Source organism: Anabaena sp. UHCC 0451 (genome assembly GCF_034931405.1).
Classification (GTDB): domain Bacteria; phylum Cyanobacteriota; class Cyanobacteriia; order Cyanobacteriales; family Nostocaceae; genus RDYJ01.
The window spans coordinates 1-43,133 of the sequence record NZ_JAYGHA010000040.1 but is presented as its reverse complement, the minus strand read 5'-3'; the positions used below and the strand labels follow the sequence as shown (position 1 = coordinate 43,133).

Below are 43,133 nucleotides of genomic sequence, written 5' to 3'. Positions count from 1 at the left end.
CGTTGTTTAATTATCTTTGATTAGCAGTTGGGGATTTTTTTGTCTGAATCAGGATAACCAGGATTTGAGGATTTACAGGATGTTATTTAATGATGGTTGGTGATTGATAAAACCAAATATATTTTCTTGATTTCTAGACTAATGGAAATAATGAACATGATGAAAATCATTTCATCCTGTTCATCCTGGTTATCCTGATATGGCTAACGCCACGCTACGCTATCAGACAAATTTTATCTCTGGTGTCACGCAAAGAAGCAAAAAAAAGAATCCTGTAAATCCTGGATATCCTGATTTTAACAATCTGCGTTCATCCGCGTTCCCAAAATTCCAACCCAGAAAATTAAAAACCCTATATATATGCGCCCACAGATTTCTACTCATAACACAAGTGTACAAAATTATTTCCAGCTTGTCAAGTCGAAAACTAAAAAAATATGCGATTGCGCGGAGCGCACTGCCGGAGGCGATCGCAAAAATCCTGTAAATCGTTCAATCCTGGATATCCTGAAATCCTGATGTTAACAATGTATATCTCAAATAAAAACCACCCCAAACAAACAGAATAATTAATAAAGTCCCAATACCCAACATATTAGGAAGCCAGAAAATTACTTCTACATGATTTAATTCACCTGGTTTGAGTTTCCATATCAGTTGTTTATCATGTTGTTCTGGTTGAATGACATCTTCGGTTTGTTGAATATTCTTCACTCCCCAAGGTGTTTGTAAGCTAAAGTCTAAATTGATAATTGAACCTGTACCTGTTAAACTGTTTGCTTTGCTGGTAAGTGCAGACAGAGAACGCAAATCTAAATCATAGGTTAAATGATTTCTCGATAAAAGCAGGAAGTTGTTATCTTTGACAACTAAGTTAGAAGCAATATTTGGTAATTCCGCATTATTAACTGTATCAGGTTTTTGAGCAGTGCGATAGTTGAAAAAACCACTAAATTTTTCTTGTAATTCTCTTCCATTGCTAAAAGGAATTTTGACGAAAATTTCTTCGGGAGAAATACGTTTTGCTGAACCTTCTAATTTTCTAGCACGACGTTCTAAACTATTTAACCATTCAGAAACATAATCACCGCTAAAACTGGTGAGGTTTTCTGATAGTTTAATATGTTGTACTAATTCCCCATTGTTAGCATTATTAAAGTTAACTCCTAAGTCATATTCAACACAACCAGATAATATTAAAGATGCGAATATTATCAACAATGAATAAATAGATTTTGGGATGTGGAATTTCATGATGTTGGTAAATATAAAGCTGAATTGTTTTCGTAAATTAGATATATTCATAAGTCTGCTTTTTCCTAATCTTCAAATTTACAAACTCAACCAAGCTAAAGAGGAAATTGTTAAAGCTGCAACAATTAAAGCTAACCAAATAAAACGATTATCTTTGGTATTGACTTTGCTGAGATCAACATATTCAGGTTCTACAGACTTCGGCTTTGCTGTTGATTTTTTGGGTTTAGAGGTGACGATTATTTTAGATTCATTGTCAGAAATCGCTGCTAAATCGGGAATTTCTGTCATCCATTCTTTTGGTCTTTTGAGTTTGGGTGCTTGTAAAATATAAACTAATCGCTTTGCTTGTAGCCTGGTTTCGTAATGGGGATGACGGGAAAGTTGTTGACAAAGTGCGATCGCATCTTCTGAACGTCCAGATGCTTCATAAGCATTCACCAACCAAATATCTACTTCACCTGCAAAACTTGTATTTCGAGCTAATAAGGCGCTGGCTTTTTCTAAGTTTTCCACCGCTTCCCGATATTGTCCATTTTCAAAAGCTGCTTGTCCAGCTTGATAGCGAGATTTAGCAAGTTCTAAACTTTCTGTAGTCATTAGTCATTAGTTATTAGTCATTAGTTAATTTTCCCAATCACCAATCCCAGTCCCCAATCCCCAGTCCCCAATCCCCAGTCCCCAATCCCCAATCACCAGTCCCCAGTTCCCAATTATCATTTAAACTGAGAACCTAAAATCATTGTCCCAATCCCTACATCTGTAAAGATTTCTAACAACAAAGCATGAGGAATGCGGCCATCAATGATGTGAGAGGCTTTGACTCCTTGAGCGAGCGATCGCACACAACAGGTTACTTTAGGAATCATACCGCCACTAACCACACCATCGCTAATTAATTGACGAGCTTCAGGAATATCGACTTTAGGAATCAAGGTAGATGGGTCTTTGTAATCTTTTAAAATCCCTCTTGTATCCGTCAGCAAAATCAACTTTTCCGCTCCTAAAGCTGCGGCTATTTCCCCCGCTACGGTATCAGCATTAATATTATAAGCCTGTCCGTTATCATCAGCCGCAACGCTGGAAACTACAGGAATATAGCCATTACTAGAGAGAGTTTCCAAAATCTTGATGTTGACATTACAGACTTCTCCCACAAAACCGATACCTTCATCACCTTGGGGACGGGCTGTAATTAAGTTACCATCTTTACCACAAAGTCCCACCGCCATACCACCAGCTTGGTTAATCAGGGAGACAATTTCTTTATTGACTCGACCAACTAACACCATTTCTACCACATCCATCGTTGCTGCATCAGTGACGCGTAAACCGTTTTTGAATTGTGCTTCAATTCCCAGTTTACCTAACCAACTATTGATTTCTGGTCCACCACCATGTACTAAAATTGGTCGCAAGCCAACACAAGATAAAAATACAATGTCACGGATGACTTTATCTTTGAGGTTGCTATCTTTCATAGCTGCACCTCCGTATTTGACAACAACGGTGCGACCTGCGAATTTTTGAATGTAAGGTAGTGCTTCGCTGAGGATTTCGACACGATTAGCTTCAGCTTGTCTGATATATTCGGTATCTTTGATCATTTTCCGGATCTTCCAATTTTAGATGCAAGGTTTTTATCTCCCGATCACAAAATATCTTGTTAATTAACCTCAGATCAATTTTGGTGTTGAGAATCTTGAGATTTGAGAACGCTGGGTATTGCTGCCATTATATGTGTAACAATTTCTTCTGGTGTTTCTACTCCAGTAATGGTAATATGTAAGTCCGCTTGGGAGTAAAGCGGTTGACGTTGTTGGAGGAGCGATCGCAATTTACCTTCAGGATCAGGATCTTGTAAAAGTGGTCTTGTTTCATCTTCTGCTAACCGCTTCAACAAAACATCCACTGGTACATCAAGCCAAACTATCAACCCGTGACGCAAATAGCCCCAATTTTCTTGTCGCATAACTATACCCCCACCCGTAGCAATAGTTAATTTCGTATAAGCACAAACTTGAGCTAAAACATCACTTTCTAATTGTCGAAATTCAGCCTCACCTTCATCAGCAAATATCTGATTAATAGATTTACCGACAGCTTTAACTATCACTTCATCAGTATCTAGAAACCCATAACCGAATTCCTGTGCTAGTAAACGACCAACAGTGCTTTTACCAACACCCATCATTCCGATTAAATATAGGTTGACTCCTCTTAATAAGTTACTCATTGCTGCTAAAATTTTTTAATTGATTAAGTACCAGCCAATAGTTTTTTAACTCAAACAAGCGATGAAACTGCTGGTCTAGAATTCTGCGAATATGACCAAATTCTGCTATAAGCTTATCGCTGCGGACGTTCATCATTATCCTGAAAATTATCGTCTTCAAAAAAATCCCAATCATCATCATCATCATCATTACTTTGCTCATTAGTTGGATGACTAGCTTGGGGTTGATAAGGAGGGATAATTACCCGATAATCAGCATCATAAATCGATTCAGTTTTGCCTACACCAGTATTTTTGGGTGATTGGGAACTGTAGGAGTAAATTGAATCAGACTGAGGAACATTTTTAGGTGCTTGTTGATTGGGGTAAGTTTTCGGGCTTGGTGTCTGTTGTGGTTCTTCAAAATCCCAATCATTACCTTGATTAGCATCTGTTTCCCAATCATCATCGGTTTGACTAAATTCTTGACGTGAACTACTAGGAGGTGGTATAGTTTCTTTCCTAGAACTCGTCTTGACACGCGGTGTAGTTGCCGTTGATTTGGATGAGGATGGCTGTGCAGTAAAATAATTAGTAAATTTAAACAAGCTGGTGATGAAAAAAGATGTCAAACCACCAGCAGTAATACTAAATAAAATCCATAAAGCCAGTGGTAATGGTTGAGTCCGCATTCCCAAAAAGACTAAGGGGAGAGCAGGAGAAAAATTTTGGACTAATAAGAGTATTAGTCCTCCAAAAACCACTACTAACGAAATTAAGCGAATTCCAGCCATCTTTATCAGTTATCAGTTATCAGTTGTCAGTCGATTGTTTATTCTCCCCCAATCCCCAATCCCCAATCCCCAATCCCCATTTTTAAAGATGACCTTGCCAGCGTTGAATAGGAATACAGTCAATATCTAATTGATCTAAAGCACGGGCAACTACAAAATCAACTAAATCTTCAATGCTTTGGGGATTGTGATACCAGGCGGGAATAGCGGGAACAACTCTTACTCCTGTTTCTGCTAAGGTGGTTAAATTCCGTAGGTGAATCAGGCTAAAAGGAGTTTCTCTGGGGACAATTACCAGTTTACGGCCTTCTTTAATCTGGACATCTGCCGCTCGTTCTAGTAAGTCTGAACTTAAACCTACTGCCAGTTTAGCTACTGTACTCATACTACAGGGCATGATGATCATCCCCAAAGTTTTAAATGAACCACTGGCGATACCAGCACCAACATCACTCCAAGGATGACAGCGGAGTTGACCAGATAGTTCTACTCCAGCTTGATTTCGCCAAAATTGCTCTTGTGCTTCGGTATCTGCTGGCATTCGGATATTTTGCTCTGCTTGCCAAACCATGTAGGTTGATTTTGAGGCAACCAATTCAATTTTATACTCAGCTTCTAAAAGAAATTTAAGAGCGCGAATGGCGTAAATCAGTCCGGATGCACCTGATACGCCTAAGATAAGTGGTTTAGCGTTATTAGACACAGAATTACTCAGAAAATTTACTCATCCTCATTGTATTGATCTAAATCAAAAGATTTGATGTGATTTGGTAAGTAAATATCTGATTTATCTTCATTCGTAGCGCCAGATCCTAATCCTGTGACTACACCATCAGCGCCAACTGTGACTAAATCAATTTGCTGACGGTAGTAATCGACACTCTTAACTTGTACGGCTACGCGATCGCCTAATCGATAGGAAGCGCGATTTTTCCTTCCAAATAGAGCTTGTTGTCTAGCCCGATATTCATACCAATCATCTTTTAGCGAACTAACGTGTACTAATCCTTCTACCCGCAAAGGTGTACTCAGCTTAGAGCCGATTTCTAACTCTGTGGTGGGGACTTCGATTTCGACAAAGAAACCGTAGGATTGAACACCTGTAATCACACCGGGAAAAACTTGACCAATGCGCTGTTTCATCAATTGGGCTTTTTGCAATCCGGCCAAATCGGCTTCAGCTTCTTGAACCTCTTTTTCGCGGTCATTAATCTGGACAAGGACTCTAGTTAAATCGCTTTGTAGTTCTTGTTGTAGTTCTGGAGGTAGAACATTCCAGTTAATTTCCAGATGGGAGGAGGAGTGACGCAGGTTTACGCGCTCTTTGACACGAGTATTACGGCGATTGCGTCCGTATTCTAATAGAGCATGATATACCCTTTGCATCAGTAAATCTGGGTAACGCCGCAAGGGAGAACTAAAGTGAAGATAATGTGGTAGAGCTAACCCAAAATGCGCTCCTTTGGTGATGCTATACACAGCAGGTTTAAGAGTGTCTTGTAACAGGTAGGTCAGAACTTGCTCAGATGGTGACTCAGCAAAAGCCCCTGTTAAATGTTGATAATCTAGGGGTTGAATCTCCAATTCTGGATCGAGTGTCAACTCTACACCCAAATTAATTGCCAGTTTCAGCATTTCCTGGACATCTTCAGAATCTGGTGTTCCTTGGACTCGCCAAATAGCAGGGACTCCCAAGGCGCTGAGGTGATCTGCCATCAGTTCATTTACCAACAGGACAAACTCTGTTAACAATGATGGTACAGGCGAATCATTGACGACTACAGCCCCCATTAACCCTTCATCAAAGTAAGGATTTTGGCTAGGTGGTAGATTTAACTGCAAGCAACCGCGAGATAAGCGAGCTTGTTTGGCTGCTTGAGCCAAAGTCGCTAAATCACGTAATATCGCTATACTTTCAGCAGATGTTTTTGTTGATTCACCGTTGAGTATTGCTTCTGCTTGGTTTTTGCTAACAGCCGTATCAACATTTATCACACTGGGTTGAATTTCCCACTCTATCACTTCTCCCAATTGCGGATCAATGGTGATTACAAAGGAGAGAGCTAGGCGATCGCTACCCGGTATTAAAGAACAACGTTCTCCCATAGCATCAGGTAACATGGGCAAAATTAGATCTCCCAGATACACCGATTTCCCACGTTTAAGTGCTTCCCGGTCTAGGAGTTCATCAGCTTGAATGTAATGAGATAAATCAGTGACATGAACAATCAACCGCCAAGGATCACTGGGGTTTTTCTCCAAGCTAAAAGCATTTTCCACTAACCTATCGTCACCGTTTACCCCTTCTATTGTCAGAGTGAACAAATTCCGTAAATCTACGCGATCTTTCAAATCGGCTTTCAGTAATTTCTTGGGTAATTTAGCTGCTACATCCAAAACGTTTTCTGAAAAAGTCCGAGATAAATCATGTTTACAAGTTACTAAATCTATATCAGCAGCAGCTTCCGCATCACTACCCAGGATTTGTACCACCCGACCCAAAGGCGGATACTGAGCTAAAGGATAACGTAGGACTTCGACATGAGCTAGATGGTCGATAGCTTCTTCTAATTTGATCCCATTGGTGAGGAGTTTCAATTCAAACAGCAAACGATCATCCAAAGGTACAGCACGGAAACCCCCTTCAACTTGCTTAATCCGTGCCAGCAAAGTGTGATTAGAGCGTTCTAAAATCAACTTTACCTCACCTTCAGGAGAACGCCGCCGACTACCTTCTTTTAGCACTCTCACCAAAACGCGATCGCCATTCCAGGCATTACTGAGATGACTTTCCCGGATATAAATATCCTCAGAGCCTTCCACATCCTGAATTGCAAAGCAAAAACCCTTACTAGAACAACGAAGTTTAGCTTCAATTATTCCATCTTCTGATACACGACGATACTTGCCCCGTTCTTTAACTAACAGCCCAATTTTTTCTAGCACCTCCAGAGCAATGTGAAGTTTTTCTAAACTATCTTCATCCTCACAACCCAGCTTTTTTTCCAAAACCTTCCGAGCTACCAATTTATCATCAGTAAAATTGGCAAGGAGTGTAGCGATTGAAAATTCCATGCAGTGAACCGACCTTTGGTCAAAACATCATTTTTCGTGTAATCTGGTTCTTCCGCTTTACTAAACTTACTCAAATCTACCTAAAGACTTGCAGTTAGCTTCCTGCTTCACTTTAAGAGTGACTACCTAACTAATCTTATACAGCACTCCTGATACTCGATTTCCACCTGGTAATCACGCAATGGGTTGTGGAGAGGTTTGGTTTGGAGAACTCTCCATCATCACCCACAAGCTGCTACACAAGGCAAGGAACAGGTGTTTGATTGTCTAGATGTCAGGTAATTTCACGCCATGAGAATCTGAGTTTTCACTAGGAGAAACTGCTGATTAACCCAATTTTACCATCTGTAGAATCGGTAACAATCAGGTAAGCAGCTGAACAAGCAATGAGGGCGAACCTTATCTTTATTATTGTAGATTTAGAGCGCACTTCCAGAAAATACTTCTAGATATCTAGTTGGGTAATTAGTATAGCATTGAGAGGAAGAACACCCTGATTTAGTCAGCAGTAGCTCAAGATTTGTGCCAATTATGCAAAAACCAGCTGCTGCTACAATCGTGACTGATGATCATAGCGCAAAAAGTACCTGTAAGTTCTATCAAGTACAAATAAAGTTAAACAGATTAAGATGGGTGGCACTATTATGTTGGCTCAATTCCAGAGCTTGTATCCCAATAGCAGTATTATTTCCGAATTAGTACAGATTTTTCAAGGCAAATATATTGTCCGCGTTAGCCTACAAATTGAAGGTGTCACTCGTGCCACTGGTATGGCCGGAGCAGACACTGTAGAAGTTGCTGAAGACCAAGCCAGAAATCGGGCGTTGATGGTTTTGGGAATCACCAATACAACCAATGAAACAGTAGCATTTTCTGCCAAACCTATTGACCCAGTTCCGGTCAATTCCACCATAAAAACCACATATGTGTTAAATGAGTCTGTCCCTGATGCTGGTAGTCCTGCCAGCAACACATACTCATCCCCTGTTGTTACACAGAACAGCAACACCAATCTGAAAAAAGATACCTATAACCAACCTTTAAATCAAATAGATCAAACTTTTTCGGGAACTACTACCAGAGAAGAGCAATTTGATACTTCAGCGCCTAATCTGGAAATCGTATCTAGTCCAGAATCTGAACCGCAACCCTTACCAGAAATTACTGCTAGTAATGTTACCCCGTTTACCCCACGCAGTTATTCTCCCCCAGAAGATGTTGGCTTGCGCTCAGGGATGGGAAAAAGAAAAAACAAAAGCGAACCAGTAAATCTCTCTGATGTCATCGCCCAAACCGATGTCCAAATAGAACGCTTAGGTTGGACAAAAGAACAGGGTAGAGAACATCTAAAAACAACTTACGGTAAATTGGGACGTTCTTTACTCAGCGAGGAAGAGTTACTAGATTTTCTCAACTTCCTCAAATCTCAACCTGATCCCATAGCTGGGTTTTAAAAGGAGGGAACAGGGAACAGGGAACAGGGAACAGGGAACAGGGAACAGGGAACAGGGAGGTGGGGTGATGGGGTGATGGGGTGATGGGGAGGTGGGGAGGTAAATAACCCAATCACCAATCACCAATCACCAATCCCCAATCCCCTACACTACAGCCATTGGACGGCTACCAGCGGAGTGACGGTCAATCACTTGGTCAATTAAGCCGTATTCCCTGGCTTCTTCGGGAGACATGAAAAAGTCACGTTCTGTATCTTCAGAAATACGCTCCAGTGGCTGACCAGTGTGTTCAGCTAAATATCCATTCAGCTTGCTTTTGTGGTATAAAATTTCCCGTGCCTGAATTTCAATATCAGTCGCTTGTCCTTGAGCGCCGCCTAAAGGTTGGTGAATCATAATCCGTGACTGAGGTAAACTCATTCGCTTACCTTTTGTACCTGCGCTTAAGAGGAAAGCGCCCATACTCGCCGCTAATCCGGTACAAATAGTACAGACATCGGGGCGGATGTTCTTCATGGTGTCAAAAATACCCATCCCCGCCGTCACTGAACCACCGGGAGAATTGATGTACATATAAATGTCTTTCTCCGGGTCTTCAGAATCTAAAAACAGCAATTGGGCAACAATCAAGTTAGCAAGACTGCTATCTACCTGTTGTCCCAAAAAAATGATGCGCTCACGTAACAGCCGTGAGTAGATATCAAAGGCGCGTTCGCCACGACCCGATTGTTCAATAACGATAGGAATCATTGAGCTTATTTGTAGCTATTTGTCATTCATTCTATTATCTCAAATTTAAAATTTTTTTACAGGCACTTTTTAAGGCTGATAGCCGTCTAAGTGATTGTGGCGATGTAAAAAGAGGGTTAAATGAAAGCTTACTCGAAGGAAGATTAAGTTTATATTCTAATCCTGGCTCACTGCGCCCTAACTATTGACATAATCCTTTGCCTTGCCTGGATTTGGCAACTAGAGATTGGTCAAAAAATTTTTCAGGTATTAGTAACTTTTTTCACAATTTTTAACCTTCTTCTGGTTAATTTTCCGGACATATTTTGCAAATCCGGTAAATCGTGACTATAAGGTGTATTTAGAATAACCAATCTTACTTGAAATGCTATTGATCAAGAGAGAAGTCCTATGCTGGAAAGACTTATACAAGCTGCCTTAATCACTTTTTTACTGCACCTCATCGCCGGACTCAACGCTGGTAATCAAATTCCTCCTAAATCTGTATCACCTTTATCAGAAATGCCAACACCTGTACTGGGTTCAACGATTCGCTTGTTTAAGTAACGTTGGAAGGTGACAGGTGACAGTAAATAACTGTTAACTGTAAAAAAGCTAAACTAGTCATAAAAGAGAAATTTCTTTGATTATGACTAATCGCCTTGTGGAAACAAAGAGCCTTTATCTCCGCAAACACGCCGCAAACCCGATTGATTGGTGGCCTTGGTGTAATGAAGCACTGGAAACTGCAAGGTTGCAAGGTAAACCGATTTTTCTTTCTATTGGTTACTCTAGCTGTCACTGGTGTACGGTGATGGAAGGTGAGGCGTTTTCTGATTTAGAAATTGCCCAATATATGAACGCCAATTTTCTCCCCATCAAAGTAGACCGGGAAGAAAGACCAGACCTAGATAGTATTTATATGCAGAGCTTGCAAATGATGAGTGGTCAAGGAGGTTGGCCGCTCAATGCGTTTCTGTCTCCAGATGATTTAGTCCCATTTTACGCTGGAACTTACTTTCCTGTTGATCCCCGCTATGGTCGTCCGGGATTTTTGCAGGTTTTACAAGCTTTACGTAATTTCTATGATACGCAAAAGGAAGAGTTACGCCAACGGAAGGCGGTAATTGTTGAGGCTTTGCTGACATCTGCGGTATTACAAACTGGTGCTAATCAGGAAGTTGCAGATCATCAATTATTGCAAAGGGGTTGGGAAATCTGCACGGGGATCATCAATCCTAAGCAGGTTGGTAATAGTTTTCCGATGATCCCCTATTGTGAGTTGGCTTTGCGGGGAACTCGCTTTAATTATCAATCTCGGTATGATGGTCAACAAGTTTGTACTCGAAGAGGACTAGATTTAGCGTTGGGTGGGATTTATGATCATGTAGCTGGTGGTTTTCATCGCTACACTGTTGACCCTACTTGGACTGTCCCCCATTTTGAAAAGATGCTTTACGATAATGGTCAGATTCTGGAATATCTGGCTGATTTGTGGAGTGCGGGAATTCAAGAACCGGCTTTCGAGAGGTCTGTGGCTGGAACTGTAAAATGGTTACAACGGGAAATGACTGCACCTACGGGTTATTTTTATGCTGCTCAAGATGCTGATAGTTTCATTAACCCTACAGCAGCAGAACCAGAGGAAGGCGCTTTTTATGTCTGGAGTTATCAGGAATTACAGCAGCTTTTAACACCTGAAGAACTAACAGAATTACAACAACAGTTTTCTGTTACTCCTAATGGAAATTTTGAAGGTCAGAATGTTTTACAAAGATTACATCCTGGTGAACTGAGTCAAACGTTAGAAATTGCTCTGAGTAAGTTATTTGCTGCGCGTTATGGTTCTACACCTGAAACTTCAACTACTTTCCCACCAGCGCGAGATAATCGGGAAGCAAAAACCACTAACTGGCCTGGTCGCATTCCGGCGGTGACTGACACTAAGATGATTGTAGCCTGGAATAGCTTGATGATCTCTGGTTTAGCTAGGGCGAGTGAGGTTTTCCAACAACCCAGTTATTTGGAGTTAGCAGCACAAGCAGCTAAGTTTATCTGGGATCATCAATTTGTTAATGGGCGTTTTCACCGACTTAATTATGAAGGTGAAGCCACGGTTTTGGCACAATCTGAAGATTACGCTTTTTTTATCAAAGCATTGTTGGATTTATACCAAGCTGATGTTGCAAATTCTGATTGGTTGGAAAAAGCTGTTGCTCTCCAAGATGAGTTTAATGAATTTCTCTGGAGTGTGGAATTAGGTGGGTATTTTAACACATCTAGCGACAATAGTCAAGATTTGATTGTGCGGGAGCGTAGTTATATGGATAATGCTACACCTTCAGCCAATGGAATTGCGATCGCAAATTTAGTTAGGTTATCCTTACTCACTGATAATCTACATTATCTTGATTTAGCTGAGTCTGGATTAAAAGCATTTCAAGGCGTAATGAGTGAATCGCCCCAAGCTTGTCCCAGTTTATTGACTGCTTTAGATTGGTATCGTAATTCTACCTTGATTCGTAGTAACACTGAGCAAATTAGATTATTGATCCCCAAATATCTACCAACTGCTGCCTTGACGGTGGTATCAGATTTACCACAGGGAAATGTGGGCTTAGTCTGTCAAGGGTTGAAATGTCTTCCCGCACCTGGGAGTTTTGAGGAGTTGTTGGAGCAGGTGCAGAGAAGTCAAAATAGAGGGTAATAGCTGATTTAGATATCCGACTGCTGCAAGAAGTCGGGTATTGAAATCCGAGCATTTTATATTTAAGGGACTTCCAAAAAATAAATTATCCAGATTAACGAACCGCAGAGGCGCAGAGAACGCAGAGGAATGAGGGTTTGAGAGATTTTTTGCGTTAGGTGGTTGAGTGTTTTTTTATTTGGAAGTCCCTAATTATGTTGACATACTGATTGCATTATTTACCCAGATTCCGTTTCATTTGTTCTAACTCATCTTGAGTTTCCCAACGGCAAAACTGTTCTTCTAAGTCGTCAAATTTACTAGAATAACTACTAGGTGGATTTTCCCCAGCATTGGTTTCTAAACGCTGTTGGGTTTGAGCTTTTGCTCGTGCTGTTTGCGCTTCTTTTGCTTTGGTTTGGACTTCCTGACGACGCTGTTGAATTTTGAGTAGTAGTTCTTGTGATTGGGTAATGCGTTCTTTTAAACCTTGCATTTGTCCCCATTTTTGATTTCCTTCCCGCAGGAGTGTATCTTCTCTTGTTTGCGCTGGTACGGCTAAATCTTCTCTACCTGCGGCTTTTGCTTTTTGGACACGGATGTGCCAACGTTGTATTTCTTGGGCTGTAGAGAGAATTTCGTCTTGCGATCGCTTTTCCTGTAATTGTAAATCTACAATTAGTTTTAGTGTATCCTCTTCTTGCTGCCGCAGCTGTTCTAACAGCATCTCTAACTCTAGGTGCGGGTTATTCCGCAAGAATTCTTCTAAACGCTCTTCTAAAAACCGACTTAAATCATCAAATAAACCCACTGTCCAAACTCCAAAGCTTAGGTGTATAACTATTTTATTGTCATAATAATAATCCACGTTAACATTTCTTTTAGTCCTCAACCACTCTTTCATCTATCATGATTTTCAATTCCTTACCACAAAGAATAAAATAATTACCTTAAATTTTCTATTTTCAAATCTGTATCACCACTCTATACATAACACCTAATTTACCATTTTTCCCTATATTTAGTAACAGTGTTAGCTATTGCAGTATCAAGGAATTCCTTTTAATCTTAATTAATAATATAGAATTACAAATAGGTACTAATTCAAGAGTCAGCAGTCAGAATATTCGTAAAACCAGGAATCAATAGATTCAAAATTTATTTGGAAACCTGATTATTCAATAGTTTTGAAAAGCTGACGACTGATGCCTGACTGCTATATTAGCAATAATTGAGATATGCGTTATCAAGTCAAGTTGAATAAAATAGATAAAGTATACGCTATATGGTGTCCGGCCTTACCTGGATGCTGGACAGTAGGTGATACTGAGCAGGAAGCATTAGACAAGATACAATATGTAATTAAGGACTACTTGGCAGGACTTGATGAAATTGCTAAAAATGCGGAATTCTACTATATAGAATTGTAATCATCTGGCTGGTTGTATATTCACTATTAAATCACTTAAATAGGTGTCAACCAATAGGTAACACCCCTGACGGTTTTATCCTTTAAACCAAATTTCGGTAAACTCTCTTCATCCCAACCGAGATAAGTCCAGTGAGGAACATCATTTTCTACAGTCTGAAACCAACCATTTTGATTTAAGGCTTGTCTTTGTGCTGCGCTGGATACTCTTAAATCAAGTGCTAAACCCCAGAGATGTTGCGAAGTTCCTGGGGGTGCAACTGTACCGAGAATTCTGGTTTCTTTTCCTTGTTTTACTCGTTCTAAAGTTTGGTTGTTAGCGTATTTTTGCCAAAATCTTAAATTTGTGGCAAAACTGCGTGTACAATCTCCAGAATATCCCGATTTGAGAGGAATATTTACCATAATCCTGGCTTTATTAAACGCATCGGCGGCAACTTTTTGTAAGTAACATTCGCTAGTACCTTCAACTAAAGTTACTTGCATTGTTCCTTGAAAATCTTGGGTTTCTTGTTCGTTGTCTAAAATAACTTTTTGTGGTAATTTAATTTCTGGTTGTTGATTAATCAATACTGTACCGTAAGCACGTAGTAAGATATATTCATAACTATCAGCTTGGGGAAGATTGACTATTTGATGGGTAATTGTAGTTAAAAAACGCTGTTGTTCATCTAATTGTTGATTAGGAATAAATGGTGTTGTTTTGATGTTACTCCTCATGACAATATTTGGTAATGGCTGATAGTAGTTAATATTACTACTGCCAACTATGGTAAAAAATAAGAATATAATAATGGTAATAAAAGTTATTTTTCTGAAGCGGCGTTTTAGTTTAGAATTGCGTTTCATGAAAAAAATTATTTATGGGGATAACTGCGATTTAATCATATTACAAAATTCTAGGAATGGTTGTTGTATGGATTTTGCAATTTCCTAACAACTAAATTTATCAACCGAACAAACAATATATACAAAAAAAATACACAACTGTGCTATTATGAATAGATAGTATGACAAGGTGGTTGTACCACACTGCACGGGAAGGTATGGCGCGGTTGAAATACTGTGTAACTCTCTAAATCGTTACAATTTCAATATGTATGCAAAAGCCAACTTGTCTAATCAGTTTTTATAAGCAAAAATCATAATAAATTATTTTTTAATAAGTTTTACTTTAAAAAAATTTTGATTTTTAGGGTTCTGCTGGTGATCGGTGTGGTATGATATTTATATTAATATAATTGGATGTAAGTAAAATTTTTATCGATGCACGCACTCCCATTATAAAAATACCATCCCTAGCCCAAAAAGTCAACGGGGCTAGACCCCAAAAAACGAATTTTTTTTGAATTTTTTTTGAATTTTTTTTGCCACTTGAGAACGTCAGAATCAGAATTCCGACAAAACAATCATAACACAAACATCTTGTAAATCCTTTAATCCTGGAAATCCTGATTATGAATAGAGAACCTTTACAATCAAAAAATATGACTCTTTTCAAAAGAAAAGGATATTCACAACGTTTGCTATACAATATCGCATTTTTGCGATATGATTAATAGTATGTGTAAATCTATCCCAAACAATGCCAGAAACACGGATTATTTTCTTTCAAGATGATAGAGGAGAAGTTCCCGTCTTAAAGTGGCTAAACAAATTACTCAAACAAGATAAAAAAGGATATGCTAACTGCATCGCTAGAATTCAGCAGTTGGCCGAGTATGGTTTTGAACTGAGAAGACCCGCAGCAGATTTTCTCCGTGATGGTATTTATGAAATTAGAGCAAAGCACCTGAAAGTACAATATAGAATTTTATATTTTTTCCACGGTCAAAACGTAGTGATTTTAGCTCATGCAATTATTAAAGAAAATAATGAAGTCCCAGATCAAGATATTGACTTAGCATTAAAATACAAAAATTTATTTATCCTTAATTCAGAAATACATACTTATCTTGAAACAGAGGAAGAAACAGATGAAGAAAACAAATGATGCACTGAAAATCATTAATAAAATGATGAAAGCAGACCCAGAATTACAAGAGATAGTGAGAGAATCATCTTTAAATGCTCAAGTATCTCAAATCATCTATGATGCACGTAAACAAGCAGGGTTAACCCAGCAACAACTAGCAGATTTAGTTGGTACTACTCAATCTGTTATTGCTAGATTAGAAGACGCTGACTATGAAGGACATTCTTTATCTATGTTAGCTAGAATTGCCGCAGCATTAAACCAAAAAATAGAGATCAAAATGTCGCCAATGCAGATATTGTAATTTCAGCAACATTGTAAATCTTCATGTCCTAACTGTGGTTAAAACCACATTTATAATTAATAAACAATCTTCAACATCCTGTAAATCCTTAAATCCGGGACATCCTGATTCAGACAGTTAATTGCTGGAACGTATCAAAAATTTAACAAAACACTTACATAAGGGGTTAAAAATGTCATAATACTGTAAGTATAGCAGTATAAAGGAAATAAAAGATGGCCAACTGTCCTAACTGTGGTTCTAATCACATCCAAATTAAACAAGAAACAGATGTAAACTGGGGACGTGCTATAGCTGGGTATGCTTTGTTTGGGGTTGTTGGTGCTGCGGTTGGTGCTGTTACAGGTGAAGATAGAAATGTTAATGCTTGTTTAGACTGTGGAACATCCTGGAAAGCTCAAGATTTATATAATCTTCTGCAAGTTATTGAAAAATATACAGGTGTAAAACTAAATTTAGCGAGACAACGTGATCGTTCATTCATGAATAAATTTATATCTGAAGTTGTCCCTTATCTAGAAATAATTGCAGATACAGAGAAAAAAGGTGAAGAACTTATTGCAAAAGCAAAAAAAGAAGCGGAAAGTAAAGCTTTTGTCGGATGTAGTCCTTTGGGTTGCTTATTTTTTATATTTGGTATAAGTAGGTTGGCGTTAAAAATTGTCGTTGGGGCAAGGGAACAGGGAACAGGGAACAGGGAACAGGAAGAGAGTTTTGGGCGATTTTACTTTTCTTCACATACCTTTAAATTTTTCTGTTCACCTACTTACCAACCATTATATCTTTGGGTGCAAATTCATCTCTTGGAATAATTATTTTGCTTTTTATGATTTCATTACCTTTGATATTAGGCTTTATTATTGATGGTTTATCAGTTACAGCAAACCAGAAAAATGTTGAAGAGGCAGAAGAAAATGCCAAATTAAAAGCAATAGACATGAATCGTCAAGTTGAAAGAAACCTGAAAATAGAAATCAAAAATTTTATGGAGAGAAATCCTTTGTAATCAATCAAAAATATTCAACATCCTGTAAATCCTTAAATCCTAGACATCCTGATTCTGACAATTAACCAAAACATACGCTAAAATACCCACAGTAACTAACTTTTTTAACTTTTAACTTTTAATTCCTAACTACTCATGACCATACACAATGCTATAGAATTCCAAGACGCTTATGATGTAATTGTCGTCGGTGCAGGTCACGCCGGTTGCGAAGCAGCTTTAGCTACTGCCCGCCTCGGTTGTCGGACTCTGCTGTTAACCCTTAATCTGGATAAAATCGCTTGGCAACCTTGTAACCCCGCAGTCGGTGGACCAGCAAAATCTCAATTAACCCATGAAGTAGATGCTTTAGGTGGGGAAATTGGTAAAGTTGCAGACCGCACCTACTTACAAAAACGCATCCTTAACTCTTCACGAGGTCCAGCAGTTTGGGCATTACGGGCGCAAACCGATAAACGCGAATATGCAGCAGTAATGAAAGGAATTGTCGAAAATCAAGAAAATTTGACAATTCGGGAAAGCATGGTGACAGATTTAGTCTTAAATACTAATGATGAAATAATAGGCGTTGAAACTTATTTTGGTGTAGCTTTTGAATGCAAAACCGTAATTTTAACCACTGGTACATTTTTAGGTGGGAAGATATGGGTTGGTAACAAATCTATGGACGCTGGACGTGCGGGGGAATTTGCGGCGGTAGGTTTAACGGAAACTCTCAACCGCTTGGGTTTTGAAACCGGAAGATTAAAAACCGGCACACCTGCACGGGTAGATAAGCGGTCCGTCGATTACAGTAAAATGGAAATTCAACCGGGAGATGAAGAAGTACGCTGGTTTAGTTTTGACCCCCAAGCGTGGGTAGAACGGGAACAAATTCCTTGTCACATGACTAGGACTACTAAAGAAACCCATCGGTTAATTCAAGAAAATTTGCACTTATCCCCTGTGTATGGTGGTTGGGTAGAAGCAAAAGGACCTCGTTATTGTCCCAGTATTGAAGATAAGATTGTCCGCTTTGTAGATAAAGAAAGTCATCAAATCTTTATTGAACCAGAAGGACGGGATATACCAGAATTATACATCCAAGGTTTTTCCACTGGTTTACCTGAAAATCTGCAATTGTTGATGTTACGGAGTCTTCCCGGTTTGGAAAACTGCGTGATGTTGCGTCCTGCCTATGCTGTAGAGTATGATTATTTACCTGCAACCCAGTGTTATCCTACGTTGATGACGAAGAAAATAGCCGGGTTATTTTGTGCTGGACAAATTAATGGAACAACCGGTTATGAAGAAGCTGCTGCACAGGGTTTGGTAGCAGGTATTAATGCAGCGCGGTATGTGCGGGGTGAGGAAATGATTATTTTCCCCCGTGAACAAAGTTACATCGGGACTTTGCTTGATGATTTGTGTACCAAGGATTTACGTGAACCTTACCGGATGCTTACGAGTAGATCAGAGTATCGTTTATTACTACGTTCCGATAATGCTGATCAACGGATGACACCCTTGGGGCGGGAAATTGGTTTAATTGACGATCGCCGCTGGGATTTGTTTACTAGCAAACAAGAACAAATTGTTGCAGAAAAAGAACGTCTGCATTCAACTAGGATAAAAGAACATGAGGAAGTTGGTAAAGCGATCGCTCAAGATATCCAACAAACAATCAAAGGTTCAATTACCCTCGCTGACTTATTGCGTCGTCCAGGTATCCACTATGTTGATTTGGAAAGATACGCATTAGGTAATACCAACCTCAAACAAGCGGAAAAAGAAGGCGCTGAAATTGATATTAAATATTCTGGATATTTAGCAAGACAGCAAAACCAAATTGAGCAAACTGCACGTCAAGCAAATCGCCCCTTACCTGCTAATTTAGATTATGCAGCAATTGATACCCTTTCCAAAGAAGCTAGAGAAAAACTAGGGAAAGTAAGACCCTTAACAATTGGTCAAGCTGCGCGAATTGGGGGAGTTAACCCTGCGGATATAAATGCCTTGTTAATTTATTTAGAAATCCGTAAAACCAAGGAGCAGCTTGAGTTTTCCCTATTAACAGATACAAAAACTCATTCAGGGTGAGTATAGTATAAAGTGGGGGATCAGTATGATGGATTACATAGATTTTTGAAGTGAGATTATCCATTATTTCTAAATCAGAGTACAATTTAATACCATTGCCAAATCAATCCATTTCCACTGGGATGAGTGATTAGCAGTGTAATTAAAAAACTCGATTTCCCGGACACAGGGGTTTCCTTTCCCCGCACTAGCAGCCACAAAAAAGATGTCCATGATAACAGAAGCCAGCACCCATTTCATTATTTCCGAAGCACTAGATGACTTAATCCCCAGTGAAGCCCTGTCGATAGAGACTTACGCTGAAGGCTTGATAGATGATCTCTTCACCGATATCGACAAGATTCTCGATAGTGGTAGAAAGCATCCTGCCAAAACTGTCAGGACAGAATATCTACATAAGCAAGCAGTAGCAGTGAGAATGCAAGAAGTTGTTTTGCCACAGACCTTACACCAATCAGTTAAGACAATTTCGCCTAGTCAAAAGCAGCAAACTAGTACACTAGTATTCAATCCTCCCGCTGTCACGGCAATTAGGAAAAGGAATCAGAAAAATAGTGGTGGTTTGAGCAACCTGCTAATATTAGGGTCAACCTTAAGCGTGGCGATGGTGGGAACAATTTACCTAACAGAGACAGGATTTATAAGTAGTATTACTGGTAAGTTCACTTCGCAGACACTACTAACAGATCAGTTGTCATCATCTGTAGTACCAGAACCAGATCCACAGGTAGAGTTAGTTAATTATATGCTGGAATCCTTAGCAGTTATAGACCAGCAAGGACAAAGCAATGATCAAAAGCCTACTAAATCTGGATTCAGTGATGTGAATTCCAACCAAACTAACTCCTTGGCTTTGCCCAGTCACCAACCTGTCGGGAGTTTAACCCCACCAGTAGCGGCTAACAATACCCCACCGTCTCCTAGTCGCAACACAAATGTTGTGGAGCGGATATATATTCCTGTTTATCAAGCACCTCCAGCTATACGCCCCTTACCAGAAATTGTACCCATGCCGGTGCAGGTATCCCCACCTGAGTTTGTGAAAGATACCCCCAAGAATGTGCAAATAGCAACCAAGCCGACACCAGAAAAAATATCGCCGACAATGGTGAAGCGTGCTACAACTTCTGGGCTACCCACTATTGCACCACCAAAATTGCCTGTGGCTACAGCAACTACATCATTACCCCAGCCAGAAGTAACTACTACCCAGCAGGTTTATGTACCTGCTTATTCGGCTGAGTTAGAAGGATTGCTAGAATTAGGTCAAAAATCTGCGGCTTTGTTTAAAATTGAGGGTGTGACTCGCCGGATTAACCTGGGAGAGAATATTGGCGCTAGTGGTTGGACACTAGTGGATGTGAGTAAAGGCGGGGCGATTATCCGCCGGAATGGTGAAGTTCGCTCAATTTATGCAGGTCAGAAGTTGTGACAGGTGACAGGGAGCAGGTGACGGGGTTGATATCATGTTCGGCAAGTTTAAGTTATCATTTCTGCATCTGTGCAAACATCGGGAAACTATGTTTCCAGAATATACCCTGTTCCCTGCTCTCCTGCTGCCTTAATTAGACCTCTTGCAGTCTACAGGATATGGCTATTGAGTTAAGTACACTGATTGAGTAATATTAATTAACCTCAACTAAATACTAGTATATTAGACATCAATATTAACCGTGCATTTACATAAAAAATTTGTTTTTAATAGACTGATGATTCAGAATAAAAACAGTAAAATCACTCTTTACATTAATATAAAAAACTATATAGAGTAAGATTTATCCAAAAGCTTGCCAAGCACAACTTAAGTTAGGGTTTATAGTTGAAATTACTTTATCAAAACTTTAACTTAAATTCAACAAAAAATCAAATAAAAATTAGTTTTATCAGCTATGTCAAATTATCGTGCATCCTTAAATTCTTCTATCAACAATTCCAAACAACTGGCATTCAAAAAACATTGTTGCAATGTCATGGAAACGTTAGTTATAGAGGAAGTTGAGAAACAAATTCAAGGCTTACCTGTAAAAATTGTTCAGTACGTGAAAGTACCGGAAGTAGTTGCTTTTGCTTTGAATCGTTTACCTGGTATGTATGCAACTAGTAAACGAGGGTGGCAAAGACAATGGCATCATGGAAAAACAGAGTTTTCTCAGAAAATTACAATGGCCGTGCGCCAAGGAATTGTAGCTATACAAAGAGATCCTCTACGTGTTAATGATCCTCTCAATTTGCAAGAAGACCGTTCAGCTACAGACGCTTTGGACAAACTCAAAATTGTGCTGCAATGTGAAGACTTATCTTGGGATCAGTTACCTGATGTAATTGAGCAAACACTTCTCAATACCTCAAAAGGGAATATTACCTGGCGTAAACTTCAAACTACAAATGAGGACGTAGTTGACTGGAATAACCATCGGCATTAACTTACAGGATTCAGTTAACGCTTATTAACATTAGCTTCCAGTGTTTTCACTTGAGTTTGCAATTCTTCGACTACTTGCAAATGCGATCGCTCTAGCAAATAACCAGCCCAAATAAAGCTACCAGTTAACAGAGTTACCACCCCTAGTAAAATGCCAGTTAACAACTTAATTTGAGTGCGAAGTTGTTGAACTTCATAAATCTGATATTGAGTTTGAGAAAGAGTATTGAAGTTAGTATTTGGCTGTTCTACTACTACCTCAACTTGCGGAGTTTCTACTTTTTCAAACTCAATTTTGCTTCTTAGCCAATCAGTAATTAATTTAGGGCAGTTTTGCTTAAACCATTGCCAAGCAATCATCCTGAATGCAGGTTTAGACATTTTAGAAACCCATTTCAGCGTTTTATTGAGAGTCCGAGAGCTAAATTTTTGGTTGATTAAATTAGTTGCTCCTGCATCATAAAGACAATTCAATATCAACTTAACTGTGGCTTCCTCTCTACAAATCAAATTTTCTAACAAGAGCCGAACATCTTGCATTAGTTGTTCTTCTCTTTCCGCTTCTGTCGGCAATTTGGTTAAATTATTTGATGATGGCAATTGCTTAGACATATTTCCTGTATAAATTCTTAATTTTTAATTAGAGCTTTCCTTTAAGTATACTGGCATCAGAATGTATTTGCTAATTTCTGGATACATTAATATTCAATTTCTGCACAAAACCCTACTCTTAGCTAAATAAATCAACTATTGAAATCAACTCTTGTCCAGAAGAAGCACTGACTAGATTTTGAGCTTGTACTAAAGGGTTTCGCAACTATCGAAGGGAGTATTTCCTCACCCTCCAGACTTAGCAATTGAAAACCGCTATATGATAATTTTATGCAAATTTATTCAAAAACTACGGTTTTATTCCCATAAACTAAAACACGATTTTGTAAATGTGATCTCACTGCTCTAGCTAAAACAATTCGCTCTAAATCTTTACCTTTTCTAATCAAATCATCTACATTATCCCGATGACTAACTCTGACTACATCCTGTTCAATAATTGGACCACAATCTAAATCAGCAGTTGCATAATGTGCCGTAGCACCAATAATTTTTACCCCTCTTTCAAAAGCCCGATGATAGGGATTAGCACCAATAAACGCAGGTAAAAATGAGTGATGAATATTGATAATTCGCGGAAATTGTTCAAGAAAATTGGCGCTGACAATCTGCATATATTTTGCTAAAACCACTAAATCAATATTGTATTGATGCAGTAATTCTAATTGTTTAATTTCCTGTTCTAGTTTATTATCTTTAGTAATAGGAATATGTTTAAATTCAATTCCAAATTGTGTAGCTACTTCCTGTAAATGGAGATGATTACTAATAATTAAGCCTATCTCTGCATTAAATTCTTTGGCTTTTTGTCGCCAAATCAAATCAAATAAACAATGGTCTTGACGACTTACCCAAATAGCAATACGGGGAACAGTATCAGAAAAGTGTAATTCCCATGTAGCACCTAAAGGTTGAGCAATAGCATTAAAGGCAGCACCAATTAAATCTTTTGGTAAATTAAAACCATCTAATAACCATTCTATGCGGGTAAGAAATAGACCAGCTTCAAAATCTGTATGTTGGTCAGCATCAATAATATTACCACCATTTGCATAAATAAAATTCGCAAATTTGGCTACTAATCCCCGTTTATCAGGACAAGAAATAAGTAAAGTTGCTGTTGATTTTATCATGTGGATATCGTTTATTGTGGATTGGCTGGACTAGCTTCTGGCAGTCCAGGTAAAGGTTGTGATTGATTATTTTTATCAACTTCTTTACCTGCTGCTTTCCATTCGGATAGTTCCCGATTTACAGCATTAGCAAAATCTTTAGAAACTAAAAACACATTAATATTTTCATTTCTGTTATTATTTGGGTCAATTTTGGCATATAAGAAACTATTATTAAAATTAGGTTTACCTAAAATTAGTTGATGAGTTTTTTGATTTTTGAGTTGAATATCAATAGTTGCTTGGGGTTGTTCTAAACCGAATTCACTTAATTGATTAGGTGAAGTTAATACGATTTTTTCACCTTTACCTTTAACTAACAAATTCATTAAGTAAGAAACAATGGCATCATTAGCAGGTTCAGAAATTGGCGATTTAATTAACCATTTTGGTGGTTCTGGTTTACTGCTACTTTCTAAATTTAATGTTATATCTTTGGTCTTGATAGATAAAGACTGCACATCATCAACAGAAAAGGAGAAAATTTGCTGTTTATTTTCCTTAGCTTCTTCTTGCTGAGTTGCACCTCTAATTTCATGAAAGTAAATAAAACCACCCAAACCAAGGGCTAAAATTATCAAAATTAAAGTTGTGCGTTTCATTTGGTAATTGGTAATTGGTAAGGGACTTCCAAAAAATAAATTATCTGGATTAACTAACCGCAGAGGCGCAGAGAACGCAGAGGAATGAGGGTTTGAGAGATTTTTTGCGTGATAGTGTTGAGTGTTTTTTTATTTGGAAGTCCCTAATTGGTAAAAATTTATTACCCAGTTCCCAGTTCCCAGTCCCCAGTCCCCAGTCCCTATCTTCGTTTCCACCAAATAATAGCGCCTGTTGCAAAACCAATGAAGGGTAAAAGCAACAAGGAAGAAATACTTAATATATTTGCTTTGGCGGTTGACATGGTGATGCGGCGATTTGTTGGTTCTTTGGGACGAATGGAAAGAGGTTGTTGGTCTTGTTGACTCAACCAAGTTACTGAATTAAGAAATACATCTCCATTTAATTGTTGTTGAAATAAACCATCTTTAGCAAAATCTGAGTTTCCTAATACTACTAACCGAGATTCTTTGGTTTTAGTTTGAGAATTTTCCTCAGTTGTAGGAGATGGGGAAACTGTAGGAGATGGGGAAATTGTAGGAGTTGGGGAAACTGTAGGAGTTGGGGAAACTGTAGGAGTTGGGGAAACTGTAGGAGTTGGGGAAGTTTGGGATGGTAACTTTCTTTTTAATGCTACGCCTAAAGTCAGGGGTCCTTTTAAATCTTGACCTTCATTAAACTCTAACTTTTCACTTTTTTGATCACTTTCTGCCCAACTACTAGGATATGATTTGGTTCTGAGTAGAGGAGTAGATTCGACATTAGGAACTTGTTCAATTAATATAGGACGAGATAGAGGATAAAAAGAAATACCATTACCAAAATCTTTAGTGATGGGATGTTGTCCATATTCTGTAACTGAAGGTGCAGCAGGACCTAGTCCTACACTTTGTCCAGAAATATCTACAGCTAAACGATTGTCTAATTTTACCCCCCACTCTTTCAGCAAGTTATCAATCTTTGGGTCAGTGTTGGGGTCAATCATTAACATTAAATTACCACCACCATTCAGATAATTTTGTAAAGCCGTAACTTCACCCTCAAATAATTCTCGTTTTGGTCCAGCAACAACAACAGCAGCAGCATCTTCAGGAACTGTTGCTTGTTCTGTTAAATTGAGAGGTACTGCGGTGAAATTTTTATCTGTTAATCCTTGTATTGCTTGGGAAATAGAATTTTGAGCATTTTTAATTTCTAGTTCACCGTGACCTTGCAAAAAGTAAACCTTAGCGGTGTTGTTGCTAGTAATTTGTTGTAGTCGGCTAGTTAATCTAACTTCTGATAGTCGTTCATTTTCGTTAATTGTTTGTACTAATTGGCGTTTATTATCGAATTCTAGATAAACCTCGCCAAAATCCTTGACATTAAATTTTTCTGCTAATCCTGGTCTGGCTTGGGGGTCGATATATTCAAATTTAAAATTAGGACTTTGACGACGATAATTTTCTAATAATTCTTCGTCTTGAAGATTTTGTTCTCTGGTAAATAACCAGAGTTTTGCAGGTTTTGGTAAAGTTTTTAGTAATTCTTTGGATTGAGGTGCAAGGGTAAATAATTGAGTTTCTGTTAAATCTAACCGGAACTGATAACGCGTACCCAAAAAATTGATTAATCCTAATATGGTTAATACTGCCAAAGTTGCAACTAAGGCATTAGTAGTAGATTGGGTAGAACGTTGATTCCAAAATTGACTTTTCCGGGCTTGAAGTCCGACCCAAACAGCACAAATTAAAATTCCAGAAATTAAAAATACTAAAGGTAATATACCCCATTTATCTGAAATTAATCCCACTGTTAAACCAACAGCTAAGAAAAATGGACCAAACAAAAATAGTAAGTTAACGAAATTTTTTTTAGGTATTTTTTTCATTATTTGTACTGGATAATTGGGAGTTTGGGATTAAATAATATTTATTCTCTCTTAACTGTCACCTGTCACCTGTCACCTATCACCTATTATCTAACTATTGCCTTTGAAAACGGAGTGCATCAATTGATTGGGCTGTGAGGAAAACACCTAAAATAATGTAACTAGTAAATAAAATTAAGGCGCTGGTATCAAAAATGCCTTGAATTAAAGTGTTGTAATGTTTGAGTAGGGATAGATGACCTAAAGCTTGTCCTATGGGTCCAGGAATAATTTTAGAGATGGAATCAATTAATAACAATAAAATCACCACAGCGAAAGTGAGAACGGCAGATAAAAGTGTACTGTCTGTTAATGAAGAAATGAACATTCCTAACGATAGAATCGCTGCTGCCAGTAAGATTAATCCTACATGACCAACAATAGGAATAACAGGAGTTATAGGAGGATTTGCACCGCTAATAGCGATGGCTTCAAACCCCAGTAATGGTAAAACCATGGCGGTGAAAAATGTTAACACTCCTAATAATTTACCGACAGCTACAGCCCAGTTAGTAATTGGTGATGTGGCTAATAATTCTAATGTTCCTCGTTTGCGTTCTTCGGCATAAAGTCCCATGGAAAGTATAGGGAGAATAAACAATAATAACCAACCAAGGCGGTCTAAAAATGCCCGGATAAATTCATAGGGTACATCTATGGGTGGAACGGGTATTCCAAATTGTTGACCTTGGACATCATAAGCTGCAACTGTGGGTAAAATTCCCCCTGGTCCGATTAAAATCATCACTAAAAATAAACCGGAAATAAACCAAAAAATGCCAGCAATACCATAAGCTAATGGTGATACAAAATAACTTTGTAATTCCCGGCGATAAATGGCAATTATGTTAGCGATGACGATACCCATTTATGCGTTTTCTCCTTCTGTTTCGGCTGTGTCTGCTGCTGGTAGTAAATTCTTTTCTTCTGTTGTCAATTGCAAAAATACATCTTCTAAACTGGCGCTAACACGTCGCATTTCATATAAACCAAATCCTGCCCGAATTAATGCAGCAGCAATATCTTTTCCTGGTTCTGTTCCTGGTTGGGATATGACGCGCAGATGGGGATGGTTTTGATAACTTGTTGGCATTGATTCTACCAAAATCACACCAGATACATTTTGTAATACCTGTTTAGCTAGTGCTGCTTCTCCTGTAATTTCTAACTCATAACCAGAACCTCCGGTCAACTGAGTCATTAAATTTTCTGGTGTATTTGTGGCTACAACTTTACCACGGTTAATAATAGCCACACGGCTGCAAGTCATACTCACTTCTGGGAGAATGTGGGTAGAAAGGATAATTGTGTGAGTACCTGCTAGACTTTTGATCAGGTTTCGCACGTCGATAATTTGCCGGGGATCTAGTCCTACTGTGGGTTCGTCGAGGATAATAGCCGGGGGATCGTGTACAATTGCTTGGGCAATGCCGACTCTTTGGCGATAACCTTTAGAAAGCTTGCGTATAATCACCTTGCGTTTTTCTTGCAGGTTGCAGCGTTGCATAGCTGCTTCAACTTTTTGAAGGCGATCGCCCGCAGATATGCCTTTAATTCGGGCTACAAAGTGCAGAAATCCCTCAACTGTCATTTCGGGATATAAGGGCGGTGTTTCCGGTAAATAGCCGATTTTTTGGCGGATAGCGAGGGAATTTTCATGGACATCATACCCGGCTATTTTGGCCGTTCCTTTGGTTGCTGGTAAATAGCCGGCTAAAATTCGCATGGTTGTGGTTTTACCCGCACCGTTGGGACCTAAGAAACCTAAAATTTCTCCTGGTTCTACGCTAAAGGTGACATCAGTTATCGCTGTGGTAGAACCATATATTTTACTGAGATGTTCAACTTCTATCATGATTTAATTTACCTTTGGGGGTTAAAGTCCCCTACTTCTACAAGCAGCGGGTTTTGCGTCGGGGTAAAATCCCCGTTGCAAAACGTAATTCTAAATTCTAAATTCTAAATTCTGCATTCTTTTAATTTTCCTACTTTGACTTAGCCTCCAAATTTTCTAAGCGGCTTTTTAGTTCCTGATTTTGTTGTTTAAGTTGATTGAGTTCTTCACGCATTTGTAACAAGCTTTTTTCCGTGCCAATATTATTCTGCACTTTGTTAATTTCTTCCTCAGCATAACGACGAACTCGTCCATCTGCGGTTTGATTAGCTAAAGCTTGCAAAATACCAATGGCTTTAGGGGTTTCCATTTGTCCTAATGCCGTCACTACCGCGACTTGGGTTAAAAAGAAGGTTTCTTTGGCTATTTCTGCTAATCGGTCTAAAATCCGTTCTATATTCACAGGAGTTTGGCCAACAGATATCTTACCTAAAGCCCGAATCGCAGATAAGCGCAGTGGTTGGGAGATACCAATTTTAGTGTAATCAATCAGCAAATTTAAGGCGGTTTCCGAAGCTTTAAATTCAGCTAAACCAGCAACAGCACCACTTCTAACTACTTCATTCCAACCAGCCTTTTCTTCTAAAACAGATTTCAGCAGTTTAATGACTTTTTCTTCGTGGGGTTTATCATCTAGGTTGGCAGCAGCTATCACCCCGATAGTATGACAAGCAGCTGCTTCCACATAGTAACTAGCATCCCCATCCTGTACAAATCCCTTCACAGCTTTATAACTAGCATGAGTTTTGATTTGAGATAGAGACTCTAGCACAGATCGCCGCACAAAGGGATTTTGATCTTGTAATCCAGTAACTAAACCATCAAAAGCTTGATCTAGCTGAATTTCTGCTAATTGTTTAGCCACTTCTACACGCACACCCCAAAACTGATCATTTTTTAACGATGCTGATAGGGCTTTAGTTGCTTCTAGCGCACCTTTTTTAGCCAAAGCTTCTGCTGCATAGATACGAGAAACAGGATTGGGATCAAATTCTAACTGCGCTTTTAACTCCGGTATTGGATATTCTAAAGTTACAGTTTTTAGATAATTATTTCCCACATCAAAGCTAATAAAATCTGGCTTTTCTGTTAATGGGAAATAAAAACTTTGTTCCCGTTCATTTACTCGCACGGTAAAAGTTTTCAATTCTGAATTAGGCTGACTATAACCAAAACCGATGGGTATTTTGAGATCAAATAAATCCTTAATATCCGTGCTGGCTTGGGTTTGAGTAACTGTTACCTTTGCTAATTTTGCATCTCCATCCCAAGAGTAAGCCACTTTAAAATCAGGATAACCACCGCGATAAACGTATTGGTCAAACAGAAACGTGAGATTACGTCCAGTTGCTTTTTCAATTGACCTTAATAAATCGACTGTTTCCACAGTTTGGTGAGCATGATCTTGAACAAAGGTGTGGATAGCTGTCCAAAATAATTCCTCTCCCAATTCTGTGCGAATCATGTGATAAACACAAGAACCTTTTTCGTAAATGTGACGATCATAAAGTTCAATGGCTTCGCGGTAAACATGAGTTACCATAGGCCGACGGTAGCGACTACTATCTTCACTTAAGTAGCTACGAGCTTCCAATAAGCGATAATAAGCAGCATCATCTGAGCCATATTCATGTTCCGTCCACATCACCTCAGAATAGGAAGCCATTCCCTCCTTAATCCAAGCATGGGACCAGTGTTTAATCACCAGCAAATCCCCAAACCATTGGTGTGCTAGTTCATGAACAACTAAACTTTCTGTATTGCGATTATCTAATAAAGCCCGTTCATCCAGCAAACAGCGATCAGTTAAGAGTGTGGTAGAGGTGTTTTCCATGCCCCCAAAAATGAAGTCATCCACGCAAACCTGAGCATATTTGGGAAAAGGGTATGAATAACCATACTTTTGACTCAAAAACTCAATCATGCGGGGAGTTTTACCCATGCTGCGTTTAGCATCAGCTTCCCTGCCCTTTTCTACGTAATAGGTAACAGGTAAACCAAGCCATTCATCTTTTATTTCCGCAAAGTCACCTACAGCTAGAGTCATCAAATAGGTAGGGTGAACCTGCTTTTGCGACCAATGGTAAATTTTATGATCTCCATCTTCTGCTGTATCAATTAGTTCGCCGTTAGAAATAGCAATCAGCGGTTTAGGTACACGGACGCGAATTTCTGAAGTTGATAACTGTCCTGGATAGTCAAAGCAGGGAAACCAATAACGAGAGTCTTCGTCTTCTCCCTGAGTCCAGACTTGGGTTGGTTTGTGATGGTAGTGTTTATCTGGTTGAATGAAGTAGATACCACGTTGGGGTTTTTCGACTGAGTAGGCGATCGCTATCAACAATCTCTTACCAATCTGTGTAGGTTGAGAAAGTTGAATACATAGCTTTTCTCCATCGTATTCAAACTTTTCCTCAACTTCGTTTACCTGTACAGTTTGGATATTCAAGTTTACAGCATCCAAGGTCAAACGCTCAATATTATTACGTATTGGCAAGATGCTAATACTACATTTCCCCTTGTAACTTTGATGGTAAATATCCAAACTGAGGTCAAGAAAAATATGTTCTACTTGTCCTGGTCTATCAGGATTGTAGTGTGGTTTAGCCCCTGGTAACTCAAAAGATTTGTGTCCGTTATTCTCTGTATCAAAATAAAAATGCGACATTGATTATTACTGACCTTGTAATCCTGAAACTTTCATAAAAATAGCAATCATAGATGCCTTTCCCCGATCAAATTACTATTTTGATCAGGATTTTGTCTGGGATGTCATGATCTACATCAATTTTCTCATTTTGCTCCCAAGTCTCTATGTCTGGATTTCATCTGAGATTTTGCACTTTTGCATCATCTGGTGTTCGCGTAGCGTGCCGTTAGGCAATCTATTTGCATCGAGTACAAATACTACCAATTATTCCTATAGCTTAGAATAACTTGTGACTAAGAATCAGACTATATTTTTTGCATATCAACTTAAAATACCATTTACGGATTTACTCCTGACTCTGGTGAAGTCTTTTTTAGAGTTCCTCCAAAGTTGTTAGTGTGTAGAAATACTAATTTTGTCAGTAAATGCTGCTAATTTCCCGAAAATTGGTGATAAAAATCCTAGAAACTGACTATTACTGTTGAAAATACCTGATCATAATTTAAACAAAAAGGATAATTACAATGCCTGAAAGCAAATCAAAATTTCTAGTTCCTGCTATTAGCACTGCCATAGTGGTAGCAGGAGGTATAGCTGCGTATCTATATTTGAAAGCTCCCTCTGGAGATAGTTCCAGTCCTATGGGCAGTGCTAAGGTAGTCCCAGCTAATGCCTTGATGGCTACCTATATTAACACTGATTCGCAATCTTGGAATAAGTTGCAGCAATTTGGCAATGCAGAAGGACAAAAATTACTGACAAAAACGCTACAAGATGTCAACAAAGATTTACTGGGTAATAACATTGCTTATGAAACAGACATCAAACCCTGGATAGGTGGTGTAATGATTGCCGTGCTACCACCAACACAAACTCCACCTAATCAATCCATTCCACCTCTCCCGGTACAGCAAGAGTCAAATATCCTCTTGGTAGTAGGTATCAAAGATAAACTCAATGCCTTAAATTTTGCTAATAAATTAAAAGAGCAAAAAAACCAACAAATTGAAGAATTAGACTACAAAGGTCAGAAAATTATTGCCAGTAAAAATAATGGCAAATCCACTTATGCAGTAGTTCTAAATAATACTCATGTTTTGTTAGCACCGGAAAAACAAGCTGTAGAAAAAGCTATTGATACCTATAAAGGTGAACCTTCTTTTGCGAGTAAAGAAGGAGCAAGCAGTATTCTAGCCAAGGGTGTAGATGTTAAAAACAGCCTAGCCCAAATTTATGTGCCTGATTATGCCAACATGACACAACAATTAATAGCCTTAAATCCCCAGGCTAGACAATTACCACCACAAGCTTTAGCACAACTCAAACAAGTAAAATCTCTAGTAGCAGGAGTGGGTGTTGATGATGCAGGACTGCGGTTTAAAGCGGTAGTGAATTTAGATCCCCAACTGAGCAAATTTCAGTATCAAACCACTCCCGCTAAAATAATTGGTCAATTTCCTAGTGATACTATTGCCCTAGTAACTGGTCAGAATATTAAACGCAGTTGGGAAACCTTCTTAGAACAATCAAAAGATTATCCTGAATTGAAGCAAGGTGTTGAACAAACTCGCGGACAACTCAAACAATTTCTCAATCTGGATTTAGATCAAGATATTTTTAGTTGGATGGATGGCGAATTTGCCCTTGGTGTGGTGAAATCTAGTCAAGGTTGGTTAGCAAATGTGGGTGTTGGAGGGGCGATAGTATTTGACACCAGCGATCGCAAAACCGCAGAAGCCACTTTGACTAAATTAGATGACCTAGCCAAAAAGCAATCACTCAACATCACCCAAAAAAGCGTTGGTGGTAAAAATATCACAGAATGGCAAATTCCCCAGCAGGGTGCTTTCATAGCACATGGTTGGTTAGATCAAGACACCGTATTTCTGGCTATTGGTGGACCTGTTGCCGAAGCACTAGCAGATACCAAAGGTAAAACCTTGGATAATACAGAGACATTTAAAGCCGTAACCAGTTCTTTACAAAAACCTAATGGCGGTTATTTCTACGTGGATATGGAAAACACCAGTTCATTAATTACCCGGTTTGCTACAGCAGGTCAACCTCTTCCCCCGGATGCCAGTGCTATTCTCAGTTCTATTCGTGGTCTTGGTGTCACTGTCAATAGCCCCAATAAATCTACCACTCAAATGGAGATGTTGTTAGCTTTGAAGCCAAGTAGCGCCAAATAGGTAGGGGACTGGGGAGATGGGGAGATGGGGAGATGGGGAGATGGGGAAAAATATTGATCTTCTTTCTCCTGACTTCTAACTCCTAACTCCTGCTATAAAATAAAGCTGTTCAACGCTACAAAAATTATGACTACTGCTGTCAAAACCACTCCTGACTTACCTTCCCGGTTAGTAAATGGCATCCTCTCGGTTAAGCCTTTATTTAGTCTGGCCAAACACCAAGCCAGACAAATGATGATTAAACGGGCTGAAAAAATAGGTGTACATTGGCATCAAGAAGTTGAAAAACTGCAAGCACGAGATTGGGCAAATGATTTAGCTCAAGTCCAAAATCCTCAACTTACCTACCCTGACTATTACGTTACTTCATTCCACGCTTACGAAACCGGCAATCTCAGTTGGCAAGCTGCTTTTGAAGTAGAATCTGCTGCTCATGCTGTCCACGCTAAAATCTGGCAAGATACCCAAGCTCAAGGGGATGCCAAGCTACGCGAAAGTTACCACAACATTGTCACCAGTTCCATTTCCCAACCACCACAAGACATCCTAGATTTAGGCTGTAGCGTGGGTATGAGTACCTTTGCTTTGCAAGCAGTTTATCCCCAAGCCAAAATCACTGGTTTAGATTTATCTCCCTATTTCTTAGCTGTCGCTAACTATCGTTCTCAACAACGTCAAGCAAACATTAACTGGGTTCATGCTCAAGCTGAATCTACAGGATTAGCAGATAGTTCTTATGATTTAGTATCTATTTTTTTAATGTGTCATGAATTGCCCCAGTCAGCAACTAGAAATATTTTTGCAGAAGCTAGACGGGTTTTACGTCCAGGTGGGCATTTAGCAATTATGGACATGAATCCCAAATCAGAAATTTACAAGAAAATGCCTACCTACATTTTGACTTTGCTCAAAAGTACGGAACCTTATTTAGATGAATATTTCACTTTAGATATTGAGCAAGCTTTAGTAGAGGCTGGTTTTCAAACTCCTACCATCACCAGCAACAGCCCCCGTCACCGGACTGTAACTGCTCAGGTGCGCTAATAATGTGTGAATAATTTATCTTTGTTGCTTTGGGCAGTAATTCCACCGCTGCTGTTTTTGTGGTTTTACTACCGCCGGACTTATGCTGCCCCTTCTCCGTTACATCTGCTATGTTTGTTCATTATTGGCGCAATCTCTGGTTTCGTCGCTCTGGGATTAGAATGGTCTGTAGAAATTGTTGCTAATTCAGTTGTAGATTGGGCAAAAATACAGCGTTCTTTTGCTGGTTTTTCCCTGCGGCAGATGGTAGTCATCGGTCCTATTGAAGAAGGTTGTAAATTAGCTGCTGTGATTATTCCTGTCTGCTATTTTCAACGCAGTTATAGATTACGCACTAGTACAGTTTTTCTGTTTACGATAGCGGTAGCTTTAGGGTTTACGGCTGAGGAAAATTGGATTTACTGGGTTCATGGTACTGCACCAATTTTAGAACGCATTATCAGCACACCTGTACATTCTATGTTTGCTGCTCCTTGGGGGTATGCGCTGGGGATATATTTTTTTTCTGGAAGGCGTTTACATAAAGATAGAAGTTTAATTTTAACGGCTTGGTTAAATTCTGTATTTTTTCATGCTTTGGTAAATATTTTATCTAGAAGTTGGGTTTATCCCCGTCCCATTAGTTTTCTTGGTTATTGTTTATTTCCTTTTTTGTTATGGCTGTTTTGGCGGTTAGAACAATTACTCCGCAAAGTTCAAGGTAAACGCCCTATTACTTTGATTTCTGGCGACAAATCCCAGGATCGTTATTGGCAAAGAAGTTTAATATTGTTTATTCTTGTACTGGGTGGTAATGCTATTTTTGGGTTGTTTATTCTTGCTAGAAAAGTTAGTCCGTTACCACTAATAAGGCTGTTTGAGGCTGATATTTTCTGGTTTATACTGAGGGAAGTTGCGTTAAGTCTCTGTTTAGGAATTTTGGCTTGGTTGATTTACCGTTATTTACGCAATTTAGCCCGTCGTCGATATTTTTTTCAATGATGAAAAGTAAGAATTCAGGAGAAGCCTGTAGGGGCGAAGCATTCTGGCGATAAATTATCGGTTTTTTCCCAAGTTTATTTTCCGAATGCTTCACCCCTACTCCTTAACTTAAACTCTTGCTAATACTGGTTGACTTACTGCTGCACTAACAGGAGTTGTTTCTGAGTTAGCAGCGTAAATTTCACAGGAGTTATTCGGGCTTTCAATGAGTTTGATTTTGTAAAGTTCTGCACCTATTTCTTGAATGGGCGATCGCAAGGTATTACTAATATAAAGAGCAATATTTTCCGCTGTGGGTACAATTTTGGCAAAGAAAGGAATATCTTTGTTTAAAAAACTGTGATCGAAGGGTTCAACTATATGATCTTCAATGACCTGATTTAAAGCCCCTAAATCAACCGTCATACCCGTGCGGGGATCTATTTCTCCTTTGACGGTAACTTCTAAATGATAGTTATGGCCATGTCCATTCACACGAGCGCATTTACCATAAATATTGGTATTTTCTTCTAAACTCAAATCAGGGTGCGCTAGTCTGTGTGCGGCGCTAAAGTGAGTGCTAATACTGAGATATGCTTCCATTCCGTTACCCATATATTCTGCCCAAAGTTCAGGATGTTCAAATAACTGCACCTTGACTATAGGTAAGTGCGGTGCTAATTTTTGCCAGATCACCCTGGCGATATTTTCTGTGGTGGGGAGAGTTTGTTGAAATTCTGCCCACGCATCATTGAGGTAGGAAAAATCTAGTTGACTGGTAATTTCCCGTTTGATGACTTGTTTCACATCAGACAAGTTCAGCACCATGCCATACTCATCTAGTTCTCCAAGCAGAGAAATAAATAAAACATAGTTGTGTCCGTGTCCGGGAAATTTCGAGCATAGACCGAATTTTTCTACATTCTCGCTTTCACTGAATTCTGGCAACCAATACCGATGGCTGGCCGAAAACTGAGCGCGTCGGTTGACAATACATTGCATGAGTACACTGGGGACAGATTTTAAAATTTCTTAATCTTTCACTTTACATAGTGTAATCTAGTTTGTTGCTGATTGGGCAGTTGTTTTTTTACTGGTAACTATTGAGTAGGTACTGGGGAAAGGGTGCGACCTACGGATTAGGCGTTGTATAATGTCATTGTTAATTTTATTCACTGATGAAAAATAACAGAAAAGTAAATTAATGTTTATGCTCATATAATATTTTTTGCACCTTATTATATACTTAGTAATTTCAGTGTTATATTTATAAGAGTGAAATTTGTGTTGAAAGGATGTTAAAAAATGATCGGATGGTTGTTTGGGGGTGTAGTTAAAAAATTTGAACGTGCAGCAAAAGACGTGATTAAAGAAGGTAGTCAAGAAATATCCAACTTATTTGATTATAAACTCAAACCTCTAGCTGATCAATTTGACTATGTATCACAACAACGTCTTCAAGAAATAGAAGATTTGGAAACTCAGACAAAAGTAGATATTGAAAACTTGCTGAATCATGCTAACGATAAAGTTAAGGCTAATTTACAAGAAATTAATCAATTAAGAGAACAAGTAATTAAAGACTCACAACAAACAATTAGTCAAACAAACTTTTATTTAGAAAATCGTATTAATCAACTTTCATTAGCAGTTATGGAAGTTATTGCAGATGTAGATAGTAGTTTGCAAAGAGTCGAAAATTTAGAAAATCAATTATTTGCAGATGCGAGTCAACTGATAGATAAAATAGATGAAGCAATAGATGGTAAATTAGAATTTATTCGGAATGAATTAAAAAAACATTTACACCATGCTTTACCCAACCCCTTAGATAAATGTAGACAACAATTAGGAATTGGCTGGAAATTTGGCGGTAGTATTTCCGATATGCAGCTTTATAAATTAAATCAATGTTATGAATTGAGTAAATTAAATGAAAACACACCTATTGATCAAGTCTTAGAAACCTATGGACAATTACAACATAATGCAGCAATGATGGCCGCTTTAGTCAGAAAATCTCCAGAATTAAGACGTAGAGCAATTGAAGACTGGATGAAATATGGTTTATTATGTGAATTTTGGCGTAGTACAATAGCTGATTATGATCAAAAAGATCAATTGAAATTACAGGTTAGTTATTCACAACAAATTTTAAAAGGTAATTAATAACTATAAGGTAAGAATAGGGTTAATTTTATGGTTGCATTTGATAATAACTGGAAAACACCTTTAGGAGTTTACGAAAAAGCAATAGAAGAATTGAGAAACGCGAGAACAGAATTACAAGAAACTCAAAATAATTTTCTTGTTACTGTTCAAACTTTGCAAACAGAAATACAAACATTAAAATCTCAACTTCGTGAAACACAAGAAAAACTAGAAACCAGTGAACAAATAACCACAGAAACCAAGAGTTATTTAAGTCAAGCTACAGACGAAATAGAGAATTTAAAAGCAATGTTAAATGAACCACAAGCAAATACCCAAATTATCCAAGAATTAGCGGAGATAAAAGCACAAATATCACAATTACAAACTCACATTCAACAACCAGAACAACAACCTATTTTACAATCTTTATCAAATTTACAATTACAATTATCCCAATTAACAGATGAATTAACTTTAATATCTCATGCTTCGGGAATGGATTATAGAAATTTACAGCAATTATTATCTGCACAAAATTGGCAAGATGCTGATAAAGAAACCTATTCTCTAATGCTGAAAATATCTGAACGTGAAGATAAAGGTTGGTTAGATGATGGAGAAATTAGAAAAATCCCCCGCTATGATTTACATATAATTAATCAACTTTGGGTTAAATATAGTGGTGGTAAGTTTGGGTTTAGTATCCAAAAACAAATTTTTCAAGATCATAAACAATTTACAGCTAGATGCGGTTGGATAGAAAATATTGCTACGAATGAATTGATAAAATACGAAGATTATAATTTTACTTTAGATGCACATAGAGGACATCTTCCCTCAACACCTCGAATAGTCGGGTTAGGTTTCAAAAATAGTAAAGAAATTACCCACCGATTAAATATTTTTTACTCAAGATATTAATTTGTGGAGAAAAAAACCTCACACGGAAAATAAAAAATGTTTAAGAAAATGGTTTTCTCAGTCTATGTCCTTCTGGTTCTATAACTACAAATGCTCCTACTAATTCTGCTTCAGAGTATGATTGTAAAACTCTAGTAAATTCACCGTGAACAGCATTGACAGTGCTAGGTAAAATACGCAGGTAGATGACTCCAGTTCCAAGTGATCTGACAAAAACAAGATTTCCATAGTCTCTGTCTCTTGTCACAACAATTCTGTTTTGTTCCTGTGCTGTTTTCAGTATTTCTTCATCTCTTGCTTGGGAAAGACCAATTTCAGCTACAAGTATAACCTCATGTCCAGCATCAGCAAGGAATCTGGCGGTAACTGCATATACATCTTGATCCAGTAAAAATTTCATGGTTAAGCTGATATCAGATGAATGTCCTCAGCAGCTACCAAAGCGATCGCATATCGCAAACAAGCACGAATATCTTCAACTTCTAAGTCTGGATAATATTCTTGAATAATTGTCTCAAATGAAAGTCCTTCTTTCACAAGTTCAAGAATACTTTGTACTGTAATTCTTGTACCTGATATACATGGTTTACCAAAGTGAATTTGTGGGTTAACAGAAATTTTTTCCATAATCTTTCCATAATATTTAAACCTATATAAATGCTATTATATCATAAGTCTCAATCCGTTAAATATTTGATGTATAAAAATTTCTGATTTCTTACCATTTTTCAACCTACCGATTCTTGTGCTTCACGATGCAATCTTTTAGCTATCCTAAATAATTCTTGACCTGTGTGCAAATAGCGATCATCGTAACTTAACGGAAAATACGCCAACTCTTCTATTCCGTCTGCAAGTTGACTCAAACAATAGTAGAGGTGCGCTGCTGCTGCTGCGAAAGTAGCAGGATTAGGTAAAGAACGAAATCTAATTTGAGCTTCCTTCAAATCTTCTCGACAGGAATCTAAATAATCCTGAAATTCGTCTAACAATTCATCATCAAAAGGATCTGCGGCTAATTCCTCAATTTGCGCTTCTAGAGAACTGAGAATGGTAAAAAGTATCCGATTTACTGGTTTATAAACTTGGCGCAACCATTCTTCAATTTGTTCATCAGCATCTCTTCCCGTTGGCCTAGTTTTTTGATAATGTTTTTGTTCCCAATTGCGCTTTGGTTTGGGAATAGTTGATTTTTGAGAATTATGTCGCAGTTTTTGGTCGTATTGTTGGCGATTTTGAGTATCCCCTAAAACCTCATAAGCTGCATTAATCAGAATAATTTGCTCGTTATTTGCTGTTTTCTGTTGAGTATCAGGGTGAAATAACTTGACCAAGCGGCGATATGCTTGTTTAATCTCCGCTTGGCTGGCTTTGTGACTAACTTTGAGGATTTCGTAGTGGTTAGAATTGACCATGATCAGTTAACGGTTAACAGTTATCAATTATCAGTTAACTGATTTACTTTAACTTATCTTTAGCTGATGTTAGTTACTTACCTTTGCTTCTAAATCTTGAAACAACGGTGTACTTAAATATCTTTCGCCAAAACTGGGTTGAATCATGACTATTAAACGTCCTGCATTTTCTGGACGTTTAGCTACATGAATAGCAGCACACAAAGCAGCACCACTAGAAATCCCAGATAATAGTCCTTCTTCTCTAGCTAATCTGCGACCATAATCGATCGCTTCTTCATCACTGACAGTAATCACCTCATCGATCAATTCTACCTTTAATACTTGGGGAATAAAACCCGCCCCAATTCCCTGGATTTTGTGGGGACCTGGTTTACCTCCTGATAAAATTGGACTATTAGCAGGTTCAACAGCGATCGCTCTAAAACTAGGTTTCTTAGATTTAATCACCTCAGCTACACCAGTAATAGTCCCACCTGTACCCACACCTGCCACAATCATATCTACCAGTCCATCCGTATCTTCCCAGATTTCAGCCGCTGTAGTTTCTCTGTGTATTTTCGCATTGGCGGGATTACGAAACTGTTGCAACATATACGCATAAGGTGTAGTTTCCACTATTTCCTGCGCCCTACGAATTGCCCCACTCATCCCCTCAATACCCGGTGTCAGTTCCAATTCTGCCCCATAGGCACGCAGCATTGCCCTTCTTTCTGAACTCATGGTTTCCGGCATCGTCAAAATTAATTTATACCCCTTAGCTGCTGCTGTCATCGCCAAAGCAATACCCGTATTTCCCGATGTTGGTTCTACCAATACCGTTTTGCTAGGAGTGATTAAGCCTTCCCGTTCGGCATCATTAATCATACTCACACCGATGCGGTCTTTTACCGATGCAGATGGGTTCATACTTTCCAGTTTCACCAAAATCTGCGCCACACACCCTTCCTCTTGGGGAATACGGTTTAACTGCACTAGGGGAGTCCGTCCAACCAATTCTGTAATATTCCGAGCAACCCGCATAATAACTTTTGATTCCTTTAAATGTAGTACATGAAATCTAACTGCCTCCGCGAATCTCGCTGTTCACAAAGATCCTGGAGCGAATATTTTTGTAAGACTGCGTTTGCTGCTTGACGAGCTTCTTGCCAAATTTCTTCCACAATCGCACTATCTACACTTGTGGGGTTGGTATCATCTTCACCAGGTTTGATATCCAGCCCTTCTAAACATTCCAAAATATCGAAAACGCTAATTTTCCAAGGTTCTCTCGCTAACAGATAGCCACCTTTTGAACCGCGTTGACTTTTAACAATGCCCCCACGCCTCAAAGTAGCAAGCAGTTGTTCTAAATAGCGATCTGGTATATTTTGCTGGGTGGCGATTTGTCGAATTTGCATCGGTTCGCCGCTTTCATAATGAGTTGCCATTTCTAATAACGCCAGAATTGCGTATTCAGATTTACAGGATATTTCCACAAGCAGCAATTTAAGAATAAAGGATCATTCATAATTGATAATTCATACTTTTTCCAGTATACTCCGGTTTTCCACTGGGGTTTGTATTTTTTTTCTACCCAAAACAAAAAACCCGCCTCATGGCGGGTAACAATAGATTTGAAGATTGTCAGCAGATTGTCAATGTTCTAGTCTAGAAGGTGAACGTTGTTCTCAGAGTACCAATAAAGGCATCTTGACTGCTGCTGTTCTGTCCTACAGCTGGCAACCAAATCACTCCAGGAGTAACTGAGATGTTATCGGAAACGCGATACTTGTAGAAACCTTCAACTTGGTAGGGAATATCACCAGTGTTAGCAAGACCACCATTATTAAAGGAATAAGGTTGAGCGCCACCGAAAATACCTAATACGTTACCTTTCTTACCAAAGTCAGGTAATGCGACCCCAACTCCATAGCTCCAAGCTTCATAATCATCATTAGCACCGAAGCCTGTAACATCGTGGTAAGAAACAAAACCACTGATGGAAAGTTTCTCACTAGGTCTGAAGGCTGCGGAAACACCGTAGGAGTTGCTGGAAGAGGCGCTAGTAGCGGTTGTCACGCTGTTGCGTCCTAAAGTATTAGCTAGATCAGTACCAACAATATCACCACCAGTACCTATATTACGTCCTGAGTCAAACAAACGGCTACCTGCACCATGATAACCATGTACATAAGTAGCAGCTAAGGCAATGCGATTACCAACATTAAAGTTTAACTGACCTAAAGCCGCATAGTTACCATCAAACAAACCTGCACCAGCAGCAGGGTCATTAGCTTCAGAAGCCAAGTAACCTAAAGTTACTGAACTTGGTTTGAGAATACCGCCACCTTGACCAAAGGGTACATTCAGTGCGATACCTGCACCACCACCAATCCGATAGATGGGGTTTTCAGAACTAAAGGTACTTAAAGCACCGTTACCACCATCGGTTTTGTCGAAGAAGTAGGGGTTATTAACAGCTGCATAATGACTGTGTTGACCACCAGTAGCTGCTATGTAGACCTGTGCTGGTCCAACAGGAGCTTCATAAGTCAGTTTGTCTATCTGAACACTGTTAGCAGGAGCAGTGCTGCCAACTTCAAAAGTTTGTTTACTTTCAGCACTAGTTCCAAAACCTGTAGCATTACCCGCAGCCAAACGGGTATTTAACATATCTCTACCGGTGAAGCTGCTTTGCAGGTTCAAACGGACTCTATCTTGAAAAACGGTCTTACCTTGAGGATTACCACCGATAGAATCAGTGACAGCAAAAATAGCTTCACCTTGCAATTTGGTGGTAGTAGAGAATTGATTAGCTTCCAACTCAGCTGTGCGTGCTTCCAACGCATCTACACGACCGCGTAAAGTTGCCAGTTCAGCAGAAAATTCTTCTTGTAAACGCTGTAAAGTCGCTAAATCCTGTTTTGTCACCATGTCAGCTGTTGCTGTGGCAATCAATTCATTAACACGATCTAAACAAGCATTTAAGCCAGCGGCAAATTCATAACGGGTTAACGCCCGGTTGCCGCGATATGTACCATTGGGATAACCTGCAATACAGCCATATCTCTCAACTAAGGACTGTAAGGCTTGGAATGCCCAGTCGGTGGGTTGGACATCAGAAAACTGAGAAACTGATGTTACTTGAGACTGTAAATTTTGACCTTCGTTGCTGTAACGTTGAACTTGCGCTAAAACTTGAGGCTCTTGGGTAACTTGAGCCAATACTTCAGGCTGGGGGGAAACTTCTGTTGCGGCTTGAGTTTCCAGTGTTGCTACTTCAGTGGTGGTATTTGGAGCCGCCATTGCTGTTCCTGAAACTAACAACGCTGCTCCCAAGACTGCTGGGCTGACCACTAAGGACTTCCACAAGAGATTAGACATCTTTCTTTTACTCCTCACACCGTATCTAATAAGATAACTGTTTTTTGTCGTACTTAATTTATCAAAAATGCGACATCTTTCTTGAAACCTGTGGATTAGGCATTATTGCCACCACTACAATTTTAGTTTTCACAAGGCTAATAATTGATTAACAAATCGTTAAAATTTGATGCAATTAACTTATGCGAAAACTTCCACCTCATAGTTTATTATTATATAATAGGTGAGTCGAATAAGCAATATATAGCTTTTCCCAGGTTAATGAGGTACATAAATCAGGATTAAGTAATCAAAAGCTTTTTACTCACCTTGAGTATTAGCAGGAAGAAAAAATATCTAAAAATCACCTATAAACAACTATCCGCCCTAAGTTAGATCAGAAGATCTAATTTAGGGCGGTCTAGCGGGTCTTCAGGTTGCAACCAGACTGCCGGAAGGAACTCCGACTTTTAGCCTAGCTACTTGAGCTAACTTAGTATCTCAGGATGACTAAGGCTAACTTTTAGAGAACAGCCCCGGCGCACAGCCGGCTAACTGCAACCTGATGACCCATACGTATACTACTTTCTATCATGGGCATCACCTCCTTATTGCCTAATCGGTCTTAGTTTCAAAAAGGCAGAGTGAAAAACTCTGGGTTTGTAACCTGAGATTACTATAGCACATAAAATTAGTTTGGCAATATTCACAGATAAAAAAACCCAGACAAATTGCCTGGGCTGGATGGAAAAGGATGAATGCTAAATGATTTGATTAATTCATCATCAAATTAGAGAGCGTTACCACGTGGTAATACTTCTTCAGGGAATACAAATTGTTCGT

Annotated in this window: 40 protein-coding genes; 16 read left to right on the top strand and 24 right to left on the bottom strand. The window is 38.8% G+C overall.

The window, feature by feature from the left end; translation table 11 throughout:
- Nucleotides 1-492 precede the first annotated feature (492 nt).
- From VB694_RS22505 to VB694_RS22475, 7 genes are all read right to left on the bottom strand, one after another.
- Nucleotides 493-1,305, bottom strand: coding sequence for a DUF3153 domain-containing protein (locus tag VB694_RS22505; RefSeq protein ID WP_416233497.1), 813 nt, complete (start codon nucleotides 1,303-1,305; stop codon nucleotides 493-495).
- A gap of 27 nt (nucleotides 1,306-1,332) precedes the next feature.
- Complete coding sequence (locus VB694_RS22500) at nucleotides 1,333-1,854, bottom strand: tetratricopeptide repeat protein (RefSeq protein ID WP_323362568.1); 522 nt, start codon at nucleotides 1,852-1,854, stop codon at nucleotides 1,333-1,335.
- Between the two features lie 116 nt (nucleotides 1,855-1,970).
- The gene (gene argB, locus VB694_RS22495; RefSeq protein WP_323362567.1) at nucleotides 1,971-2,861 is read right to left on the bottom strand and encodes an acetylglutamate kinase; all 891 of its coding nucleotides are present in this window, start codon (nucleotides 2,859-2,861) and stop codon (nucleotides 1,971-1,973) included.
- Between the two features lie 74 nt (nucleotides 2,862-2,935).
- A complete protein-coding gene (locus VB694_RS22490; protein ID WP_323362566.1) occupies nucleotides 2,936-3,490 on the bottom strand; it encodes a shikimate kinase in 555 nt (184 codons plus the stop codon).
- A 113-nt stretch (nucleotides 3,491-3,603) separates the two neighbouring features.
- The gene (locus VB694_RS22485) at nucleotides 3,604-4,263 is read right to left on the bottom strand and encodes a LapA family protein (protein WP_323362565.1); all 660 of its coding nucleotides are present in this window, start codon (nucleotides 4,261-4,263) and stop codon (nucleotides 3,604-3,606) included.
- A gap of 82 nt (nucleotides 4,264-4,345) precedes the next feature.
- Nucleotides 4,346-4,966, bottom strand: coding sequence for a flavin prenyltransferase UbiX (locus VB694_RS22480; RefSeq protein ID WP_323362564.1), 621 nt, complete (start codon nucleotides 4,964-4,966; stop codon nucleotides 4,346-4,348).
- Between the two features lie 17 nt (nucleotides 4,967-4,983).
- Nucleotides 4,984-7,338 carry a ribonuclease R family protein gene (locus tag VB694_RS22475; protein WP_323362563.1) on the bottom strand — a complete coding sequence of 785 codons (2,355 nt, stop codon included), beginning with the start codon at nucleotides 7,336-7,338 and terminating at the stop codon, nucleotides 4,984-4,986.
- A 644-nt stretch (nucleotides 7,339-7,982) separates the two neighbouring features.
- On the opposite strand from VB694_RS22475, the gene VB694_RS22470 reads away from it, so the two are divergent.
- Nucleotides 7,983-8,792 (top strand): hypothetical protein, encoded by an 810-nt coding sequence (locus VB694_RS22470; protein WP_416233498.1) that lies wholly within the window; start codon nucleotides 7,983-7,985, stop codon nucleotides 8,790-8,792.
- Between the two features lie 144 nt (nucleotides 8,793-8,936).
- On the opposite strand, the gene clpP is transcribed toward VB694_RS22470, so the two are convergent.
- On the bottom strand, nucleotides 8,937-9,542 hold the full coding sequence (gene clpP / locus VB694_RS22465; RefSeq protein ID WP_323362561.1) for an ATP-dependent Clp endopeptidase proteolytic subunit ClpP: 606 nt from the start codon (nucleotides 9,540-9,542) through the stop codon (nucleotides 8,937-8,939).
- 390 nt (nucleotides 9,543-9,932) lie between these two features.
- Between clpP and VB694_RS22460 the strand changes: the two genes are divergently transcribed.
- Both VB694_RS22460 and VB694_RS22455 read left to right on the top strand, forming a co-directional pair.
- On the top strand, nucleotides 9,933-10,088 hold the full coding sequence (locus VB694_RS22460) for a hypothetical protein (protein WP_323362560.1): 156 nt from the start codon (nucleotides 9,933-9,935) through the stop codon (nucleotides 10,086-10,088).
- Between the two features lie 82 nt (nucleotides 10,089-10,170).
- A complete protein-coding gene (locus VB694_RS22455) occupies nucleotides 10,171-12,228 on the top strand; it encodes a thioredoxin domain-containing protein (RefSeq protein WP_323362559.1) in 2,058 nt (685 codons plus the stop codon).
- Between the two features lie 214 nt (nucleotides 12,229-12,442).
- Here the strand turns inward: VB694_RS22455 and VB694_RS22450 are convergent, their stop codons facing one another.
- The gene (locus VB694_RS22450; RefSeq protein WP_323362569.1) at nucleotides 12,443-13,018 is read right to left on the bottom strand and encodes a TIGR04376 family protein; all 576 of its coding nucleotides are present in this window, start codon (nucleotides 13,016-13,018) and stop codon (nucleotides 12,443-12,445) included.
- A gap of 427 nt (nucleotides 13,019-13,445) precedes the next feature.
- Here VB694_RS22450 and VB694_RS22445 point away from each other — a divergent pair, with 427 nt between their 5' ends.
- Nucleotides 13,446-13,637, top strand: a complete 192-nt coding sequence (locus VB694_RS22445; protein ID WP_323362558.1) for a type II toxin-antitoxin system HicB family antitoxin — start codon at nucleotides 13,446-13,448, stop codon at nucleotides 13,635-13,637.
- Between the two features lie 35 nt (nucleotides 13,638-13,672).
- Here VB694_RS22445 and VB694_RS22440 read toward each other — a convergent pair whose 3' ends face one another.
- The gene (locus VB694_RS22440; RefSeq protein ID WP_323362557.1) at nucleotides 13,673-14,485 is read right to left on the bottom strand and encodes a D-alanyl-D-alanine carboxypeptidase family protein; all 813 of its coding nucleotides are present in this window, start codon (nucleotides 14,483-14,485) and stop codon (nucleotides 13,673-13,675) included.
- 736 nt (nucleotides 14,486-15,221) lie between these two features.
- On the opposite strand from VB694_RS22440, the gene VB694_RS22435 reads away from it, so the two are divergent.
- The 7 genes from VB694_RS22435 to VB694_RS22405 all read left to right on the top strand — a co-directional run bounded on the left by VB694_RS22435 (nucleotide 15,222) and on the right by VB694_RS22405 (nucleotide 21,423).
- Nucleotides 15,222-15,629: a type II toxin-antitoxin system RelE/ParE family toxin gene (locus VB694_RS22435; RefSeq protein WP_323362556.1), complete on the top strand. Its 408-nt coding sequence runs from the start codon at nucleotides 15,222-15,224 to the stop codon at nucleotides 15,627-15,629.
- Nucleotides 15,613-15,915 (top strand): helix-turn-helix transcriptional regulator, encoded by a 303-nt coding sequence (locus tag VB694_RS22430; RefSeq protein WP_323362555.1) that lies wholly within the window; start codon nucleotides 15,613-15,615, stop codon nucleotides 15,913-15,915. Before VB694_RS22435 ends, VB694_RS22430 begins: the two co-directional genes overlap by 17 nt.
- 215 nt (nucleotides 15,916-16,130) lie before the next feature.
- Nucleotides 16,131-16,727 carry a hypothetical protein gene (locus VB694_RS22425; protein ID WP_323362554.1) on the top strand — a complete coding sequence of 199 codons (597 nt, stop codon included), beginning with the start codon at nucleotides 16,131-16,133 and terminating at the stop codon, nucleotides 16,725-16,727.
- 14 nt (nucleotides 16,728-16,741) lie between these two features.
- A complete protein-coding gene (locus tag VB694_RS22420; RefSeq protein ID WP_323362553.1) occupies nucleotides 16,742-16,921 on the top strand; it encodes a hypothetical protein in 180 nt (59 codons plus the stop codon).
- A gap of 135 nt (nucleotides 16,922-17,056) precedes the next feature.
- Complete coding sequence (gene mnmG / locus VB694_RS22415; RefSeq protein ID WP_323362552.1) at nucleotides 17,057-19,000, top strand: tRNA uridine-5-carboxymethylaminomethyl(34) synthesis enzyme MnmG; 1,944 nt, start codon at nucleotides 17,057-17,059, stop codon at nucleotides 18,998-19,000.
- A gap of 205 nt (nucleotides 19,001-19,205) precedes the next feature.
- A complete protein-coding gene (locus VB694_RS22410; protein ID WP_323362551.1) occupies nucleotides 19,206-20,432 on the top strand; it encodes a hypothetical protein in 1,227 nt (408 codons plus the stop codon).
- Between the two features lie 457 nt (nucleotides 20,433-20,889).
- On the top strand, nucleotides 20,890-21,423 hold the full coding sequence (locus tag VB694_RS22405) for a late competence development ComFB family protein (protein ID WP_323362550.1): 534 nt from the start codon (nucleotides 20,890-20,892) through the stop codon (nucleotides 21,421-21,423).
- Nucleotides 21,424-21,437: 14 nt separating this feature from the next.
- Here VB694_RS22405 and VB694_RS22400 read toward each other — a convergent pair whose 3' ends face one another.
- The 7 genes from VB694_RS22400 to VB694_RS22370 all read right to left on the bottom strand — a co-directional run bounded on the left by VB694_RS22400 (nucleotide 21,438) and on the right by VB694_RS22370 (nucleotide 30,277).
- Complete coding sequence (locus VB694_RS22400) at nucleotides 21,438-22,034, bottom strand: hypothetical protein (RefSeq protein WP_323362549.1); 597 nt, start codon at nucleotides 22,032-22,034, stop codon at nucleotides 21,438-21,440.
- A 278-nt stretch (nucleotides 22,035-22,312) separates the two neighbouring features.
- A complete protein-coding gene (gene purU / locus VB694_RS22395; protein WP_323362548.1) occupies nucleotides 22,313-23,167 on the bottom strand; it encodes a formyltetrahydrofolate deformylase in 855 nt (284 codons plus the stop codon).
- Nucleotides 23,168-23,178: 11 nt separating this feature from the next.
- On the bottom strand, nucleotides 23,179-23,808 hold the full coding sequence (locus VB694_RS22390; RefSeq protein WP_323362547.1) for a DUF4340 domain-containing protein: 630 nt from the start codon (nucleotides 23,806-23,808) through the stop codon (nucleotides 23,179-23,181).
- 200 nt (nucleotides 23,809-24,008) lie between these two features.
- A complete protein-coding gene (locus VB694_RS22385; protein WP_323362546.1) occupies nucleotides 24,009-25,676 on the bottom strand; it encodes a GldG family protein in 1,668 nt (555 codons plus the stop codon).
- Nucleotides 25,677-25,770: 94 nt separating this feature from the next.
- A complete protein-coding gene (locus VB694_RS22380; RefSeq protein ID WP_323362545.1) occupies nucleotides 25,771-26,583 on the bottom strand; it encodes an ABC transporter permease in 813 nt (270 codons plus the stop codon).
- Nucleotides 26,584-27,570 carry an ABC transporter ATP-binding protein gene (locus VB694_RS22375; RefSeq protein ID WP_323362544.1) on the bottom strand — a complete coding sequence of 329 codons (987 nt, stop codon included), beginning with the start codon at nucleotides 27,568-27,570 and terminating at the stop codon, nucleotides 26,584-26,586.
- Between the two features lie 130 nt (nucleotides 27,571-27,700).
- Nucleotides 27,701-30,277, bottom strand: coding sequence for a M1 family metallopeptidase (locus VB694_RS22370; RefSeq protein WP_323362543.1), 2,577 nt, complete (start codon nucleotides 30,275-30,277; stop codon nucleotides 27,701-27,703).
- 506 nt (nucleotides 30,278-30,783) lie between these two features.
- On the opposite strand from VB694_RS22370, the gene VB694_RS22365 reads away from it, so the two are divergent.
- The 3 genes from VB694_RS22365 (at nucleotide 30,784) to VB694_RS22355 (ending at nucleotide 34,476) form a co-directional block, all read left to right on the top strand.
- Entirely contained in the window at nucleotides 30,784-32,451 is a 1,668-nt protein-coding gene (locus tag VB694_RS22365) for a DUF3352 domain-containing protein (protein WP_323362542.1), read from the top strand.
- 126 nt (nucleotides 32,452-32,577) lie between these two features.
- The gene (locus tag VB694_RS22360; RefSeq protein WP_323362541.1) at nucleotides 32,578-33,495 is read left to right on the top strand and encodes a class I SAM-dependent methyltransferase; all 918 of its coding nucleotides are present in this window, start codon (nucleotides 32,578-32,580) and stop codon (nucleotides 33,493-33,495) included.
- A gap of 6 nt (nucleotides 33,496-33,501) precedes the next feature.
- A complete protein-coding gene (locus VB694_RS22355; protein WP_323362540.1) occupies nucleotides 33,502-34,476 on the top strand; it encodes a PrsW family intramembrane metalloprotease in 975 nt (324 codons plus the stop codon).
- Nucleotides 34,477-34,584: 108 nt separating this feature from the next.
- On the opposite strand, the gene VB694_RS22350 is transcribed toward VB694_RS22355, so the two are convergent.
- The gene (locus VB694_RS22350) at nucleotides 34,585-35,457 is read right to left on the bottom strand and encodes a 6-carboxytetrahydropterin synthase (protein WP_323362539.1); all 873 of its coding nucleotides are present in this window, start codon (nucleotides 35,455-35,457) and stop codon (nucleotides 34,585-34,587) included.
- Between the two features lie 303 nt (nucleotides 35,458-35,760).
- On the opposite strand from VB694_RS22350, the gene VB694_RS22345 reads away from it, so the two are divergent.
- Together VB694_RS22345 and VB694_RS22340 are read left to right on the top strand one after the other, a co-directional pair.
- Nucleotides 35,761-36,624 (top strand): hypothetical protein, encoded by an 864-nt coding sequence (locus VB694_RS22345; protein ID WP_323362538.1) that lies wholly within the window; start codon nucleotides 35,761-35,763, stop codon nucleotides 36,622-36,624.
- A gap of 30 nt (nucleotides 36,625-36,654) precedes the next feature.
- A complete protein-coding gene (locus VB694_RS22340) occupies nucleotides 36,655-37,530 on the top strand; it encodes a GUN4 domain-containing protein (protein ID WP_323362537.1) in 876 nt (291 codons plus the stop codon).
- A gap of 40 nt (nucleotides 37,531-37,570) precedes the next feature.
- Here VB694_RS22340 and VB694_RS22335 read toward each other — a convergent pair whose 3' ends face one another.
- The 6 genes from VB694_RS22335 to VB694_RS22310 all read right to left on the bottom strand — a co-directional run bounded on the left by VB694_RS22335 (nucleotide 37,571) and on the right by VB694_RS22310 (nucleotide 42,311).
- The gene (locus tag VB694_RS22335) at nucleotides 37,571-37,930 is read right to left on the bottom strand and encodes a DUF5615 family PIN-like protein (RefSeq protein WP_323362536.1); all 360 of its coding nucleotides are present in this window, start codon (nucleotides 37,928-37,930) and stop codon (nucleotides 37,571-37,573) included.
- Nucleotides 37,931-37,932: 2 nt separating this feature from the next.
- The gene (locus tag VB694_RS22330; protein ID WP_323362535.1) at nucleotides 37,933-38,157 is read right to left on the bottom strand and encodes a DUF433 domain-containing protein; all 225 of its coding nucleotides are present in this window, start codon (nucleotides 38,155-38,157) and stop codon (nucleotides 37,933-37,935) included.
- Nucleotides 38,158-38,258: 101 nt separating this feature from the next.
- Entirely contained in the window at nucleotides 38,259-38,945 is a 687-nt protein-coding gene (locus tag VB694_RS22325) for a J domain-containing protein (RefSeq protein WP_323362534.1), read from the bottom strand.
- A 69-nt stretch (nucleotides 38,946-39,014) separates the two neighbouring features.
- Complete coding sequence (gene cysK, locus VB694_RS22320) at nucleotides 39,015-39,968, bottom strand: cysteine synthase A (RefSeq protein WP_323362533.1); 954 nt, start codon at nucleotides 39,966-39,968, stop codon at nucleotides 39,015-39,017.
- 17 nt (nucleotides 39,969-39,985) lie between these two features.
- Nucleotides 39,986-40,423 carry an Rrf2 family transcriptional regulator gene (locus tag VB694_RS22315; protein WP_323362532.1) on the bottom strand — a complete coding sequence of 146 codons (438 nt, stop codon included), beginning with the start codon at nucleotides 40,421-40,423 and terminating at the stop codon, nucleotides 39,986-39,988.
- A 172-nt stretch (nucleotides 40,424-40,595) separates the two neighbouring features.
- Nucleotides 40,596-42,311, bottom strand: coding sequence for an iron uptake porin (locus VB694_RS22310; protein WP_323362531.1), 1,716 nt, complete (start codon nucleotides 42,309-42,311; stop codon nucleotides 40,596-40,598).
- Nucleotides 42,312-43,133 lie beyond the last annotated feature (822 nt).

Coding starts and splice junctions, on each gene's coding strand:
- VB694_RS22505 (WP_416233497.1), bottom strand. CDS start 1,305: ATGAATATATCTAATTTACGAAAACAATTCAGCTTTATATTTACCAAC.
- VB694_RS22500 (WP_323362568.1), bottom strand. CDS start 1,854: ATGACTACAGAAAGTTTAGAACTTGCTAAATCTCGCTATCAAGCTGGA.
- argB (WP_323362567.1), bottom strand. CDS start 2,861: ATGATCAAAGATACCGAATATATCAGACAAGCTGAAGCTAATCGTGTC.
- VB694_RS22490 (WP_323362566.1), bottom strand. CDS start 3,490: ATGAGTAACTTATTAAGAGGAGTCAACCTATATTTAATCGGAATGATG.
- VB694_RS22485 (WP_323362565.1), bottom strand. CDS start 4,263: ATGGCTGGAATTCGCTTAATTTCGTTAGTAGTGGTTTTTGGAGGACTA.
- VB694_RS22475 (WP_323362563.1), bottom strand. CDS start 7,338: ATGGAATTTTCAATCGCTACACTCCTTGCCAATTTTACTGATGATAAA.
- VB694_RS22470 (WP_416233498.1), top strand. CDS start 7,983: ATGTTGGCTCAATTCCAGAGCTTGTATCCCAATAGCAGTATTATTTCC.
- clpP (WP_323362561.1), bottom strand. CDS start 9,542: ATGATTCCTATCGTTATTGAACAATCGGGTCGTGGCGAACGCGCCTTT.
- VB694_RS22460 (WP_323362560.1), top strand. CDS start 9,933: ATGCTGGAAAGACTTATACAAGCTGCCTTAATCACTTTTTTACTGCAC.
- VB694_RS22455 (WP_323362559.1), top strand. CDS start 10,171: ATGACTAATCGCCTTGTGGAAACAAAGAGCCTTTATCTCCGCAAACAC.
- VB694_RS22445 (WP_323362558.1), top strand. CDS start 13,446: ATGCGTTATCAAGTCAAGTTGAATAAAATAGATAAAGTATACGCTATA.
- VB694_RS22440 (WP_323362557.1), bottom strand. CDS start 14,485: ATGAAACGCAATTCTAAACTAAAACGCCGCTTCAGAAAAATAACTTTT.
- VB694_RS22435 (WP_323362556.1), top strand. CDS start 15,222: ATGCCAGAAACACGGATTATTTTCTTTCAAGATGATAGAGGAGAAGTT.
- VB694_RS22430 (WP_323362555.1), top strand. CDS start 15,613: ATGAAGAAAACAAATGATGCACTGAAAATCATTAATAAAATGATGAAA.
- VB694_RS22425 (WP_323362554.1), top strand. CDS start 16,131: ATGGCCAACTGTCCTAACTGTGGTTCTAATCACATCCAAATTAAACAA.
- VB694_RS22420 (WP_323362553.1), top strand. CDS start 16,742: ATGATTTCATTACCTTTGATATTAGGCTTTATTATTGATGGTTTATCA.
- mnmG (WP_323362552.1), top strand. CDS start 17,057: ATGACCATACACAATGCTATAGAATTCCAAGACGCTTATGATGTAATT.
- VB694_RS22410 (WP_323362551.1), top strand. CDS start 19,206: ATGTCCATGATAACAGAAGCCAGCACCCATTTCATTATTTCCGAAGCA.
- VB694_RS22405 (WP_323362550.1), top strand. CDS start 20,890: ATGTCAAATTATCGTGCATCCTTAAATTCTTCTATCAACAATTCCAAA.
- VB694_RS22400 (WP_323362549.1), bottom strand. CDS start 22,034: ATGTCTAAGCAATTGCCATCATCAAATAATTTAACCAAATTGCCGACA.
- purU (WP_323362548.1), bottom strand. CDS start 23,167: ATGATAAAATCAACAGCAACTTTACTTATTTCTTGTCCTGATAAACGG.
- VB694_RS22390 (WP_323362547.1), bottom strand. CDS start 23,808: ATGAAACGCACAACTTTAATTTTGATAATTTTAGCCCTTGGTTTGGGT.
- VB694_RS22385 (WP_323362546.1), bottom strand. CDS start 25,676: ATGAAAAAAATACCTAAAAAAAATTTCGTTAACTTACTATTTTTGTTT.
- VB694_RS22380 (WP_323362545.1), bottom strand. CDS start 26,583: ATGGGTATCGTCATCGCTAACATAATTGCCATTTATCGCCGGGAATTA.
- VB694_RS22375 (WP_323362544.1), bottom strand. CDS start 27,570: ATGATAGAAGTTGAACATCTCAGTAAAATATATGGTTCTACCACAGCG.
- VB694_RS22370 (WP_323362543.1), bottom strand. CDS start 30,277: ATGTCGCATTTTTATTTTGATACAGAGAATAACGGACACAAATCTTTT.
- VB694_RS22365 (WP_323362542.1), top strand. CDS start 30,784: ATGCCTGAAAGCAAATCAAAATTTCTAGTTCCTGCTATTAGCACTGCC.
- VB694_RS22360 (WP_323362541.1), top strand. CDS start 32,578: ATGACTACTGCTGTCAAAACCACTCCTGACTTACCTTCCCGGTTAGTA.
- VB694_RS22350 (WP_323362539.1), bottom strand. CDS start 35,457: ATGCAATGTATTGTCAACCGACGCGCTCAGTTTTCGGCCAGCCATCGG.
- VB694_RS22345 (WP_323362538.1), top strand. CDS start 35,761: ATGATCGGATGGTTGTTTGGGGGTGTAGTTAAAAAATTTGAACGTGCA.
- VB694_RS22340 (WP_323362537.1), top strand. CDS start 36,655: ATGGTTGCATTTGATAATAACTGGAAAACACCTTTAGGAGTTTACGAA.
- VB694_RS22335 (WP_323362536.1), bottom strand. CDS start 37,930: ATGAAATTTTTACTGGATCAAGATGTATATGCAGTTACCGCCAGATTC.
- VB694_RS22330 (WP_323362535.1), bottom strand. CDS start 38,157: ATGGAAAAAATTTCTGTTAACCCACAAATTCACTTTGGTAAACCATGT.
- VB694_RS22325 (WP_323362534.1), bottom strand. CDS start 38,945: ATGGTCAATTCTAACCACTACGAAATCCTCAAAGTTAGTCACAAAGCC.
- cysK (WP_323362533.1), bottom strand. CDS start 39,968: ATGCGGGTTGCTCGGAATATTACAGAATTGGTTGGACGGACTCCCCTA.
- VB694_RS22310 (WP_323362531.1), bottom strand. CDS start 42,311: ATGTCTAATCTCTTGTGGAAGTCCTTAGTGGTCAGCCCAGCAGTCTTG.